Source organism: Thalassoglobus sp., assembly GCF_048270125.1.
Classification (GTDB): Bacteria; Planctomycetota; Planctomycetia; order Planctomycetales; family Planctomycetaceae; genus Thalassoglobus.
Map to the genome: position 1 here is coordinate 119437 of NZ_JBLWTN010000006.1, position 57671 is coordinate 177107.

A 57671-nucleotide genomic window follows, 5' to 3' on the forward strand; every position below is an offset into this window, starting at 1 on the left:
GTTGGCGCCTACAACCATTTCGGCAAGATGATCTACAGGCATATATTGAGGTCCGCGAAGTCCTTGAATTGAAGGCCCTTGAGCTGGCAAGACCGAAATTTGAGACAAAGGAACTTCAACGAATCCTTCAGGCAAACACTCCCGGAAATTCCACAACACAGTTTCTGACGGTTGATGAATCGCTCCACGATTATTTCATCTCGCTTTCCGGAAATACTTACATTCAGGACTTCTTCGACCGACAGGGACGATACTACCGATTGCTCTTTGAATGGGAAGATCACGACAATGACGTCGCACTTGAAACAATGCGTCAACATCGCGAGATCATCACGGCCCTGCTGGACAAAAAATGGGCGAGAGCCTGCAAGGCATTGTCACATCACATACTCAACAACCACCCAATCCTGAGCCAGATCGAACGGACAGCGTCGATAGCACGGCCAGTCAGTTCTGCAACCAACCTGGTCGTCAAACAGAGACCAACTGGCCGAAAGCCAAGTGACCAAAAGACCAAAGCTTAAGATACAAAGGGTGAACTGGTTTCAGCTCTCACTCATTGAAGTGATAAAAAGTGACAACACGAGAAATTTCCCAACTGTGCGATCGTCCAGACCGCTTAAAAATGTGTGCAAAATGCAATATCGTGAATCGTTAACTGCACGGATACAAAACATGCATGGGACTCGTCACCATGACAGAACTTCCTTCTGTTGGTTCAAACCATCCTGTTTGATGGTCTTCGCTCTGTTCGCCATGTTTTGCGGCGGAAGCAATGTTGCCCTTTCTGCAGAGGAGACGGTTTCGTATGAGAAGGACGTCAAGGCTCTGTTTCGTCAACGCTGTTTTGCCTGTCACGGAGCGTTAAAACAAGAAGCCGGACTTCGCCTTGATACCGTTGAGTTGATGATCAAAGGGGGCGACTCCGGGGCAGTCATTCAACCGGGGACTCCAGCAAAAAGCCTGTTGCTGGAACGGGTCTCCGCCACCGAAGAGTTTGAAGTAATGCCGCCGCACGGAGAAGGCGAACGACTCTCCAAGGAACAGATTGCAGCAATTCGCAAATGGATCGCTGCTGGAGCCCCTGCTCCGACGAATGAAGAGCCGGAGACCGATCCCAATCTGCATTGGGCGTTTCAACCGATTCTTCGACCCGAAGTCCCTCAACTCAATTCACAATGGGTCCGAAATCCAATCGATGCATTCGTCGCACGACGACATCAAGAAAAGAGTTTGACGCCCACTCCGGAACCGTCTCGATTGATGCTCCAACGCCGCCTCTACATCGACTTGGTTGGAGTTCCTCCCAGCCTTGAAGAGATCGCTGACCTCAAGGCAAATGAATCTCCCAACTGGTACGCGCAAACAGTCGATAAACTCCTCGAGGATCCACGCTACGGGGAACGCTGGGGCCGACATTGGATGGACATCTGGCGATACAGCGACTGGTGGGGACTGGGAAAGCAAATGCGATATAGCCAGAAGCATATCTGGCACTGGCGAGACTGGATTATTGAATCACTCAACGACGACCTCGCGTATGATGAAATGGTCCGCTTGATGCTGGCTGCGGATGAGCTCGCCCCGAATGATTTGCAGAAGTTGCGAGCTTCGGGATATATGGCGCGGAACTGGATGCTCTTCAATCGCGACGCCTGGATGGATGAAATTGTTGAACATGTAGGCAAGGGTTTCCTCGGGCTAACCATGAACTGCGCGAAATGCCACGACCACAAATTTGATCCGATCTCACATCGAGAATACTACAGCATGAGGGCATTCTTTGAGCCGTATCATGTTCGCATGGATCGTGTGCCGGGTGAGCCTGACCTCATCAAGAACGGAATTCCTCGGGCGTTCGATTCACTGCTTGAAAAGCCGACCTATTTATACTTGCGAGGAAATGAAGCAACTCCAGACAAGTCAGAGGTCATCAATCCCGGCGTCCCAGCCATTGTGAGCGAGGGCGATCTTGTCATTCAACAAGTTGAACTCCCGCCTGAAGCATGGCAGCCAGTAAGGCGTCCCTGGATCATCGAAGATCAGCTCGCCAAATCAGCAGCAACTTTGCCCCCTGTCCAGAAAGCACTTGATGAGGCAAACGCCCGCCTGGAAGCTGAAACGAAACTCAATGAATCCGCTGCTTCCGTACAACCGGGACCGATCATCGAAGAAGACTTCACAACGTTTGATCAGAACAAATGGAGAAGCTTGACCGGGAAATGGACTCACAATGACGGAAAGTTGCACACAGAAGCAGAGAGCCGCGGGGCAATCCGTTTCCTTGAGCACGCCCCACGCGACTTTGACGCGACAATTAAGTTTCGCCTTCACCCTGGTGGGAAATACCAAAGCATTGGTTTGGGATTCGATGTCACCGAGACGACATCCCAACTGGTGTACGCATCAGGCGGAGGTAATAAAGTTCAGGCAGCATATGATTCGGGAAGTGGAAATCAATATCCCGGCGGAGATGCGCTCCACATTCAAACAATCGACACAGAGCAGGATTATGTCCTTCGAATACAGGCCAAAGGAGAGTTGATCACCGCTTTCTTCAATGGAAACAAAGTGATTCACTGGCGCAGTCCACAGCCTCGCAAATCGGGGGCGATGGAACTCGTCAGTTATGCCGTGTCTGCAGAAATTGATGAAGTGAGCGTCACTGCCCTCTCAAGTGAAAGCTCACTTGAGATCGCACGTGATCAAGTCAAACTCGCAGAAATGGATCTCGAAATCGCGAAAGCAAAGCATCAAACATTGGAGAGGCGCGCTGCTGCCACTCAAGCAACCTGGAATGGTGAGGCACGAGAAGAAATTGAAGCAGCGTTGCGTGCTGAAATGCAAGTGAGCTTGCTACAAACTCAACGAACGCTTCTCGAGAAACAGCAACAGGTCAAAGAAGCAAACGAAAAAGAAAAAGCTGCAATCGAGAAACAGATTGAGAAAGCCAATCAAGAGCTTGCAAAGACTGAAAAGCAGATCGCTTCACCAATTGAATCACTGGATGGATTTGAGCCGCTCCGAGGCGCGGAATGGACACCAACGCGATTTGCCAGTTCTGCAAAGGATGATCTTCCTGAAACATTTAAGCCGACAAGTACCGGTCGAAGAACCGCTCTCGCAAAATGGATTACCGACCCCAAAAATCCGCTCACCGCGAGAGTCGCAGCGAATCACATCTGGGCTCGGCATCTAGGCAGTCCGATTGTCGCGAGTGTCTTTGATTTCGGACGAAATGGAAGTTCGCCAACACATCCCGAACTGCTTGACTGGTTGGCATCTGAATTGATTGACAATGGCTGGAGTATGAAACATCTTCACCGTGTGATTGTCAATTCCTCAACCTACAGAATGGGTTCATCGCTCGAAGGTGCAGACCAGAATCTCTCGCTGGACGAAGACAACCGTCAGCTATGGCGTCGAACACCGATTCGAATGGAATCTCAGGTCGTCCGTGATTCAATCTTGTCTCTCAGCGGTGAGTTGGACCTGACGATGGGTGGTCCGACGATTCCTATCGCTGAGCAAGTCGACTCGAAACGAAGAAGCCTCTACTTCTTTCATTCGAATAATGAACGCAACCTCTTCCTGACGATGTTTGACGAAGCTGCCGTTCGAGAATGCTACCAGCGTGAACAAAGCGTTGTACCACAACAAGCGTTAGCGCTATCAAACAGCAAACTCGTTTTAGAAGCGGCTCCGAAAATTGTCAAACAGATCGACAACGAGAACAAACTCAGCGAGACCGAATTTGTTCGCGAAGCCTTCGCTGCAATCCTTGGCATCGACGCAACTGAGGCAGAACTCACAGCGAGTCTGCGAGCACTCTCCGACTGGAGCAAACAACCCGAGGCCACCCCAGAATCTGCCCGGGCACACTTCATTTGGGCACTTCTTAACCACAATGATTTTGTCACATTAAGATAGCAGCGAGGGAGTTGAACATGAGTTCATCGAATCAAACAAGACGTTCGTTTCTCACGCACTCAGGAACGAGTTTCGCAAGCCTCGCCCTGGCAGCGATGCTGCACAAAGATGGCTATTCCTCACAGGAATCGGCATGGTCGCCACCGAATGGAAAACCCCACTTCGCTCCGAAGGCGAAGAGCGTGATCTGGCTGTTCATGAACGGTGGCGTCAGTCACATGGAAAGTTTCGATCCGAAACCGCTACTGACAAAATATGGCGGAAAAACCATCGCAGAAACTCCGTTTGCCGATGCTCAAGACCCGAAGAAGCTGGCAATCGAACGACTCGTCGTGCCCGACGGAAATGGAAATCAGCGGAATGAACTCTTTCCACTCCAAGTCGGTTTCAAGAAGCATGGTGAAAGCGGAATTGAAGTCAGCGACTGGTTCCCGCACACGGCAGCAAACGTTGACAAATTAGCGATTGTCCGCTCAATGTGGACCACAGACAGCAACCACGGAGCTCAGGTGCAGTTCCACTCCGGGCGCCACGCCAACGATGGGATTTACCCCACACTCGGAGCGTGGGTTGACTACGGACTGGGAAGTCTGAATGAAAATTTGCCACAGTTCATTTCTGTCGGAACGCGTCCTTACTGGAACAATCGCGACGGAAGTTACCTCGGCCCAAAGCATGACGCGGTGCCACTTCGAATCGACCCGAAAAATCCGCTGGATTTCAGTAAACCAGAGAGCCCATTTTCTCCAGCAGCCAAACAACGAGGCTTCGATCTGGTCCACGAACTCAACAGCCTCCGTGGTGAAAACTACCCCAACGATCCTGCTCTCGCAGCTCGGATTGCCTCTTACGAACTGGCATTTCGAATGCAATCGGCTGTTCCTGATGTTGTAAATTTTTCTGAAGAGACAGCGGAGACTCAGGCGTTGTACGGCCTCGACAATCCGGCATGCAAATCATTTGGTCAACAACTTTTGGCTGCGCGAAGATTTGTGGAGCGAGGAGTCCGATTTATCCAAATCCAACATGGTGGAGGAGGAGCCGGGGCCTGGGATGCACATGGAAAGCTCAAATCCAACCACGAGAAGAACTCACTCGCAGTCGATCAACCGATTGGAGGACTGTTGACCGATCTGGATCGTCGTGGAATGCTTAACGACACAATGGTCGTCTTTGCAACAGAGTTTGGCCGCACCCCCGGATCTCAAGGAGCCGATGGGCGTGACCATCACATCTTTGGCTTCTCCGTCTGGATGGCAGGCGGTGGAATCAAAGGTGGAGTCGTTCATGGTGCAACGGATGAAATCGGGTTTCATGCAGTTGAAAACCGACATTACGTGACCGATATCCACGCCACAATCCTCAAGCAACTCGGCCTCGACTCCCACAAGCTCGAAGTCCCCGGCCGGAAACGACTCGAAATCGATCACGGAAAAGCCATTGACGAAATCATCGCTTAAGCCGCCCCCGATTCTGGCCTTGAGGGGAGTGTTTTTGGATTCGACACAAAAAGTAGAGGCTTCTTCGTTCAAGTCGATTCGTGCAGCAATGATCGTCGTGGCCAGCAGATGGGACATCAATTGACTTTTGCCACTTCGGGTTGGTTCATTCTGTAATCTTCCCGATCACGAGGTCATTTGTATCACTTCCGTCACCTGTATCTTCGTAAGTGACTAAGGCAAACAGCGAACTTCCTAACGGACTTTGAACATGAAAACGCCTCAAGAAGTTCTCAAAGTTTGTCATGCTCTTAAAGATTTCGTTGACCGGCCAGCGCGGAACTGAAATTGAATAGTTTGTCTTCTTTCTTGCGACCAGTTTCCGGACAAACATCAAGGGCAATGACCAGCTGAAGAAGTAGTGCAACCTTTCGACTCGGAATCCGGTACTGGTAAGCAGTGTTCGCAAATTGGCTGCGGTATACCTTCGAAAATGGTGATTGACTTCATCGTGTGCGCTCCACAACGACATCAGTGCGGGGACAGTGATGATGGCTGCTCCATTTGGTCGCAGGATCTTCTTGAGCGCAAGCAAAGCATCTTCGTCCTGTTCGATGTGTTCGAGGACGTCGAGCATCAGTACGAGATCGAACTTCTCTTCGGGGACATAACTTGCATCAAAAAAACGTTGTTCGATGCGATCCTCCCACTTGGGGATGGCGTGGGCCAGATGCGGGTCCGGCTCGATTCCAGAGATACTTCCAAAGCGACTGAAGTCATCGAATGCGACACCACCGCCACAGCCGATATCGAGCAACCGCCACTCTTCATCAGAAGCTTTTCGCTTCTTCCGGAGTTTGCGGATTGCGCGCATCACCAATTCATGGCGAGACTTCCACCACCAGTGGTTTTTCCAGAGGTGAATGTATTGTTCACTATAATCGCCTTGCACGCTCTGCTTCCTCCGTGGTCACAAAACGTTCCACACCTTTGGGCGTCGGAACTTGAAACTCCTTCTCGCAATCAAACCCAGTCGCCTCAGCAACAATCCAACCGGGGCGGCCTTTGACTTCATCAAAAATTCTGGCAATGTACTCGCCGACGATGCCCAACATCAGCATTTGCACACCCGACAGGAACAGAGCAATCGAAACCAGACTGGTCCAGCCCATCGAGTGAGACGGATTCATTCCCCAAATCGTGACGTCAGTCATTCGCCAGATCACAAGAGCGACGACCATCAGAGCGGAGCAGAAGCAGAAGATCAAGCCAAGGAGGCTGGCAATTCGGAGTGGGAGCGCGCTGAAACCGAGAATACCATCAAACGCGAGGCGGAACAGCTTTGAGAGAGTATATTTTGATTCGCCATCGTCTCGAGCATCGCGGTTGTACTCGATTCCTGTTTGGCGAAAGCCGCTCCAGGTACGGAGACCGCGAACAAACCGCGTCTGTTCCGGGAGTCCATTCATCACGTTGACGACTTTTCGATCCATCACGCAAAAATCTCCCGCATCGAGAGGAATCTCAATTGAGGCACACTTTTGCAGCAGGCGATAAAACGATTTGTAGGCAAATCGTTTGAGTAAATGCTCCCGACGAGACGCGCGCACGGCATAGACGACTTCGAAGCCCTCTTCCCAGCGAGCAAACAACTGTTTGAGCAACTCAGGGGGATCTTGCAGATCGCCATCGATCACACCGACAACATCCCCTTGTGCAAACGAAAGTCCCGCAGAGACAGCAGCCTGATGTCCGAAGTTTCGTGAGAATGAGATCTTCTTCCAGCGTGGATCGCGCGTGTTAATATCGTCGAGCAGGTCTGACGTCAAATCTGTAGAACCGTCGTCGATGCAAAGAATTTCGAAATCATCACCCCAGGTCTCGGCAGCTTCTGTGACACGCTGGTACAACCGTGGAATGGTCTCTTGTTCGTTAAAGACGGGAATGACAAGTGAATATTTCATTGGACGTCCTTTAGTTCTTCTCCGAAAACCTGTGCTTGAGTGGTTTCTCGTTATTCGAAAGAGAAAGTTCGAGTTTCCGAATCTGTTTCTGGTGAAGAGTCAGTCCCTGCTTCATTCAAGGGGAGATTCAACCGAGCCATTTTCTCGCTGCGTTCTTTCCAGGCCTCATGCGGCATTTTGCCTCGCCATAAACTTAATGCTCGCCCTGCATGAGTAAGAAAGGTGTAATAACGTTTGACCTTGGCATCGGAGAGCTCGTCAATTTCTGCATAGGTCCATTGAATCGCTTTGAGTAACGTTTCATCCGGAGGCAAGATTTCTTCCGGAGCGAACGCCCACCATTCCAATGCGTGTCCAGTTGAAAGGATTCGATCCGCCTCATCTCCGAGCGGGCTCCCCTTGTCCTCTGAAGGTGGACCATCCCACTCGTCGCCCGGCCACTTTGAATCCCAATACCCTTCCTTGCTTTGCGTTTTAACAAGTCGATTCGTGACATCCTGGAGATAGCTGACCACTTCCTGTCGCTTTTCATCCGAAAGAATTTTTTCCTTTTCATCCGCATTCAGCATCGACACCAATGCGAACAAGCGATGATATCCGAAGCAAACGCCGTCGGCTAAACGCTGACGCATTAACCGATCCGCCAACCGATCCCAGGTAATGGTTTGACCTTCTGTCGACTTCCATTTCTGGACGTGTGGTAAATAGTGCAGGAAGATCATCGTTGACCATTCATATTCATCCTGATTCAGGCTGAATTCCTTCATGGCGTATTCGAGCGCCGCTCGAAGTTCGATTTCTCCTGTGGGAGTGATGACCGGAAAATCGAGTGGTGTCCCGACTTCTGCAAGGCTGGCTAATGAATGGTCAGTATGGCTCGCAGAGGCAGCCCCATCTTTTGTCCGCATCGAAAGAAGCATTGCATCATTACGTAAATCGGGAACAAGGAATGGTCGCTCTTCCGGCCCCCACGCCTTTTGAAATACGCGATGATCAAGAAGCAAATCTCTCATCTCGACGCCATCCAGGCACTCATCATCCTCAAAAGTTGATTGCACACCCCAGAATCGAAGAGCGTGATCGACAAAATTGATTCGCGGGTTCTTGCCGCGCAAGCGAGGTTTCAGCTTCTCAAGAGTCGCGAGCAACTGAGCATCTGAGAGGAAATCAGGTCTGTCGTACCGTGGTTCCAAGAGGACTGGTTCGTTGACTGCTTCTGGCAAACCACGATCCGCAAAGCGCTCCTGATAACGCACGCTCCCATAACCGAAGATTGCGGTAACGAAACCAATCTGCAGAAGATAGAACGAAATGTTGGCAAATTTTTTCATTGTCATTTCGCTATTGGGAGGAGTGGACTTAGTTCGTTTCGCAGGAAACTTTTCTCAGTGAACAGAGACTGCCGAATCGGTTTGTGAGCCAGATTTTGGGACTGTCTCTCTCTCGAAGACAACGGAAATTTCATCCTCGTAAACGGACTTCCAGCCAAGTTTCTCTTTCATCATCTTTTCCAGCCCAGGCTGTAAATCTTTGCTCACTACAATGGTGTTGATCCGGTAACGATTCAAAAGGCGGTCGAAGCCGACACGCCCCCGGCTCATCGTCAAGTAGTGCTGCCAAACTGATTCCGGGACAAGATGGATTGTGTTTGTCGAAACAAACACCTCAAGTTCCTCGTCCGATTGCCAGATCAGCCAGTCCCCCCACCATTGAGGAGCGTAAATCAATCCGCCGGGAGGATGCTCTTGAAAATATTTGCTCAGCTTGATTGGGGTCTGGTAGCTGTACAGTTTCTCTTCCGGTGGAGGATTTCCTCCCATCACATGTCGGCTGACGGGAGAAAATGCGAAAGCGAGATAACAGATGAGTCCTGTGACTAACGCGACATGAAACGAAGGGCGAGAAAGAAATGCCAACGAACTCGTGAGACGTTCAATGAAATTGACTTCTCCAAGCTGTCTGAGTGAATCTGCAAAATGTGGAGCCATCACAAAAAAGTAGATCGGCGAGTACCAGGCGATCATCCGAACACGCATGCAAACCGCGAGGCTCAGTAGCAGCAAAAGAAAGACGTCTCGAACTGAAAACTTCACGCGGCTATGTCGAATCGCAAAGGCTGCGACCACCCAGGAAATCGCCATCGGAATTCCTTCCAGCGACATGAATTCCAACGGGAACCATTCCATCACCGATTTCAGATTCGGATGTGACGGGAACAAGACTGTTTGCAGAAGCAAGTCGATTCCATACGGGTTCAAACAGGCAGCCAACAGACTGAGTTGAAGAATGATCAGATCTGCCCGGAACCGTTGATCTCTCCAGGTTCCCAGGATCGATTTGGTACGAACCAATGCTTCCACCGCTGACCCGAGCACTGCAGAGCCAACGAGTGCGAAGCCGACGATGTATGAGCCGTGCAAATTTGTCCAAAGTGTGAACGTCAACGGAATTGTGAACCACGCCCACAATGGGGTTCCGGATTTGGACTCGTCAGTATTGGCTCGTCGACGATCGCTCAAGGCGACTTGAGCTAACAACAAAGCGAAACAGAGTCCGCCCAGCAACTCTGGTCGCATGATCGCTAAGCGAAACGCAATCATTCCCCAGGCACCGACCGCACAAAAAAAGCCAACACCCCAGTTTTTCGCTCTCCACGAAAAGGCAGCCATCAAGGCGAGAAAGAGGGCAAGACAGGAGACAGCGTACAGATCACTCAGCCCCGCAACGCCTACGTTCTGTACAACCCAGCCGAACGCCAACTGCGAAAGCCAAGCGTTATCGATGACTTCAACACCACCTGCAAGTGAGACAAAAGGATCTTCAATCGGAAGCTCACCATGCTCCAGCATCCACTTACCGTATCCAACGTGTCCCCAAAGGTCGGTATGATACAGGGGAACGTAACTGCAATAGATAAAGAACAACCCGACAGCGAGTGTTCCGAGCAGTGCCCATCCGCTGACCACGACCTTCTCACGAATTTGGTTCCCAAATTCTTCACGCTCGCCAATCGCGTTACCGTCGGTTTGCGCATGCGTTTTAGTTTGCGCTGTATCTGCCGGGTTTTCTGGCACGCGAACCTCCGAATTCATACCTGATCCTGAAGTAGAACTCTGAAAGAGGATAAAAGACGATTGACTTCCGAGTGTGTGGAATGTCATTCGCATGAATTGTTCCAATCACAGCAAAGTCAGTGATTATCTATGCTTTCGCGGATTTTCGAACAATGATTCAAGATTCTAACGGACCACGCCCCCACCTCAAAGACCTGTTCCTGCCCGGTCTCGTAGCAGGAATTTTGCTGATTGCGTTAGGTCCGTTATTTCTGCGTTTACCCGTGACGAATGACGCAGTCCTCTATGATTTAGAAGCACGCTGGATGAAAGAGGGTGTTCTTCCCTATCGGGATATCGTGGAAGCGAACTTCCCCGGTGTCCTGGTGATCCATTCGTTGACCCGGTCGAGCCTGGGAGAGAGCAACGAAGCACTGCGGGTCATTGACCTGACGATTGTCTGCACGATGCTCGTGCTCATGCTCGTATGTGTGGTCAAAGGAACCGGAAGTTATCGTTTCGGAGGCTGGTCCGCGGTTTTCGGCTTACTTTTCTATCTCTCACTCTCGGAATGGTGTCATTGTCAGCGTGATATCTGGCTGCTTCTCCCCGCAGTTTGGGGATGTTTGCTGAGAATCCTTCAGGTACAACGACAAGCAGCGGGCACTTCGACGAAGATTTTTGCTCACTCCTTGGTCGAAGGCTGCGTTTGGGGGCTCGGCATCTGGTTGAAACCACATTTGCTCATTGTTTGCCTTGTCGCCTGGGTGATGAGCATATTCATGATTCAGGGATGGAAGAGAAAGGCGATTGATGGAGCCGGGCTTCTTGCCGGAGGTGTGATTATGGGAGCAATTGGCCTCTGGAGCCTGATGCGACTGGGGGCTTTGGAGGCGTTTCTGGTCTCTTTGCGGGAGTGGAATCCGGGATATCTCGAAGCTCGAAGTCAGAACTGGACTCTTGCTCGCTACAAAGTGATGAATATCATCCTTGCCCCTTGGACGCTTCTGCATCTGGTAGCGATTCCGCTCTCATTGTTGTCGGTCAGCCGATTTTTACTGAAGCCCGCTGCTCGAAACGATCAGGTATTTGTCCGGGCATTGCTCTCGGCTGTCTATCTTTTCTGGTTGTTACAAGCCCACTTTTTGCAACACCTGTTCGACTATGTTCACATCCCAGCGATTCTTCTCTCTATTGGAGTGCTCGGGGTGCACGCGGGACAGTATCGGCTCTTGCGCTCACCTGCCGTTCTGCTTCCGTTGATACTGCTCGGCCTGTGGAGATCGCCTTTCACTGATGCAAATCAGATGAGGCTCTGGAAGCCGGCAACTCAGGGAGATCTCACACCTGCAGAAACCGACTCACTGGCCCGGTTACCGAACCCGAAATGGGAAGATCTGGCGGAGATTGAATCATTCTTGAAAGATCAAAATGTCCACGAACGGGATGTTCTCATGTTCAACAGCGATCTCGTGACGCTGTATTGGAACCTGAATCTGACCTCTCCAACACCGTATGTTTACCTGTTCGAACTGCAAAACTACTTTCCCGAACGAAAAGAGCTTATCGATGCAGCTATGATCAGTGGACCGCAAAAATTTGTTGTCACTGATTTAGTAAGCTGTGGAATGCCTACACGTTCTGCAGAAGAAATCGGGGCAGAAGGACCATTAGCGCCACCACCTGGATACACTCGTGCAAACTTAAAGGCATACCCCTGGTCTGAGCCAGTAGTGTTCCGATCCGGTCGATATCTGGTCCACCGTGTCCGGACGGAACCAATTTCTGAGTAAGAAGTTGCGCACAATACTGGCGCAACTTCAGCTCAGTAGATTCCTCACAAAGCTCGAACCGACCAGAATTCTAACCCACCTCGGTCGTTTGCGTTTCGACGAGTCCATGCTTGCGTAATTTTTTGTACAAGCCGACCCTGCTGATCCCGAGAGCTTTGGCAGTTTTAGTGCGGTTATTGTCATTGGCGTTCAACGCTTGCACCAGCAATTCTCGCTCATTTTGTGCGACTTGTTCAGCCAAAGAAGTCTTCTGCTTGAGTTCCATCGCGATCGGCGATGGCTCGAATTGCGACTGAACAAGCTTCGGTGAAAGGTCGTTGACCGTCAGCTTTCCGTTCTCACAGAAAAGGACGGCTCGGCGAATATGGTTTTTGAGCTCTCGAATATTGCCCGGCCAGTGATAGTCTCGCAGAACATCCAGAAAATCGAAGTCGACAGAATCAATTTCGATTTCATGTTCGAGACAGCATTCGTGAACGAATTGCATCGCCAGAGGGATAATGTCATCAACACGTTCCCGTAATGGCAACAGACGAAACTCAAGGACACTTAATCGATAATAGAGGTCAGAGCGAAATTTTGACGCTTCTGCCATCACCTCGAGATTCACATTCGATGCCACAATCAGGCGAGCTTCGGCACGTCGTGGTTCGGTCGATCCGACCATTTCGTACTCGCCCGTTTCGATCACCTTAAGCAGTTTCGCTTGTTGTTTGACGTCTAAAACATCGATTTCGTCCAGCAACAGTGTCCCCTGCCCGGCGGCCTGGAACCGCCCCATCTTATTACGATCAGCACCCGTAAATGCTCCGCGGGTATGTCCGAATAATTCACTTTCAATGATATCAGACGGAAGAGCCCCGCAGGCGAGGTTTTGAAACGGTCGATCTCGCCGGGGAGAGCGTTCGTGAATAATTCTCGCGAGTGTGGTCTTACCAGTCCCAGTCTCCCCCACAATCAAGATGGTGACATTTCGGTGAGCAATTCGACGTATATCATCAATCGCCTGAAAGAACTTTGGCTCACGGGTTTGCAGGTTAACATCGGTCCCTTCCAGACGATGGATAACCGGAATCGTCTTCCGAGATTCCCCTGAGATCACAAGGTGTAGCGATCCACCGCGTAGCTCAACCAGTTCTCCATTGCTGCGAAACTGGACGAAACAACTGGCAATCAAATCGGCTTCAGCGGCGCACCATTTAGGAATATGCCGGCCTGAAATGACAACAACAGAGACACCCTCGATTTCATTTTCCGCGAGCCGCTTGATCAGCCCATCAACTTCAGGGTCGACATGAATCGACCGTAAGTCCAGGAATATTAGTGGGTTATCCTCTTCCTTCGCAGCTTCAATCGCGTCGTCAGCAGTTGAAACTGACTTCAAGTTTAAATTGTATCGTTTCAGCTCCCTAAGAATGGAACTAAAGACCTCAAAATCCTTTACAAAGGCAATAGCACTCTTCATCGACAACTCCAAAATTGCATCCCGCATGGTGGTCACAATCGTTAGCGCTGCAATTCCCGCTCCGGAAATGCGAAACTTTTCGTTTACACTAATTTTAACGACTGTAACAGAATGGAAGATTAAACAAAATGGGAGGTCTAGGAAGTCTCGATGAGTGTTTTAAGCGGTCAGGCTTTTCTTCTTCCCTCCTGCTGTTTTGTCCAAGCCTGTTGCAAAAAAACTGCCGATGAGAAAAAGAAGGGGAATCCGTTGTTAACAGACTGAAACACTGAACATTCGAATTGTTTCAGAGTGTAACTCTGCCTGAGATGGCATGACGTTTGCGGCAATGGCACACAGTAGAATCTCATTGATGCGAGGAAAACGTGGCCGAAAAAGTTTCAATCATTGTCCCAACATTTCATGAAGCGGAAAACCTACCGCACCTGCTTCAACGAATTTCAGCGACCCTCGATTCCTCAAAAATCGATTGGGAAGTGATTGTTGTCGACGATAACAGCCAGGATGAGACCGTTCAGGTTTGCGAGTCTCTTGCCCAGACTCACCCGTTAACCCTGATCGTACGCACCAAGGAGCGGGGACTAGCAAGTGCCGTCGTTGCCGGAATGAAGGCTGCGCAGTCGGAGTTTCTGCTGTGTATCGATGCAGATTTGTCTCACCCGCCTGAAGCGATTCCATCAATGATTGAGTCATTCAGCGATGGAAAGACTGACTTCGTCATAGGAAGTCGGTATGTTGAAGGGGGATCAACAGACGACGATTGGGGAGTCTTTCGCTGGCTGAACTCCATCATCGCGACTGGTCTGGCAAAACCGTTGACATCAGCGAAAGATCCCATGGCTGGCTTTTTCGCACTGCGGAGATCTGATTTTCAGGCCGCGTATGAAACACTCGATCCCGTAGGCTACAAAATCGGGCTGGAACTCATCGTGAAGTGCTACTGCCAAAAGGTTGCAGAAGTTCCGATTCACTTTTCTGACCGGCAATTTGGCGAAAGCAAGCTTTCATTCAAAGAACAACTCAACTACCTGAAACACCTCTCAAAACTGTACGATTTCAAATGGCCCGAAGCGACAAGGTTCTTCCGTTTTGGGATGGTCGGCTTTTCGGGCGTTTTTATCAATTTGGCAGCTCTGGCGGTATTGCTTGAGTTTTCGATGTTGGCCCCGGTTGCGATGGCTGTCGCAATCTGGATCGCAATGAGTTGGAATTTCCTTTTGAATCGGGAGGTCACCTTTCATGACCGAACGACAACCAACATCGGCAGCGAGTATGTGCGATTTTGCATGGCAAGCTTAACCGGAGCAGCGTTAAACTGGTCAGTCGCAACCCTTTTATGGACAACTGTCCCGATGTTTGCCGACTCTCCAACGATTGCCGGACTCGTTGGAATTGTGGCGGGAATGTTCGCCAATTTCACACTCTGTCGCCGTTTCGTTTTCTTTGCAAAGGAACAAAACGAAACACCGCAACAACAAGAGTCGCTCAAAAAGGAACGCTCACGATTTTCAGCCGGGTCATGATACACTCTACTGCATTTTTTGAATTGATGTTTGGGTTCCGCCACGTGGCGAACAGCAATTTTATTAGTCAAACCGGTCCTACATGGGTAAATGTCAGAGCATACTGCTCTAGTAAATAAGTCAGAATTCACTCACATTGACTTCTGAAATGACGATCACTTATCCAATTTTTAATAGCACTCAGACATTGAGTTTGCGCCTCCCAATGCCAGACATTTAGAAAGTACAGATAAAAGACCAGTCCTATGAACGCCCACACTTCACCCGAGAATAACCTTCCGAATCAGCAGGGCTCGCAACGCTTTCTACTGACCGGTTTCCTCATGGTGATCGGACTGACTGGTCTCTGCTGGCTCGGTTTCCGCTATGCCTCTGCTGGAAGTGATGAACTGGAAAGCCTCACTTTTCTGGAAGATTTCAGTGCCCAGAAAGACAAACTCGATTCAGAGCTCGCAGCACTTCGCGAAAAGGCCGCTAACAAGCAGTCAACAACGAAGCCGCAACAGAAACAGACTCGGCAAGCCCCTGTCACCCCGTCCGAGATGCTTGACCGACCAGGTGACTTTCATGCTGAGGTCCTGCAACTCGACCTGACAGACCAGGCGATTGAACAACGTTTAAGTCGCGATGCAGAGTACCTCTCGTCCGACGAACTCGAAGGCCGAGGAATTCGAACAAAGGGACTTGAACTCGCTGGAGAATACATTGCCAGCGAATTCGAAAAAGCGGGCTTATACTCAGCCTGGTACTCTGGCACACCGTATCAGGAGTTCCAGTTGTTGAACGGATCGCGTCGCGGTGCCGTTCAGCGAGTGTTGTTCAACCGCAAGAACAACGAAAAATACCTGCTGACACCGAACGTCGATTTTTCTTCGCTGATGAAAACAACAATGGGAACGATGACACTCCCAGTTGTGTTTGCTGGTTATGGAATCACCGCTCCTGAACTTGGATATGACGACTATGCTGGCATTCGGGCCTCTGGGAAAGCTGTCATTATCTTGCGGCACGAACCACAAAAAAACGATGAGAACAGTGCTTTCGATGGGGCCGAAGCTTCGCGGTACGCCCCCGTGTACACAAAAATCCAAAACGCAATCGCTCATGGTGCAACTGCGGTCATTCTGTGCGACACTCACTCCAAATCTGAGGCCGCTGCTGAGGACGATCCATTCTCAAGTAATCTCTTGAAAGTTGAGTTTTCCGAAGACGCATTTGACATCACAATTCCGGTCATTCATTGCCGTCAGTCGCTGCTGGATGAAGTCCTGCAAGAGTTCGGAATGGAGACACTCAAAGATATCGAAATACAGATCGATTCCGACCTTCGACCACGTTCTCGCGATGTCAAAGGGTTTGAAATAGGTTTTGAGGTCGCACGAAATCGATCAGGCCGGTCGGTGCGAAACGTCCTCGCTTCGATTGAACCGAATGGTGCGATGCCAGAAAAAACAATTATCGTCGGTGCGCATTACGACCATCTGGGGCGCGACGGTTGGGGTTCACTTGCAGTGGGAGCCGATGGAGCAATTCATAACGGTGCCGACGACAACGCATCGGGAACAGCCATCATCATGGAAGTGGCTCGCCAACTCGCAACGAAACGGGATCAATTAAAAAGCCGCGTCCTTTTCATCGCATTCACAGCTGAAGAACTCGGCCTGCTCGGCAGTAAACACTATATCCGTGACCCTGCCGTCCCACTTAAGGAGACTGTCGCAATGGTCAACCTGGACATGGTCGGCAGGTTACGTGAAGAGCTGACTGTCTACGGAGTCGGGACAGCTCAGGAATGGAATAGTATTCTCTTACCCTCTGCAGAGAAGCAAGGCTTGAATGTAACGGGACGCTCAAGCGGTTATGGGCCGAGCGATCACGCGGTCTTCTACGAACGTGGCATTCCCGTTCTCCACTTCTTCACGGGTTTCCACCCGCAATACCATCGTCCTGCCGATGACTCTCACTTGTTGAACATCGAGGGGATGCGAAAAATTTCTCGTTGTGTGACCGACATCGTTGCTCAACTTGCCTCAACCGAAACTCCCCTCTCCCCGGGAGCGACAGAAGAGGGGATGCTCGCAAGTACCGGGCTCGCAGACCTGCTCGATCAACCGGGCGATACTCCCCCCCGCTTCGGAGTCGTCGTCAACTCGCTTCCGAACCAGAAGGGACTTCAAATCAAGAGAGTCCTCCCGAGAAGCGTTGCCGGAAACAACGGGCTCCAACCTGGGGATATCATCCACAAAGTCGGCGAGACGACAATTGAGACGATCGACGACTTAAAAGAGAGCGTATCGGGGCACGATTCTGGAGCAAAAATCCCAATTCAGCTGACGCGCCGCTCCCTTAATCTGGAGATCGAAGTCATCTTCTAGAATCAGTCTCAAGACCTATGGAATCGCAACCTTTCTCTGTACCAGAGATGTGAACAGCAAGTTTTAAGACCAGTTCTACAATACTTTCGCGCTTCTTGTGCCTGTGACTTCGTGTAATTCATCCGGCCTTACGACACTGAACAAACGGCCACTCGACAGATAACTGAGTGGCAACGATTCCCAAACAAGCTGTGAAGGATTCAAAACAACGGGAGATGTTTATTCAACCTCTTTCGAGAAATCTTTTTCCCCAACGAAGCAATTCTGTTGCGTTTCTTGATGGAAACTTCGCTTCGAACTATCATCACACCTTCTATCATTCACCGAAACTCAAACGCAGTCAGCGAGAATTTTCCATCCAGTTCTTTGGGTGGGAGACGAACATTGTCCACAGGGGAACAACATGGGAGTGATGAGATTTGTTGTTCATCCTCCTGAACTGTTGAGTCAATGGCCGGAGTCAGAATTAGCTTACATCACCGGTTTTGATGGAAGAGTTTTTCCGACCCGCACCGAAATCCGCGACGGGATATTTTCTTGTCAACGCTCTTTCTCTGACAGCGGTAAGGTCAGCGTCCCCTGGCCGGTCGATGGAATCGGTAGACCAGTCTTAACGACAACTTCTCTGCGGGAACGGGACGAACCTTATATCCTGTCACTCGAACTGGCCCGTGGAAAACTCGCTCAGGTGCGTGACCAGTGGTCTGCGTGGGAGATGGCGAGAATGACCATTCCCAACTCATTTCGTGAGATACAAAAGCAGGCGTTCAAAGCATTCGCCCACGCAAGTACAACTCAGCACGACCTCGATGAGTGCACCAAATCTGCCCAAACTTCTATCCAGAAAGCATGTGAAGCTGCTGACATCCTCAGCCATGCGTATGTCGATCAAAGGATGAAAAGCATCAACCGGACGTCTAGTCATGCGCCTTCTCTCCTCGGCGCCTCGATGGATTCTGCGGTCCTCTCACCAACCGGTTCCTCCATTTTCCTGAAGACCTTCAATACCGCTTCTGTCCCCATGAAATGGATCGACATCGAGCCTGAAGAAGGGAACTATCAGTGGCAATTGACTGATGAGCTCATCGCGTTTTGCTCTCAGAACAAACTCATCACACGAGGTGGACCACTTATCAATCTGGAACCGGGAGGTCTTCCACAATGGCTGAAGTGCTGGGCCGTCGACTTCTTGAACCTGGCCAGCTTTGTCTGCGATTTCGTCGACACAGTCATTTCTCGCTATACCGGTATTGTGCGAATCTGGGAAGTGACCTCAGCCGGGAATATCGGTGGAGCGCTCGACTTAAACGAAGAGCAATGCCTGTCGCTTGTCGCCAGAACCCTGGAAGCTGCGATTCGAACCGATAGTGATTCTCAATTTTTTGTACGAATTGAACAGCCTTGGGGCGAATATCAACGACAAGGTGCTCACCGCCTTTCTCCTTATCAATTTGTCGACGCCCTGATCCGCTCGAACGTCGGGCTGTCAGGAGTGAGTCTGGACATCAATGTTGGCTATTCCCACCGTGCATGCTTCACTCGAGACATGCTGTCCATCTCAAAACTCATCGACACCTGGAGCTTACTCGGCTTACAAATTCACGTGAACCTTTGCTGTCCATCATTAGCCAGCCATGACCCGCTCGCCAGTCCACAAGTTTCTGTTGTGAACAATGCACTGCGCGATGTTTGGTCAGAAGCCTTGCAAGCAGAGTGGATGGAACAAGTCATCCCGCTCTTAATGGCGAAACCTGCTGTCACTGGCGTCTTCCTCAGACAGTTCAGCGATGAAGTTCCACACCGATTCCCTCACGCCGGAATTCTGGATTCATCTGGAAACCCCAAACAGATCAACGAATCCCTCCAGAGACAACTCCGCAACAATTTCAACGAGAGTTAACTTTTTCGGGATGAGCCACCCTGCCCCGAAGTCACCCTGCCTCGAAGCCGTCAATTAGCTTTGTTCGGTTGCGACACGGCGAAGTTCTTCAACAAGCTGATCAACCCGTTGAAATTCAGGGCATTGGGAGATCTGCGACGAAGCTGCAAGCTCATTGGGAAGAGTTCCGAACAGATGCTTCTCTAATTCCTGCGCGAGCCATCCCGCTCGCTGCTTTGTGAATTGGGAATGCAATTGACGAAACCTCGCTTCCAGGTACCCGGCGCTCGTTGAAGCTCCTTCAGTAAGAACTTTATCTCCGACTGCTGTCATCACCGTTCCTCCAACGGCATCTCCAGCAATGTGCAGTGCCCCTTGCATTGCCGAATCTGCAACGGCCGGGAACAAAGCGTTTCCGACTGGACCGGCTCCGGTCATGAACAGTGCCACACTGACTGCCGGGCGTGCTGCGGCAGCGACAGAGTCGATACGACGAAACAATCGATACGACTGCGGGCTTTCCGTTCGAAACCGTGCCAACTGCTCCTGCACAAGTGCCGAAAGCTCTGTCTCCAGATCGACGGAAGCATGTTCTGCCCGAACCTTCTCGATCAAATCATGACGAGCGTTTCCGGAAAGTAAAGTTGTGAGTCGAGGACTCAGCAGTGGATTTCCCAAATCTCGCAGCCATGTCAGTTTCTCGAATGTTTTATCAAGTGCCTGCAAAATCGTTTCCCATTCTCGAACCTTATACTGATAAATGGGAGAGTCTTCTGGAGATTTCTTTTCCTGGAGCATGTGAATGGGGTAAGTGACAACCGCCCCCAACTTGTTATAGAAGCCATGAACTTTCGCCGACCAGCCTTCGCGTTGCTCACTCCACCATTCCCGGATTTTTCGAATCATCACTGCATTCGGCAACGTCGGCCAATGATCGACTTCGACCAACCGCTGAGAGGACATCAGTTCGAGGGCTGCTTCGTAATCAGAACCTCTTCGGCCAATTTCATTCAACCATCCGGGAATCCCACGCTCGATATCGCAGAGACTTTGCAATGCCCCCTGAAGCGTTTGAACCTTGATCTCGGAAAAGCGAAGCTCCGACAGATCTTTCAACAAGTCTCTCGACGTTGAGTCGGAAACGCTTCCCTCTTGCGGCCAGGATCGTTCATAAAAAGGTAATACATTCTCTTCAGCAGCTCGACGATCATTTGGAGCAAGATACAACAAACGAGGGTGAATTTTGGTCTCTTCGTGAAACGTCTGCATCCACAAAGGCCAGTACTCTTCGTCATCAGGGAGCAAAACCTGGTTGAAGACAACAATGACGAACTTGCTCTCCTGCGATGCTTTCCGGAAAAATTGCTTCACAGCGGCGTCGTTGTATTTTTGCTGAGTCAGAACAGCGACCAGCACATCCGCACTTCTCCGAATTTTATCCGCCCGCTCCCAATTCACCTCTGCGACACTGTCAACATCCGGTGTATCAAGAACCACTAAGTTGCTCGGCAGTGACTCGCTTTCTCGCCAGAACAACAAGTGCCGATCATCCTCTCGCAAGGCCTGATCGGCATCGGCCCACGGAAGAAGTTCAAATCCGGGAAAGAGTTCTTCGATATTGTGCGAGCCTTCAAAACCTGTTGGAAACAGCACTGTTGGATGTTTCGTCCCAGAGGCCATCGGACTGGTCGCACTCAGTCGTCCGCCAGCAATATGGTTGAACAAAACAGACTTGCCAATATTCGTCCCCCCGACCACAGCAACAATCAGGAACGAATCTTTTCCCAACTGCGGTCGTACTTTTTCCTGAAGCAATTCAAACCACTCGCGATCCTTTAACGGCGGAAGCTCAAACGAGGCAATCCGACGCTCCAAAGCATCGATCGCTTCAGTTAACCGAACGATCACATCGGAACAGTGTTGAAATCGAGAGTTCATGAATGGACTGTATTCATCTAAAAAACATGATGCGAATTGAAGTCAAAAATAAACTCCAAGGCTGTCGAGAGGCTACCAACAGTTCGGCAAAGTGGTCTATTTCAAATTTTTTGACTGCCCCGAGTCCTTCCGCGGCTTCACGATTCTCTTGAATAGTACAAGTCCACTCGCCCGACCATCGTTCGCTGCCGAACAACGCCGCCGAACAACGCTGCCAAATGTCACTACCAAATCTGATGCAGGAAGAATGAAATAGACCATGATTTGCGAATTGGATTATCAAAGTGCCGACCGACTCAGCAAGTTTAGCAGTTGCCAGTCAAACGAGAACATCCCTCGTCCGCAACTTGCTCATTTCAGGTTCGATTGAGATACTCACAAACAGATCAATAAAGGAGAATCGATGGGAGACGCGAGTCCCCGATCGCAATTAATCTTCCCAATCTCCTCAAAACTCAAGTTTATGAACAAGCGTCTCAAATAGAGGCTGGGAAACCGGTAACGACGACGCGACCAATGATTTTTCCTTGAATGTCAATCCATTGCCCCTCAACCAGCGGCCCACTCTGAGAACCACCTCGGTTGCTCTTTACGAATGCCGCATTTGGAGATCCAACATGCAGAACACCCACCATTTCGACCGTCGGCAATTCCTCCAGGCCGGCACAGTTGCCGTCGCAGCTGCATCGATTTCTTCTGGCCTTTTCGCCGAGGAAAAAAAGAACAAAAAGCAGGAAATCATCGACGCGCACTCCCACATCTGGACTGATGACATCGCTCATCACCCGCTCCAAAACGGGCAAACAGTCGAGGATCTTAAACCTCGCACCTTCACTCCTGAAGAGCTCATGGCGGTTGCATCACCGCACGGGGTCACCAAGGTCGTCCTCATTCAGCACAACGTTTATCACGGAAAAGACAACTCGTACATCACCGACACAATTCAAAAGGAACCAAAAAAATATTCCGGCGTCGCATGCATCGACGCTGCGGGGAAATCTCCCACCAAAGAAATGGACAGACTCCGCAAACTTGGAATTCGCGGATTGCGAATCCGGCCCGGCGATGGAAACGTCAAGAAATGGCGAGACAGTCCAGGGATGCACGCGATGTGGAAGCATGGCCCGAAAATCGGGATTGCCATGTGCCCACTCATCAATCCGGAAGATTTACTTGAGGTCAACCACTTCTGTGAAAAATATCCGGATACAACAGTCGTGATCGACCACTTTGCACGTATCGGAATCAACGGAGAAATCGACTCAAAAGACCTGAAAAGACTCGCCGATCTCGCAAAGTTCCCCAACACTTACGTCAAAGTTTCCGCCTACTACGCACTCGGCAAGAAACAACCGCCTCACGATGAACTCACGCCAATGATCCGCGTTCTGTACGATGCCTACGGAGCCAATCGGCTCATGTGGGCCAGCGACTGTCCGTATCAGTTAACCTCACCAAACACCTACGGAGACTCCATCGCTCTGATCCAGAATCGCATCGATTTTCTATCAGCAGCTGACAAAGATGCCATTCTCCGAAAAACGGCTGAAACCGTCTTCTTCAGCTAACTTCAAGATTCAAAACCCAGGGCAAGCCCCCGCAGATCAACTGCGGGGCAATCCTCTCTGATTCCGGTCCTGCGAATTCTCCTATCTGCCATCCTCTCAACAGTTTGCACAGCTGATCCGTGTACAACACGTGAACTGCAAACCATTTGTCCTTTGAACCGTAAACCGGTGTAATCAGCCGGTGACACGTCAAAGTCCTGAAACAGCATGTTAAACCGGGTAAACCTGCATAAACAAACGTGTTTCAGTTCTTGAACACGTTTGGCACGCCGATTGCCTTAGAGTTTTTCCGCATCACTTGCCGGCGATGCGAGGTGAAGAACTGTCTGCAGCGGTGAACCACCAAGAGTAAACATGATAAAGAATAGAAAAAGAAAAAAAGGACAAAGAACTATGTTGAAAGCAATCTTGAAAGACGAAGCCGGTTTTGTCGTCTCAACTGAGCTCGTTCTGATCGCAACTATCCTCGTCATCGGACTCATCGTTGGTCAAACAACACTCCGTGACCAAGTTGTAACCGAACTCGCCGACGTTGCAGACGCAATCTCAGCAATCGACCAAAGCTACGCATACTCAGACGTCACCGGACACTCATCAAGTACAGCCGGTACTGTTTTTGACGATGAAGCAGACTTCTGTGACGTGAGTGACAGTGGCGAGCAAGGAACTGGAGCTGGATCTGGTACTTGCGTGCTGATCGACAACGGTGTATCCGAGCAGAACGGTGCCCAGACTATCGCAGAAGCTTCTGACAGCATCTAAAGCTAATTCAGGATTTTCTTGAATCGAAGGTAGTGGGTGGTGTACCACCCACTACCTGTTTGGGTGTTAAGTAGAAGCCAAACAGGCTTCATTCGCACCTTAACATCAATTGCCGTTGATACTAAGGACAACATGATGTTCACAAATTTAATACGAGATGAATCGGGATTCGTAGTCTCAACAGAGCTGGTGATCATCGCAACTATTTTGGTCATCGGAATGCTTGTTGGTTTGACCACAATTCGCGATCAGGTTGTGACAGAACTCGCCGATGTTGCTGATGCAATTTCTGCACTGGACCAGAGTTATGCTTTTTCTGACATCACGGGTCACGCTAGTAGTACAGCGGGAACAGTGTTTGACGATGAGGCCGATTTTTGTGATGCCTCGGATGCTGGTTCTCAGGGTGGATTTATCACTAACGGAACCTGCGTTCTTATAGACGGAGGGCTTGACAATAATGGAGCCCAGATTGTTGGATCACCATCAGACTCTTCTCCTTGATGTGAAATATTGCTTGCGACCAACTTGAAACGACTCCTGACTTAGGGGTCGTTTTTTTATTCGAAAGTTTCAAACACGCATTTCACTTTAAACTAGAGCATCTTTCACGAACCTCTCTTAAATCTGAAGTTTGAAGTTCCCCACTATTCTGCGATGTTTCTTCAAAAATGAAGAGTGAGACATGTGCGAAGTCTTGGCTGCCATTAGATGAACTGAATCGGCTGGGATGAATGCCAATTTGCGAGTGATAAGAATGCAAATCTCAATCATCGCGATGGAAGGTTAGGCGGTTCCAGCAGTCGCCATGAGCGTGAGTCTTTTGCGGCGAGTCTCTTATCAAAGGGTCGCTCGGCTTCCAGAAGACCAGACTCGGAAACGACGCTGAAAGAAACAAAAATGCTCACAACCATAGCAGAGAATGCTGGCAGGCAAGCCTGAGCTATCAGCGATTCAGAATGGTCGGAGCAAACTCCTCATGGATCTTACGAACTGAGGCACGAAAGTCTCTCCGAAGTTGGTGATCGCTGATGGGCATTGGGCTTATGGACATCTGTCGCGGATAGTTCTTCACCCACGAAAGAAGAACGTTGTAACAGTCTGAGAGGATGCGAATTAAACTTTCAATTTATTTTCCTGGAGAACTAATGATGGCAAGCTCGAAGGGGCTTGCCAAGCCTTGAAGAAGTGGTGATGAGCTGCACCTACTACGATTACTCAGTTGAGCAAGGTGGATTAACTTAAAAATCATGGACAAAATGCAACACATGAGAAACCAGTTCGGCAATGACGAATAAGCTCCTCTAGTCTACCAGAAAGGTTGGAGACGCTTGGCGAGTCACCAGCAAATCACCGATACCGTGGAAAGGACGCTCCCTCCAAGACTGCAGACTCCAGCAAGAATCCACCACCTGACTTTGAATACCACGAACAAAACAATTTCTCAGAGGTGGCTTAAACCACTGTAAGTTGAAATCCAGAACAAATATCTCGATGTAATTTTGCATTTTGGAACAAATTGTTCTTACTACTGTTGTTTCGAGACTTTTCACTGATTAATATAATAACCTCAAGTACATATTTCCCAACGTTGGAAATTTCTTCAGAATTGGAGAATCCGGATGAGTTTGCGTGCAATTTGCTTGGTAATATTTTCTAGTTTTGGATTATCTCTTGAAGCAGACGCTGCTCCGATTTTCTCAAATTTCGGCCCTAATGGCATGTCTGGCATCAAAAGTGACAATGCGGACACTGATTACGCTGGTGTGTTTTTTGACATTGTGACTGGTGGGCCAGTGAAGACGATTCAGTGGATTGGTCACTACGCGTCCGGCCTTCCTGCTGATGATTTTACGATCCAACTAACGACAGTTACGGGCTCAAATATTCAATCGAACACGAATCCATCGACCACGTCAACAATTTTCAATTACAATATTGGATCAGACGCTGGTACATCGCTTGATTCGAGAGTCGCAACGGGCAGCCAGGTTGGAGGACAGAACCAATACCTCTACACAGCAACGCTTCCAGGCACTGACATGGTGAGTGGGGGGATGTCGTATATGATTTCGATCTATAATAATACGACAATTCCGACCTCTTGGTTTTGGGATGAGTCGTCGTCAATGGTTAATGGTTTTTACGAGAAGACGGTATCGATTGCCCAGCCTCAATGGCAAATCAACCCTGGAGGCGAAGGTCAACAGTTGGTATTCAGTCTAGACACTGAAGGGGCATCTGGACCAGTTGTTCCTGAACCTTCGTCGTTCATTCTTCTTGGGACAGCGATTGTTGGGGCTTTGGCTTATCGACGTCGGCGTAAAGTTGCCTAGTTTCTCTTGCGAAGCCTGATGAAATCAATGAAACGGCCACTCTTTGAGTGGTCGTTTTTTTGCGCTTTGACTCATTTTTCTTTTTCAATGTTCTGATCAGATCGAACTACATTCTTCGATTTTCTTCCGAACTGGATGTGTCGTTTTGTGTCACTTTCAGTGACTGAGAAATTAATAGCTTGTCTCTCTGTCCCCTGCCAGTTCCAGTGCCTGCCTCCTACTCTCCACAAGCACTCACTTGATTGCAGTCTTTTGCCGCTTCTATGAATTCCAAGGTTCAAATTATGGCGGCGTATCACAGGCCTATTGCGTCTTGATGCTCGTACTGTTTCGCAATTGAAAAAACGGACCTGTTGTTGAGTACCACTTCCAGGTTGTGTGAGTACAATACAGCTCTGGCTTGATGTGAATCATGTGGATGAGGCTCAATCCTCGCTCAATAATCTTCACGCAAAACATCGCTGCCGGTCATCGCCAGCAAGCATGGTAGGCTGTTCATACCTTTGTTACAGCTATCTACGGCACACAGAGCGCACCTTGCTCGCAGTTGATGTGTCAGGTCAGTTGGAGAGCGTGAAAGTGTGATCGTCCAGCAGTCCGGGGCCAGAGTCTCCCGCCGAGGTGGCTCGGGATAATGAGTTAGAGTTACAGATTATTGATCATTCATTTTCAGCTGGCCACCCTATAAACAAGACATTAGATACACAGGTTTTCAAATGAAACAGATTCAAACTGTCTCCGGAAAAGCAATTCCTTTGTTGTTGGACGATATCGACACGGACCGCATCATTCCGGCCCGCTTCCTTCGCTGTGTTTCCTTCGAGGGGATTGGTGAGCACGCCTTTGAAGATGATCGTTTGCAGGACAAAAATCATCCTTTTAATCAACCGCAATACCAAGAAGCCAACGTCCTTGTGAGTGGTCGCAACTTTGGTTGTGGCTCTTCGCGGGAGCATGCTCCTCAGTCGCTGATGCGTTGGGGAATCCAGGCGGTCATCGCGGAATCGTTCGCTGAGATCTTCTTCGGAAACTGCACATCACTCGGAGTCCCTGCAGTCTGTGCAGAACGGGCTGACCTTGAAACTCTCAGTAAAGCGATTCAAGCAGATCCGAGCCTTGAAGTTATCGTCGACCTTGAAATCTGCCAAGTGAAATACGGTGAGACTTCATTCGCAGTGACAATTCCGGAAAGTGCACGAACTTCGCTGGTCTCTGGACAATGGGACTTCTTGTCGCAACTCCTCGAAAACAAACCCGCGATCGAAGAGAAAAAAACAACACTTCCCTACCTGAGCGGGTTTTCGAAGGTCTGAGTTTCACCACGATATCGGTGTGGGTAACCTGAGCATTCGCCCGGACTTATTGAACTATGGTGACTTACCTTGCAATAGTGGACGAATCATCGAGGAGATTTCCGAGTTGATGTGAAAGTGAGTCGAGCATTTTCAAGTCCTCGGCGTGTTGACGCTCGATCGAGGATTCCAGATTCAAGAGATCGCTGCGGTATTTGTCGACATCTGACTTGAGGTTCTCAATACGATTGTTCGAAAGCTTGAGCGCTTCAGCCATCTCTTTAAGTGCACGATCATTCTCCTGAATGATTTTCTCCAAGTCCGACAACTGCTGCTCGAGTTCCGCAGATTTGGACTCCGTTTTCTGTTTCAGGTCAGTCAGCAATGGCAGGCAGTGAACAGGATCAGGTGGAATGAAAGTGAGCGTTCGATTCGAGGTTGAAATAGTCGATGTCCCGCTTCTATCGGATTGAACTTGTGGGATCGGATTAGCAATTGTCCGTGTTGGCTTCGATGTCTGATGACTTTTCATTTCTGACGAGTTTGATTTCCATTCCACCTGGGCGACGTTTGAATTGATCGGAGGGAAACTCGACGCTTCACTTCGGCGACAGGGCCGGGGAAACTCATCGTATTCCCTCAGCGGAATGGGAATGATTGTGAAATCTTCAGTAGCAAGTTTAGGGCTAAGTTCGATTGATCCCGGTCGAGAGTCTGAATTGACCACAACGTCACAACTAGGATCCAGTTGACGTGAGATGGTTCCGCACCCGGCCAACACTCCGAACAGTAATGGTGCAACGAACAGCAAACGATGTTTGATTTGCATGATAAGCATCTTTCGTTTCGTCTCTTCAGAACGCATCTTTCTCAATTGGGCAGATCGGACTGTCGGTGATCACTTCACCTTGTCCATTTAAGGCTCAGAGCCATAGTCACAGTCTAAAACCACGTGACTTCCACACGAGCATTGAATCTCGATTGACTGGATCAACTCCTTATCGCGATGAACAATCACTTTCGGAGAAGTCTGTTCCTGCTCGGTGACGAGCAATTTACGTGGATCGATTTTGACTCGATCTGCGCGAACGATTGCGGAAGGTTGGCTGCGCGTCATGCGGACACCTCACTTGATGTAAAATGGATTTTAATTCGATACGAAAAACGAGAGTTCAGTTTTCAGAGCGGATTCAATGCTCGTGGTGCCCGTGAAGTTCACTTAAATGACTTCATAGGTAGTTCGCCATGTGAACGAACTCAAACACCGATTCGAAAACACTATCGGTGAACCATTTGTTTTAGTTGCAGTTCTGTTTTTGTCAGAATGCGTGAGACCCGGGACTCGGAGAGCCCGAGAACCTGACCGATCTGCTTGAGTGTCAAATCATCGAGGTAGTACAAGGTGATTACCGCACGTGGACGGTCAGCGAGTTTTTCAATCGCTCTGGCAAGAACGTGTTGCTGCTCATGCTCCGACTGTTCTTCTTGTGCTGAGTTGTCGGAGCGTCTTGTGTATGGGAGGAGTTCTTCGCTCCAGCTTTCGGGGTAATTCATACGCATCGCGACGAGACACTTCTCGACGTCTTCGACTGAAAGGTCTGTCATCTCTGCAATCTGTTCAGAGGTTAATGTTTGTTCGCCTCTTTGAACTGCGACCTTGATCTTCGACCAGTTCTGCAAAACGTGTTGGGGAACAGGACAGTTTCTCCGGAGTTCATCCAGAACGGCTCCTCGAATCCTCGAATAGGCGAAAGTCTTGAATGCAACTCCCTTGTCTGCATCAAACCGATTCGCTGCTTCGACCAATCCCAGAACTCCAGATGCTTCGAGATTCTCCACATCGACGGAACCGGGGAGTTCCAGCAACAATTTCCCGATCACATGTTTCACGTAATGAAGGTTTGAAACGATGAGTCGCTCACGGGCCTGTTGGTCATTGATGTTTTGATAAGTTCTGAGTCCCGCATCCATGCGTCCCCCTCCTGCCGATCACTCTTATCATCTTTGTTGTTCCTGGGAATCAATCATTGAAGATGCACTAACAAAACTGCGAAAACGATGGGCATTCGCACACTCAAAATTCTCCGATTTTGTTAGTGCGACTCGGTCAAAACTCGTCCTCGTCTTCAAACACAAGTGAAACCATCGAAGCCATTCCAATGAAGAGAATCGTGGTGCCGCCGCCCCCCAAGAGGGCTCTGAACAAAACAACCTCAGGCTCAAGCCCGAAAACAACACTCAGTAATGTCATCGCACAGGCAACAAGCAGTCCGACAGCCATGCCGATTTGCACATTCGAATTCTTGGGGACGTTCGTATTCATGCTGATGATTTCATTCGGTAAACGTTGGCGAGTACGCTTTCTTGATGAGTCAGATTTTGGGAGTGACTTGATGAGCATGTTGAAATGCCTTTGGCTTTCTGCCTCATCGCGTTCGGTTTTAATCCTGACAAAGTCGTTTCCTCATGGATGCTCCAGATTTCCAACATTACTCACCCTGCCTTCTTCTGAAGTCCTTCACCCTCACTCCGGGGTATTGGAACTGCAGGATCTCCAATGCCAACGTTTTCAGGAAAAACATTCCGATAAGGAATAAATTCGACGGGATCGATTCCCAGATCCCCCGGAACTTCTTGATACGCGACCACTCCCAAATGCGGAGCGGAGCGGCGAAACAGTTTTCTCAAGGGTCGTCGCAAAACACGGTCGACCAATAAGGCCAATGGCTGATCCGCACGTTGAGAGTTCTTCCAGGCAGTTTGAATCTGTTCGAGAATCGCTTCGAGTGAATCTGGCCCGACGGCGAGTTGTTGTTCGCGGACCTGTTCCCTGAGGCGTGCTTCGAGTTGCGGTTCAAAGGCGAGGACTCGCAAGTCGCCGTTTGGTAAGCAGTAGCGGTCGCAAATTAATCGCCCTAAATCGGCTCGCACTGCATCAGTTAAGTCATCTGCAGTTTTCAATTGAGAACTGTGATTGGAAATGGACTCCAAGATGTGTGCTAAATCGGAGAGCGGGACACCGTCCTCTGCCAGTTGTTGGAGTACTTGCTGTAATACAGCCATGCGGACCGACTCAGAGCGAAGTTCATCAACGATGACAGGAGCAAATTCTCGCACTCGATCCAGAAGTTCCTTGAGGGTCTCTCGAGTGAGGAGTTCGTGTCCGTGCAGTTTTAAAACCTCTCCCAGATGAGTGATCAATACACTCGATGGATCTACAACGGTATAGCGATGGCTTTCGGCTTGCTGGCTAAGCGAGGGCTCAATCCACTTCGCTGGGAGTTGAAATGCAGGCTCGCGGGTTTCCTCTCCCGGGATTTGAATTCCGGGGTTTTCGGGAAGGATCGCCAGGACTTTTTCTGGAATAAGTTGACCTGTGGCAACAACGCGGCCAGCGATCTGGATCCGGTAGCTCTGCGGGTCCATCTGAATTTGAGATCTCACACGAATCGGCGGAATCCAAAGTCCTCTTTCGCGAGAGAACTCTTTTCGGAGGGTCGTGATGCGTTCGGCGAGGCGTTTGCCGCGACCTGAATTCATTAATGGGACCAGTCTTGAACCGACTTCGATCGTAGCACGATCGCGAAGTAAGAAATCTCCGGGATCGTCTTCGGGCTCGGGTGGTGCGTCGGAATCGGGGGTGTCTGAGGGAGTTTGCAGATCACCCGGTTTGCTGACGCTTCGAGAAGTTAATGAGATGACTAACGCGATTGCGAGTGTCAGAAAAGGAAACTTGGGCATCCCGGGCATCAACGCCAGGAAAACGAGAATGATGACTCCGATCCACAACGGGCGACGATTTCGAAAGAGTTGTGACTCCAGTTCCTCGCTGAGAGTTTCTTCGGAGTTTGACTTGGTAACTAAAATTCCTGCAGTCACTGCAATAATCAGAGCAGGAATTTGCGAAATGAGACCATCACCGACCGTCAGGACTGAGTAGCGTGTTAACGATTCAATGATGCTCATCCCGTGGGTCATTCCGAGAATGACTCCGCCCACAAGATTGATTGCGGTGATGATCATTCCGGCAATGGCATCACCACGTACGAATTTACTGGCTCCGTCCATGGCCCCGTAGAATTCGGTTTCTTGTGCAAGCTGTTCACGTCGTGTCTTGGCAGTTTGTTCATCGATTGCCCCGGCGTTCAGTTCGGCATCAATCGCCATCTGTTTCCCCGGAAGTGCATCAAGCGTGAATCGTGCGGCAACTTCGGAAATGCGGCCGGCTCCTTTGGTGATCACGACAAACTGAATCACAACCAGAATCAGAAAGACAACCAGCCCGACGACTAGATCTCCGCCAACAACAAAATCTCCAAACGCTTCAACAAGCTTGCCAGCATTTGCTGAAAGTAAGATCGATCTCGTCGTCGCAACGTTCAATGAGAGGCGATATAAAGTCAACAACAGCAATAGAGATGGGAAGACCGACAAGTCCAGCGCTCGCTTTGCTCCCATGGTGACTAGCAGAAGAAGAATCGTGAGCGCCAAATTCCCTGCAAGTAATAAATCTAAAATGAAGCCTGGCAGCGGAATGAGCATGATGACGAGCACACCCAACAACCCGATCGGAAGGAGTGTCTCGCTTTTCGAGAGACCGAGATCAATTTTGTTCTGTGGCTGATTCATGAGGTGTAGGCTCAAAAGCGACTAGAGCAAATCGAGGATTATTCTTTACGTTCTGTTCCGCGGTGAGCAGTTTTTATAGCCAGAACAGTGGCCTTCATCGGATACGACAAACTCTGAAAGCCATTGAACAGATCATCCGAAGCTTAAGCTGAGTGCCCGAATGATCAGATTCCAGCCGTCGACCAGAATAAACAACAAAAGTTTGCACGGAGTCGAAATCACGACCGGAGGCATCATCATCATTCCCAAAGCCATAAGGATCACCGAGATCACCAAGTCGATCAGGACAAACGGAAGGTAAATACAGAACCCCATAATGAATGAGGTTTTTAGTTCACTGATGACAAAAGCCGGAACCAGAATGTGCATCGAAATGCTTTCGGGTGATGGGATTGAATCTAGCTCAGCGAGGTCGAGGAGAAGCTGAATGTCCTGCTTGCGGGTTTGCGTGATCATGAACGACTTGAGGACCTGCGAGCCGTTCTGGATTGCTTCGCTGCTTGAAATTTCTTCGTGCAGGTAAGGCATGACAGCCTGCTGCTCAATCGCCTGAAAAGTCGGGGCCATGACGAACAGTGTGAGGAACAGGGAGAGCCCGATAATGACCTGAGTCGGCGGAATTTCCTGAGTCGAAAGTGCTCTCCGAACGAAAGAAAGCACGATCACGATGCGGGTGAAGGCTGTCATTGTCACAAGTGCTGATGACAAAAACGCCAGCCCGCCCAGAAAAATTGCAACTTTGATTTGTGGCGAGAGTTCTTGAAACGCTTCGGTCTGCAAGACTTCTGAAACCAATTCGGATTGTGTGCTTTGCATTTCAGCTCACCTCTGAGATTGCGAGAGTCTGCGGGAGTTCTTCGTCTGATGTCACTTCACCGGAGTCCAGGTCTTTGTTCTCATCCAGGTTCCAGTTCGGAACAAGGGTGACTGACTTGACTCCGCTCGGGTCGGTGGCGATCAAATATCTTTCATCTCCAAGCATTACTAAATGCAGCAGGCTGTTCTGGTGAACCGAGAGCGTCGAGAGATGTGTCAACTCGTTTGTCTTCAGCTTCTTCTGATCAGTCATGTTCAACTTCTGTAGAATCGCACCTTGCTTCATGCGTACGACATAAGTCGACAGGCCAGCGATGAATAAGACGACGCAGGTCCATTTCACTAAATTCCAAAGTTCGAAATCGAGTGGGTCCGCGAAGTTGGCAGAAGACGCAAAAGTCGATGCAGCAATCTCCTGTTTGAATGTTTGCTCTGGAGTTCGCTTCTCTGGCGGAGTATCGCCTCTGACCGTGGGTATTGCTTCAGCTCCAGGTGCTGTTTCAGTCTTGGGCAATGTGAATTCAGCAATCGATTTGAAGGTCTGATTCCAGTTCATCTCTTCGTCTTGAAGCCACTCTACTGTCGGAAGTTCAGGCTCTGAGAGTTGTGAGCCATACCAGAGTTCGACATTTCGAATAGTCTGCGTTTGTGCAACGTTGAATTCCGAAGCAGGCATTATTTCAACCTCCGCTCCAACAACGAGAGTTGTTTCGACTCCGAGAAGGAGCATGCATGCCCAACACAATTTGTCTGTCAACCTGAACATGATGGCGTACCGGATTCGTGAATATTCTTACGAAAGAAGAAGCGAAAAGCTGGGCAATCAACCTGAGTAGGACCTCTCATCTACAGAGGAAACACTCATTCCCAAATGCGTTCGGACCGGTTGTACTCAGTACAAATCTACTCAGGCGGCAATTACTCAGCCTCGCGACTGTGTGAGTTTTCGATGTGTGTAATCCTCACGGCATAGCGATCCTCAACAACGACCACTTCTCCCCGAGCGATTCGGATCCCTTGTGCCATGACATCAACCATCTCACTGACACTCCGATTCAATTCAACAACAGCCTTCGGGCCGAGTTGAAGCAACTCCCCGAGTGGGAGTTCAGTCCGTCCCAGCTCCACGGAGACAGTTACGTTGACGTCGTAGAAACGCTGGAGAGGAAGACTTGCAGGGGGCGTTGATGGGGGGACCGCTGCCGGAAAATCGACCGCATAAGCAACTTGTTCAGTCTTGTCGTCTGTATTGAGATCAACACGACTTTGAGCAGGGCTGAATTCTTCACCTCTCTCCGCAGGGTCGGTCGATTCAGTTGAGTCGATGGATACCTTTTTGATGTTCTCATCAAATTGCTGCTGATCTGTCATGACGGACTCACTAAATTTTGAATGCTTCTGGAATAATTGGAACTAAGCCTGAAACCTGAATCTTCTCGCTCAAACACTGAGAAAAGTGACTTTTCGAGAGGTTGCCGTATTGGTTCTAAACTCAAAGGAAATGACGCAAGACTTTGCCATTTCTGGATTGATTCGAAACCAAATCAATCATCAATCGCTTCGACCACTTGAAACCCAAGCCGAGGACCAACGGTGACCGGGGTGACCCTCCACTTCGGGTGTTCATCAATGGAAGCAATCAGTGGCTGAAATGCAGATTGATTCAACAGCAAAACGTCACCGACACTAAGTTCTGTAATCTCGGACATCTTGAGTTCTGCTGATCCCAACTCCACCATGATTTCTTTCGGAATGCTTTCTGTAGCAGCGACCATAGCTGTGAGATCACGCTCAGAAGTTGGCAGAACAGTGGTGAACTCCTGAGAGATCTGATCTTCGAGGGCGTGCTTTGGCATCAGCCAGTGTAAAGTTTCTTCTCCATAACCCGATTTGATGCGCATTTTCGAGACGAGCAAGTCCGTGCCGTGGGCAAACATTCGCGCACGACGGGGCTTCTCAATGAACTCCTGATACATACTGGGAATCGGTTCTGTTCCGGGCCAGCTCTCGCTCATGGCATCAGAGATATTCTCGAACAGGATTTCGAGAATGGCGATTTCCGTTGGTGAAAAGGGAGTAGGCTTAGGCCAATCGTCACCTTGAATATTCAAAACGTACTCGACAAGCACTCGTCCCAGTCGTCCTGAAACGACGACCAGGGATGGAATGCCAGAGACACCCAGGCTGATCCGAACTCCAACACCATCCGCGGGTAACTCTTGCATGGCTCGATGTTCTGTCACTGGCTCCATCGATTGTGGACTAATCTGAAAATCATTCGTAATCAGAGTTTCCCATCGTTCCTGTGTGCGAGTGCAAATTTCTGCATGCCATTGCTGAAGGACACGGCTTGAACCAGCATTCGGGCGACGGGGTGTTTGGAAATCGAGTCTCTCAAACATTACTGCGAGGCCCTTTGCGTTACTGAACATTGAATTCTTCAAACAGAATGTCGTAGATACGATCATGTCCGTCTGAAAATAAGGTTGTGTTGAAGTGGTTGCGGATTTCTCGGCGAAGCATGTTCTGCCCCGCTTTGCCGCGAATTTCGTCTAAAGTCTTGTCTGAGAGATGGCTGAGCAACCAGTTTCTCAAGACAAGGTTTTTCCTCTCAAGTAAATCCTCGAGCCTCTCTTTATCTTTCTGCTTAACCTGAAGTGACATCTTCAATCGCAGGTACCGGTTCATCCGTCCTTCATCGAGGTTGACCGTTGACTCACCGAAGGAGACATAGGTCATGTCGTTCACTGAAATCGCATCGCCACCTGCCGATGAAGTGCCCACTGTTGAATGGGTCTCTGGTGCGAACAAATTCGGGAGCATAAAAGGAACGGCACTCCCTGCAGCGGCGGCTACGAGAAAAAAAATCATAAGAGTGAGGAAGCCGATCCCAGATTCCTTCGGAACCACATCCTCCTGGATCTCATCGCTGATATTCTGATTCACTGGTTCACCTTCTGATCTCGTTGAATCATGAACGCTTCGGGAGAAGTGACGGAGAGTTGGAAATCGAAGGTCAAGAAAAGCCTGTGTTGAGACACTCTCAACCTTCAACTTTGCACTCTCAATCAAATTCATTGCTGATCTTCTGACGCCCCTGAAACGAGTCCTGTTTGACGTTTCGATGGACGTTAAGACTTACCGGTCTTATCGATCTGGGAAGCTTTTCCGATGAGGCAAAATGGACGCAGAATACGTTTGAAACGAGCGAAGAGTCCTTCTCCTCACGCTTGCGTAGAAACACGCAATCGAAGAACTGGCAAGAGAAAACGAAGCAACGCACAGCAGATAGAGCAGTTTGCTCTACCGTGTGCCCGTGAAGGACGCATTTCTCTAGAACTGATCCTGAAACCTGAAATTGCTCTCTCAAGCATTGAGAAAAACGGTGATTCCAGAGATTTCGGACTGGTTCTAGTAAAAATACTGTTCGCCACGAGGCAGAACCTGCAAACCAATTCGAAGGATGCTCTAGCCTGCTCCACTACGACGGAAGTGTACTTTTTCCAAGAACTCAACTGCAGTGGGGACGGAACATTCAAAGATGAGTCGAGCATGATCCAGTCGAAAGATTTTCCGCCTTGCGTGGAAAGCTCTTCCGGGAATCAGACTGAACTTTACGCCGCTCACAGCCGGAGCGAACTCGACAAGTCATTAAACCGTCAAGCTTTATCGTTATACGTAGGGTTCGTCAGGCAAAACATTTTCGCCCCTGGCACACTCTGTGCAAATGCTCAAGTGAATGACTGGAAAGGAATTCAATCATGCTTCACGGAGTTTACGGAGCCGCCGTTACGATGGACGGTGCGGCGCGGCAGCACGAACACATTGCAAAGAATCTGGCTCATTCGCAGATTCCCGGGTATCGCCGCACTCAGCTGACACAAGGGACGTTCGACGACAGCCTGCAAGAGACCACCGCTGATCTCATTGCCCGCTCGTCAGCCGGAACTCGCGGCCTGGAGGAGTCTCACGATTTCACATCCGGACCGCTCGAACAAACAGCCCGTCCATTAGACATTGCAATTCAAGGAGAAGGGTTCTTTGTCATCGGTGAACGAGACGAACCACTCTATACACGCAACGGTTCGTTCACGATCGATCAGCTGGGAAACATTGTCACCAAAGATGGTCGAACGGTTCAGGGAACCAATGGCCCCATGACCCTGCCAATCAACACGACAGTTGAAGATGTCGTCGTTGATCAAGCTGGGCGAGTCTCTGCAAATCAGATTGAACTAGGGCGAATCAAGATTGTCCAGTTTGAAGACAATGGAAAACTGGTCAACGTCGGCACCACCCTGTTTCGAAATCCCGATAATTCCGGTTCAGAGATCACCCAGTTGGATGTTCAGAACACTCGACTCCAACAAGGGAGTCTCGAGAAGTCAAACGTCCACCCTGTGCAAGAGCTTGTTGAGCTGATCGCTGTGCAACGTCGCTACGACGCCGCCTCACGCACGCTTCGGACTCTCATGAGAACTGTTGAACAACGCATCAATCTGCAACGAGGAACTTAACCATGCTTCGCGGACTTTACACCAGCGCCACCGGAATGAAAGCACAGGAACTGCTGCTTGATAACACAGCTAACAACCTGGCAAACGTCAACACAACCGGATTCAAACGCAGCCACCTCGACTTCGCAGACCTGCTGTACTCGACGCTGCAACAACCGGGAACTGAAGTCGCGGCGGGACAGGTTGCTCCCACTGGATTGCAAATTGGAAGCGGGGTCCGTGCTACCGGAACAACGAAAGTCTTTACCCCAGGGACGTTTGAACAGACTGGGAATTCACTCGATGTCGCCATCGAAGGCGACGGTTTCTTCAAGGTTCAACTTCCCAATGGTGAAGTCCGCTATACACGAGACGGAGCGTTTCGACTGGATAACAATGGGCAATTGGTGACCACGAATGGATATCTGCTCGATGCTGGAATCACGGTCCAGGACGGTATCAGCATTACGAAACTCAACATTGGCGAAGATGGAACTGTCAGCGGTGTGCTTGAAGGTTCTCCGCAGTCGGCAGTGCAACTCGGTCAACTTCAACTGGCCCGATTTCTTAACTCTGCCGGACTTTCCAGTGAAGGGGGCAACCTCTACGCAGCGACCCCTGCATCTGGAAATGAAGTGTTAAGCAATCCGGGAGAAGCGGGTGTCGGGATTCTTCGCCAGGGATTCCTCGAAGGTTCAAATGTCGAAGTTGTTACCGAGTTAATCTCATTGATTTCAGCTCAGAGGGCATACGAAATTAACTCACGCGCAATCCGAGCAGGTGATGAAATGCTCTCAACGACATCAGACATCGTTCGCTAAGAACCTTTACGTTCTCAGTGTCCGTGAAGCTGACTGTCATGCCAGGAAAATGAGATGAAAAAACGGATGTTTCAACAGATGAGTTGCCCGATGAAATTTGGACTTGTCATTCTGATTTTCGGATCGATATGCCATCCGGTCGTTGCCGAAGACGAACCGTTGCAAATTACACTCGCTTCAAATGTTTTGGTCAACCGGGTCGATGTCACACTCGGTGATGTCGCGCAGGTTCGAGGGGGTGATTCAGTTCAATTACGGCAAATCAGGAGCATCGACTTGCAAAGACTCGACGATGAGAAGAGCTGTATCCTTTCGGCGGAATTTATTCGCTTGCGATTGATCCTCGCAAATTACACCGAGGATCAATTGCAATTCCGGGGGGCCGATCAGGTGATCGTGCAGCTCGACGAACAGAAAACATCTATCGAGCAAGTTATTCAACAGGCAATTGAGCGGGCTGTCTCGGACCGAGTGGAGTATCCCATCAGTTCAGTTCAGGTTCGGATTCTGCAACCAATTCAACGACATTGGGGGATCAATGTGAGCCAACTTGCGACGCTCACGCCCAAAATTTTACTTCCAGAGGGAGCGATTCTAGGACGGCAATCGATTGTCGTACACCTTCAAGATCAAGATCGTCTATTCGCGACAAAGTCGGTCCCGTGTGAAATTGCCATCCTGCAAGATGAGTTGAGACTCACTAAACATGTGGCTCGCGGAGAGGTCATTTCAGCAGAAAACACTGTACTCAAAGAGCGTTTTCTAACCTCATCGACAGGGCATCTCACACTGACAAGCGCCCTGGGACGCCGCGTGAGAAGGTCCATGGAAGTTGGAGAGCGTCTCAGCTCACATGACTTGCTTCCGGAAAATGAAAACACGAACAGCGAAATTGTCATCAAGTCACGATCAGCGATTCGACTCATTGCAAAGATGGGTCAACTCGAAATCATGGTCCCAATGGCAGAGGCGCTCCAGTCCGGAAGAGTTGGGCAAATCATTCGAGTGAAGAACCTCCAATCAAATCGAATCGTCAACGCACGTGTCGTCAACGCTGAAGAAGCTGTCGTTGACTTGGGCTTTCGGAATTAGAGCTTCGTCTTCTGAATCGTTAATCCTCACAAGACTACCAGCGTACGTCATATCCGAAAACGCGATACAGCAAATCTAACATTGGCGTTCGGGTTCTGCCGTGTGTTGAGCAATCGATGAAGTCATAAAGGTGACTTTCTCGGGAAAAACAGGCATTGAAAACACTCTAGAACCAGTCCGAAAACCTCTGGAATAGCCGCTGTTCTCAACGTTTGAGAGAACAATTTCAAGTTTCAGGATCAGTTCTAAAGAAGTCTCAATGAAAGAGATGATCATGATTCACTTACACAAAGCATTCTTGCTCGCTCTGGCTTTAGGGACAACGTTCTTCAATGGAGGAGCGGTACTCCAGGCGGAGTCGATCTGGGCACGTCGGTCCGACGAAAACTCGTTGTTATTCTTCGATTCTCGTGCCCGTCGAGTAGGCGATTTGGTCACCGTGCTGGTTTCGCAATCGACCGACGTCGACAGTCGTGAAGATCGTGCAATGAAAAAATCGACACAGGCTGGTACCAAATTTGATTTCGATGCCGAAACTGGTGGCGGACTCGGGACAAAGGCAGCCAATGCCGCTTTTGATCTGAACTCGACCTCGAATCGAGAGTTTGATGGCGGAAGCAACTATCGTAGCGAACAGGGATTTACTGACCGCATTACCGCGACTGTCACAGAAGTTCTGCCGAATGGAAACCTCGTGATCTCCGGACAACGAAATGTCCAGGTCGCCGGTGAAATGCGAGCTTTAACCCTGTCGGGAGTGATTCGTTCAATCGACCTCTCACCTCAGAACACCGTGAATTCTCGCTTCATCTCTGATTTTCATTTGACCTATGAAGGAGCCGGCCCGACACAATCCTTCACTCGACAAGGCTGGCTGGGCAGATCAGTGAATAAGTTATGGCCCTTTTAAAACAGAGAATGAACCGAAGACTGCCCCTACTTCGCCGCCGTTCTCTCACTTTTCCTATTTCGATGCCGAGGTATTTATGTTTCGTCGATCTTTCATCTTCAACCTCTTCCTCGTGACGGGACTGATGGGTACATCGAAACTTGCAGCAGAAGTCCGCATCGGTGACCTGACAAATGTCGCAGGTGTTCGAAAGAATCAACTCGTCGGAATGGGGCTGGTAACAGGTCTCAACGGGACCGGGGGAAAAAGCCCTGTCACTCGGCGATTCGCAATGAACATGTTACAGCGATTTGGTGTCCGTTCCGACCCCGATTTACGTACCCGCATTGAGAATGACACCGCTCAAAAGACAGACAATATCTCGGTCGTTACCGTAACTGCTGATCTCGACAGCTTCTCAAAAGAGGGGACTGCGATTGATGTTCTTGTCTCGACTTTTGACGATGCAGAGAGCTTACAAGGTGGACAGCTCATCCTCACTCCCCTTTTTGGGGCAGATGGTCAAGTCTACGCAGTCGCCTCTGGACCGATATCGATAGGGGGCTTCAGTTTCAGTGGTGAGAGTACCAGGGTTCAGAAGAATCACCCGACGACCGGGCGAATCCCAAATGGTGCGACCGTGGAACTGGAAACCTGCTCGGAACTAGGAGTAGATGGGCGGGTCCGATTTCTCCTCAATTCGCCCAGTTATGAAACCGCTCGGAGAACAGCGAACGCAATCAATCAAGTCTATCCGCAATCCGCATTCGCCATCGATGCCGCCACGATCGATGTCATCATTCCGTTTTCGTTACAAAGCACGGTCAGCGATTTTGTCGCGAATTTGAGTAATCTGACTGTTACTCCAGACATCCCTGCCAAAGTCGTGATCAATGAGCGAACAGGGACGGTCGTCATCGGTGAACACGTCCAACTTTCACGAGTGCTGATAACACACGCGAATCTGGTCGTTTCCACTGCAGAAACACCGCTGGTTGCACAACCTGCTCCATTTAGTCTGGGTGAAACGGTCGTTGTGCCGAGAACGGAAGTGATGGTCGAAGAGGAAGACAATCCAGTTTCGGTCATTGAACCAACAACGACTGTCGGCGAACTTGCTCAGGCGTTAAATGCCCTGGGAGTCGCACCGCGAGATTTGAGTTCCATCTTCCAACAACTGAAAGAGTCTGGTGCTCTGCATGCGGAGCTGGAGCTGAAATAACGTTAGAGCACATTGGGTCCTTCTCTTCTCGTGAAGAAACGGTTCCTTCAGGATGAACACTTAACTCCACAATGCAGATCGCAGACAGGATTCGATTCATTTCAGAGACTTGTGATTTTCAACATTCCTCATTGTTTGAGAGAGAAACCTGAAGTCTCAGGACCATTCCCGCAATGCTTACATGCTGAGTCCGATCTAATTCTCTGCTGCTCGCCTGGCATCCTCCATTCTCAGATCGTTCCAATCACCGAATATTCAAATCTTAACTCCATCAACTCATCATGCTCACATCACCTGTACTCATGCCACATTCCTCGCTTGAGCAACATGACTCGACCAAGTCACTACAGTCTTTGAAGGTCGGTCGTGAAATGGAAAGCTTGTTCGTTTCAGTATTGCTGAAAGAGATGCGGCAAGCTGGGGGCGAAGGAGGGCTTTTTCCCGGTGATAATTCAGACACACTGGGAGGAATGTTCGACATGTTTCTGGGTCAGCACATTGCGGAGTCCGGTGGAATCGGACTGGCAGCCTCTCTCGAAAATGTATTGAAATAATTTTTGAACGCCAGTTTCAAATCACTCATTCAAGGATGAAAGATGATCGATACGCCATTCCAGCCAGACTTTCTTCAACGAGTGAAACATCACGTTGAACGAGAAGAATCTCTTTTGAGTCAGCTGCAACAGGCTCTGCGACAACTCGGGAGACTGCGCCCCAATGACACCGGATCAGCAACGAAAGAAAATCTGCTTCGTGATCCGTTGCTTCTCAGCCAACTCTCCGCGGAAGCCGAGTCGCTATCCCGGTCACGCAGAGAACTGAGAATCGAAGCTGCGAACAGTCTTGGCATCACAACAAAAGAAATTCAGTTTGCCAGCTTGTTGAAGCGACTCGGGACTCCGAACGCTTTGGAAGTCGCTGAATCAATCAGACAGGTCCGAAAGAATTTGACGCGGACATTGGGCATCTTGCAAGCCAGCATACGCTCGCTGTTGATTGAACGCCAACTTATAGAAGTCTCACTTGAAGCTTTGGGAGTCGGGGTGATTCAAGAGAAGTACGACGAGTCGGGCGGGCGTTTGACAATCCACCCGGAGTCTCATCTCGAAACGAGGTCATAAGATGCTACACATTGATGTTGGACTCAGTTCTATTCGTGCCAGTCAGCAAGCGCTCTATGCGATTTCGAACAACATTGCGAATGCAAATACTGAGGGCTACCACCGGCAACGCGTGGAGCTGATCGACAGAAACCCGGTCACGATTGGATCAATTCAAATCGGCTCGGGTGTTGATGTCGACAGCCTTACGCGATTGCGAGATACCGCGACTGAGGCGTCGCTGATCTCAACGAAATCAAGACATGCCGAATCTGAAAACACGCTACGAATCCTCGGTCAACTTGAATCCGCGTTGCTCCCCAGTCGTGGTTCGCTCATCTCTTCTGTCTCCAATTTCTTTAACGAGATTGAGCAACTCGCTGCACAACCATCGACAGTGACGATTCGTGACGCAGCGATCGCTGCAGCTGAGGATGTGGTCAATCAGATCAGTCGACTCGACACGAGACTGAATCAACTCAGATCAAACAATGCGATTGCAATTCATGAAGAAGTCAACGCGATCAATCAGGAAACGACTCAAATCGCAGACCTGAATCGAGACATCCGAATCCAGACTCATTCCGGATCACAGCCGAACACACTACTCGACCAGCGAGATCGACTTGTCTCTCAACTTAGCGAGCGTGTCGACATCTCTCTTCAAAGCTTTCTGGTCAATGACAGCCCACTCGTCGCGGCGGGCGGATCGATCATCATCGCTGAGAAGGCGACAACACTTCGCGCAGAGACATCTGCCGACGGACGCGCGACCGTACAAACAACGAACGGTGGCGCAACGGTTGTCCCGACCTCTGGTGCACTTCAGGCGATGCTAGCAGGTCAACAAACGATTGATGAAATCCAACAATCGTTGCACGACTGGGCGAATGAATTTATCGCCACGCTCGACGCCATCCACGCCAGCGGTCAAGGACACAACTCACAACCTGGATTCATTCAAGGAGTTCGCGAAGTTTCAGCCCCATCGATTCCTCTCGATGAAATCGCCACACCATTTCCTGTTGAATCAGGACGTTTGTTCGTCACCCTCACAGAATCGGCAACCGGACAGCGAACAACGCATCAAGTCGACATCGATGTCACCAGCGACTCCCTTGATGATGTTCTCAGTCGACTCGATACCATTCCCCAACTGACGTCTATTTACCAACCAGATACCGGAAAGGTTGCCCTTCGAGCAAACGCTGGATACTCCATCGACTTTGCTGGGGGAATTGATGCAGTCCCGGCGGCTTCGAATCTGACAGGATCAGCCTCGCCGAAACTCTCCGGTTTCCCTAAATCATCTGAGAACGCAAACTGGACCGCCACTGTCAGCGGTTCAGGAACTGTAGGAACAACTCCTGGTCTGCGTCTTGACATCACGAATTCCGTCACTGGCGCGACAATCAAATCTCTCGACATCGGAGAGAATTACCTGCCTGGTGAAACTTTAGCCATCGCCGATGGAATGAATCTCTCGTTCACATCTGGCACTGTCGTGAATGGTGAGAATTTTGCCTTTGACATTGTTGCGAAGCCTGATGAAACGGGAATTCTAGTCACCCTTGGTTTGCAAACACTCTTTAGTGGAGAAGCTTCAACCGGTATTGGCCTGAATCCGCATGTGCAGGAATCCCCTCTGAACTTTGCAGCGTCTCGGACTGGGGAATCTGCGGACTCCAGTAACTTAAAGCGAATGATTCAACTTCGTGAGTCTGTTCAATTCGTCAGTCGCAATGAAACGCTTGAAGAGCGAATCACAAGCATTTCAACAACAACCGCGTTCCGAATCCAGGCTGAACAAGCAAACTTCGAATACCTGAACGAACAAAAAAATCACCTCGAAAATGTTCGCGATTCCGTCTCTGGTGTCGACCCGAATGAAGAACTGCTCACCATGCTGGAATACCAACGACAGTTTCAGGCCGCTTCTCGTTTCATCACAGTGGTTGACGAAGCGCTCGACGAACTTCTGCGATTTATCAATTAAGAATCGGTATCCGCTGGTCTCCTCTTTTCACTTCAACCTGTCTACGAGAATTCCATGACGCTCCGCATTACTCCTCACCGACAACTTCAACTGAGCCAGTTGCACACTCAGGGACATCTGTCCAAATCGAACTTGTTGCAAAACCAAATTAGTAGCGGAGAGCGGATTCATCGACCATCTGAAGATCCCGAAGGTCAACGGACGATTCTGAACCAGCAAGCTGCAATTGCGAGACTGGAAACTCAAGTTGCCTCGATTCAGTATTCACGAACGTATTTGCATCAAGGAAATGTTGAACTACTCGACGCGAACCAACTGCTTGTGCAAGCGAAGTCGTTGGCGTTAGAAGCACGGCAATCGACAGAACAAACGGACCTGAATGTCATCGCGAGTGAACTCGACGGATATCTGCAAACATTTGATCGCATCGCAAACGCGAAGCTGGATGGACGCTACCTCTTCTCTGGAGCAACGAACGATATCCGACCATTCTCGGGAATTGTTGAGGGCCCAACGCAATACAACGGAAGTCAGACAAATGGAGAAGTTGTCCTCGCGAGTGTCGATGACATCGCGGTTTTCCTCCCCGGCGATGATGTATTCCAACACCTCAACGAATCAGGAGACGCTCGGATAGACGTGTTCGAAACGATCCGGACACTCAGAGATGATTTGCGAAACAGGGCAAATTTTTCGCAAGAAGAATGGGGATCGCGTATTGATCAGCGAATCGATGAATTACAACAGAGCAGCGACCATGTTCTGAATGTGATAGGTGAGCGATCCGTTTCGCTTCAACAGTTTGACCGGCTGCAAACTCGGGCGGAAGACCTCAAACATGAAGCTCAAATTCTGCTTTCGGATACGCAGAGTCCCGACTTTGCCACCGCCGTGATTCAACTCCAGGAAGAACAGAATCTTCTCCAGTACTCTTTGGCAACCGTCACCAGAATCTTTGACCTTTCTGTTCTTGATTATTTGTAACAACCTTTGGACGTTGAGCATACGTTCGTTTTTGCCTGTCCGTGACGGGTGCTTTCCATGAGTTGAATCCACGATACGCACCAAACATCTCACGGACTTTTCAACTTGCATTTATTACGAAACACTCCTTGCCTCGCAAAAATGGATCACCTCGCTATGAGTATCAAGCAGTCACACCATCAGGCACACACACATCCCAGGCATCATCACTTAAAGAACGACTTTGGTCTTACTGCGATTCTTAACTTACTCGAAGACAGCGCAGTTGAAATGGACGATGTAATTCGGGGACTCGGGAAGTCCGAAACATTGTCAACGCTTGTCCGAGCTGAAGCAGAGTCGGTGGTCAAGGCAAGTGTTCTCAGTCGAGAAGTGAAGTCGCTCAAGCATGCTGTTGCCCTCTTGGGTTTAAATCGATTGCACGCTTTGCTGATCGCCCAAAAGACATTACAAGATCAAGAATTCAATAAATCCGCCTAAGTGCGATGACCAACAATCCACGCAGCCATTGCCATCGTGCAGCGAGCTTCACAGGAACAGAAAGTACGTAAATATCCTCACGGCAATCCCGAAACTTTGATCTACACCGAAATCGACGAAGCTCAAGTTTGAAGATTACTCCCTGCATCTTCACTCGGCGAATTGCAGTCATTCATTTTCTTCGGTATGAACACTCTTAAGAAAGTGAATTGCCTTCAGCAGGTCGACCTTTCGAACCAGGCGAATAAAATCGTTTGGAAAGTCATCCCGAAACATTGAAAAATGCGGCGGTCAGAATCCGCAATTCATTCCCCCGCAAACAAGGCAATAACATGCCAGACTCTTCCTCAACAGCCCAACTTGAGATCATTCAAGATGTCGCCTGCACTTTGTGCGGATGCGTATGTGATGACTTGCGCATTGGCATTCAGGAGAATCAAATCCAGACGATCAAAAACGCTTGTGCGCTCGCTGAGCCCTGGTTGCTTCGCCAGAACCAGCGACAGCAGCAACATCCAGAAATCAACGGAGAACCAGCCTCGCTTTCCGAGGCATACCAGACAGCTGCAGAACTGATCCGTAATTCACGAAACCCATTGGTGTCTGGTCTTTGTTCAAGCAGCGTTCTGGGGCAGCAGGTTGCGTGCGAATTAGCGGACCGTATTGGAGCGGTCATCGACACGACCGCTTCGACTTCTCACACCGCGTCAGTCATGGCTCTTCAACGGATCGGAGAAAGCACCTCCAGTCTGGGAGAGATCAGGAATCGCTCAGACCTCATCATCTTCTGGGGATCAAATCCTGCCGAGAGTCATCCTCGACATCTGGAACGATTTTGCGGCACAACTCTCGGAGATGGTCGCAAAATTAAACGTTACATCATCGTGGTCGATACTGTTCTGACTGAAACGGCGAAACAGGCAGACCTTTTTATTCAGATCAATCCGGGGCAAGACTTCGAAGTCTTGTGGGCTTTGCGGGGACTCGTGAATGGAATCGAACTGACCCAATCAGAAATTGGGGGTGTGACATTACAAACCGTCGAAGAACTGGCCGAGCGAATGAAGGCATCGCAGTATGCTGCTTTATTCTTTGGGCTGGGGTTGGCCCAAGGGACTTTGCCACACTCGCAAGTCGAAGCAATTCTCAGCTTAGCCACGGACTTGCATCAGCATACACGTTGCGTCGTCCGAGGCATGCGGCGATTTGGTGAGGCCGGAGGGGCAGCGAATGTGCTGAGCTGGCAAACTGGTTACCCATTTAGTGTCAATTTTCATCGAGGTTATCCACGCTATAACCCGGGCGAGTACTCAGCAGCTGACATGCTCTCTCGGCAGGAACCGGATCTCGCAATTCTGGTCGGAACCGATGGCCTCAGCCAACTCCCACAAGAAGCGATCAACTGGTTAAGGACAATCCCCACAGTGATGCTGTCTCACGAGGATTGCGAACTTCCATTTCAGCCCACAGTCTCTTTCCCGGTCGCCACATGCGGTGTTCATCTTTCAGGCACCACCTACAGAATGGATGACACACCTATTCCTCTCCGCCCGATTCTCGAGACAAAGCTGCCTGATGATTCAACAGTTCTCCGCGAACTCATCAAGCTCGTTCAGAATGTCGTCGCGGAGGAATAGTTTCTTGAAACGACTTCCAGGATTTACTGGTTCGTCCTGCTTCAATGTGTCCACCGATGCAAAACCTGCGGAGTGACGACGAATGGGAATTCACAAATAATACGCGGCGCTCACGCTCAAAGAGCGATTACTTGAGGCGAGGGACACGAATGAGTTGCAGGCTCGGTTCAAACAGCCACAAACGGTCTTCGTCTTTCTTTTTGCCAAACCCTTCGAGGCCGAAATAGGCTGGCTGGTAGTTTGTGCTTCCATCCGGGAACGTTTCTAGACGTGGCCCGAACATCTTTTTGAACTTCGCGATTGCAGGATCATTCGGGGAAGAAAATGCTCCAACCGTGACGATCGATTCGTGCCTGTCGTGCCAGACGTAAGCATCAAGATTATTATAGATATTTTGTTTGTCGAAGTTACCTCGCAAGACTGCGACAAGCTCTCGCGAAGCGAGACCTGCGTTGTCCAGATCGTTGTCCTTTAAGAAATCGGTAATCCCTGAAGTATCTTTACCGACGACCTTTTGCTTTCCATAAAATCTGGCAACAACAAGAGTGTATTCACCTCGGTTTTCTGATAGCGAGTAATTTTCTCCGCTATTCAGCTTTGCAAGCAGCGGATCACTTGTGCTGCGAGAAATTTCATCCGGTGAGAGCATCGGATTGATGGTGAGAAAAGCGCCACTCAATGGTGTTGGACGGGCCTTGGTCGGTGCGAATTTCACACCCTGCTGTAAACACTTTGGATTCAATTTCTTGATCCACTTCAACGAGTCTTGAGCAAGGTTGTCGTTGATGTCGTTATAGTTCCCCGCCAGGACAAGAACTGTTCGGACCCTGCGGAGATTTTTCCTGACCTCTTCGCGACCAACGCGGTCTGTCACGGTGACACGTTCCTGATCCGGATCATGGATATAAACGTAAGCCGGCATTCCTTTTTTTCGCAGCTCCAGAATGAGCTCATGTGCCGCTTCTTCCGGTGACTTTCCGGACTTCGTTACCCCTTTGGGATCAGTCGTATGAAAGGTCGCCACACTCACCATCCAGGGACCACGATTCTTTGTCAGCTCATATTTTTTCGAAGGATCTGCTTCGATGCGAGCTGCCTGCGATTCAGTGACCGAGCCGATAAACAGTGCGAACGCGACAGTACAAATTAAGAGTCGTTGTACATTCATGATACCCTCCGTGGCTTTGGATGAATGAACGCCAAGGACGTTCATACTACCAGCGGACACATCCTGTGACTCAACTGGCCATTCTTAGTTGAACTCGCTCTAACGAAACCTCAATAAGATCTCGAACTCTCAGTGAATCAAAATGACCCCAAGAGTCTTGCTAGAACACTTTCGTGCTTTTTTGTGTGCGTGAAGAGCGCTTTTCATGTGAGGAATTGCGTCTCTCCACGAGACAGTCCGCGTACACTTTTTCAAAACTGCTGTAGTTCTTCTTGAAACTTGGCCCGGTTTCTATCAGCTTTTTGAAGATGTGTCCATAGGCCATCTGTCACCGAGCGTATCTCGTTGCATCTGTGTGAGTTGCGCAATTCCAGACTCCGCCAGGTCAAGGAGTTCATTGAGCTGCTGCCGACAGAAAATCTCACGTTCGGCCGTTCCCTGGACTTCAATCAGGTTTCCTGTCCCGGTCATGACGGCATTCATGTCGACTCCAGCGTCATGATCTTCAGGATAATCGAGGTCGAGCACAGGGACGCCATCCACGATTCCGACACTGACAGCTGCCACACTTTCTGTGAAGACGTTTTTGGGCTCGAAGGTCGGATCTTCAACTTCATGGAGGGCGTCAACCAAAGCGATGAAACCTCCAGTGATCGCAAGGGTTCGTGTTCCGCCATCCGCTTGAAGAACATCGCAGTCAACCGTGATCATGCGAGGGCCGAGAGCTTTGAAGTCGATGACAGCCCGCAGACTTCGTCCAATTAACCGCTGAATTTCTGTCCCGCGCCCATCAGCTCGCCGAGACTTCCGGGGAGCTGTGCTTCCGGGAAGCATATTGTATTCCGCAGAGACCCAACCTGTCGGGTTCTCTTGGGCTTTTTTCCATGGTGGGAGATCTTCACTTACACTCGCTGAACAGAAAATGGTTGTATTCCCTGCCTGAACCAGAACTCGCCCCGGAGCTGAACCGAAATAGGGACGTTCAACACGCAAAGTACGAAGCTGATCGGCGGAGCGCCCATCGTGACGAGACATTGATTTTCCTTAAATTTCAAAATGGCAAAGGGGAGCAGTCTACGCTCTGAAAGAGAGCCCCGAAAGACCGAGCATTCCTGAATTCAAAACATATGAGAATCTGTGCTCAGATCGTTTCCTGCATCTGTGATCAGTGGCTATGTGACTCATCCGGAAATTTCCGTGCTTGCACATCCGCGATGTATTCTTTTGTTGCTTCGAGGGCGATCTTGCGGACATCGGCGTACTTCTTCAGAAATTTCGGCTGAAACCCTGAGAGACCAAACATATCGGGGCCGACCAACACCTGACCATCGCAGTGTGGTCCCGCTCCGATGCCGATTGTCGGGATGGAGATTTCTTCTGAAATCATTTTTGCGATGTCTGCCGGAATCAGTTCTAACACAATGGAAAACGCCCCTGCCGACTCCGCAGCTTTTGCGTCAGCGAGAAGTTGATCTTCATCACGCTGAATGGCGGACATTTTTCCCAGCTTGCGAACTGACTGGGGCCGCATCCCGACATGGGCCATTACAGGCAGGTCGCATTCCGCCAACTTTTCAATCGTCCTGGCTTGCTTGACTCCCCCTTCCAGCTTGACAGCACCGGCGCCGGTCTCTTTAAAGATCCGTCCCGCATTTCTCACCGCCTGCCTTGAACTGACCTGATACGACATAAATGGGAGGTCGACAATCACCAAAGCTTTTTTAACCGAGCGTGCGACGATCTCTCCATGATAAATCATCTGATCCAACGTGACCGGGAGAGTCGTATCATGCCCTTGGACGACCATACTCAGAGAGTCGCCTACTAAAATTGAGTCAACTCCAGCTTCGTCCATAATGGAAGCCCACAAACAGTCGTATGCGGTGAGCATAGAGAGCGGTCGTCCGGCCGCTTTCGCATCGACAAACTCAGGAACATTCATTCAACGAACTTTCTACTTTAAAAAGGAAGCTTCTATCTTTAACAAACAAGATTTCTGACGGTGTCGCAAATTGTCCTGCGACACGGCACTCACGATGAGACGCAGCACTCAGCCTGCGAACCGAGTCATACTACGAAGACACGTATACTGTGAAGACACGTATACTGCGAAGTCGGGCATTTTGCGACGCTACACGGTTTGCGATGCGACTCTCTTTGGGACGCTAGGTTGTGACGATAATCTTACCAACCAGTGAACTGGCACCACCCAGAGTGTTCGCCTCTTGAATTTCGTGAGCTTTCTGGGCTTCTTGCAATGTTAGAGTTTGACCGATCAACGGTTTCCATTGTCCATTTTCGAACCATTGATTCATGTCGATGGCACAAGCAAGTTGCTCTTCAGGAGTTGCATTGAACATTGCAAATCCAAGCAATCTTAAATCGTTGACGTAAAATTGCCCCAGTGGAAACTGCGGTTCGGCATCCCGGCCCGCCATCAGAATAATTCGTCCCCGTTTCTTCATCATGCCGATTGTTCTGGGAAGGGTGGGCTGTCGCTGCGTTTCCCACCACAGATCGATCCCGCCATTACTCTCACAGTACGCTTGAATCTCTTCGTCCAAAGAATCTGATCGATAATCAAGGACAAGATCAGCTCCTAACGATTTTGCCAACTCTCGCTTTTCAGGAGAGCCTGCAGTTGTGATGACTCGTGCTCCGTACGCCTTGGCGAACTGCACGACCATCGATCCGACTCCGCCGGTTCCTCCGTTAATGAACACGATCTCATCCTGCTGAAGTTGTCCGTGAAGAAACAACCCCAGGTGAGCAGTGATTCCGGTCAATGCTCCGGCGGCAGCTTGTTCATCGGTCATCTTTGCGGGCGTCGCATACAACCAGTCTTCGTGGACAGCCGCATATTCTGCCAACGTCCCTTGTCGTCCAAACAGACTTTGATTGCTGCCCCAGACTCGATCTCCGACTTGAAAACGAGTCGTTCCCGGACCGACCGCTTCAACGGTCCCGGCAAGATCGCACCCGGGGATGTAGGGAAACTCAATCGGGAGTGGAATCGCCCCACTTCGAATGTAAGTATCGATTGGATTCACAGCCGAGGCAGCGATCCGCACGAGAACCTCACCATCCGCTGGGACTGGCGTTGGTTGTTCACCAATTTGAAAGACTTGAGGGTCGCCCTGCTTTTCGATGAATGCTGCAAGCATAAGTATCACCCAGTTTGAAGTTTGTTGCGAGGAGATGTTCGTCCGGTTGCGGATGTCATCATGATTCTATGTGATTCCGAACGAATCGAAACCGCTACGAGCGTTTCCAGCAGCGATTCGGCAGTAATGATCAAATCAATTCTTGCGGTTGCAACTATTTTACAGCTTTCACCCAGAACGTAAAATCGATTCACACTGAGAGATCGACGAAAGTTTGTATCACTCCCAACGACTGGAGTGTTCGGGTGGACGTCTGCTCAAGGATTCTCCGAATTGATTGAAAGAGACCCATTTCACAGGTGCTTTTGGAACAAGCCACCTGTTACGATATCGGGGATTTCTTATAAAATCGAAGTCCAAACCCTATACAGTCCTTATCCGGGAACCTGTGAGACAGAGTTTTTTCTCAGTGTTTGAGAAGCCAAGTTCAGTTTTCGGATCAGTTCTAAATCACTTCATTCCAAGGCGTCGATTATGACGAAGTTGATTCGACTCTTGCTACTTGTCGGTTGTTGCTTATCGACTGCTATTGTCGCAGAAGCCCAAATCTCAACATCGGGCGGAATTCCGGACGAAACGCTATTGAACCGCTACGGACTCACACTCTCATGGTGGGGGCGGTCGATCATTGACGGAAACCGGGACACCATTCTGTTCGTGACTGCTGACGAACAGAATATCTACATGCAATCCTCTTCCGGGATCCTGACAACGTTCAACGGTGAAACAGGTCGGCAACTGTGGTCCACCCTCGTCGGTTCTCCGGATCAGAGAGGTTTTCCCGCAACGACCAACGATGAACAGTTACTGGTTACCGGGGGCATGCAGATCTATTCCTTCAACAAGGATACCGGCGATCTGCTCTGGCAACTTCGCTCTCCTGAACACCCTTCAGCCTCTCCATCTATCAATGATTCACAATTGGCAATCGGATCAATTGATGGAAGTGTTTACGCTTTTGACCTAAATAAAGTCCGCGAACTCCATGACGAACGAATGCTTCCTCGCTGGACGCACTTAGCACAAATGTGGCGATTCAAAACCCCTCTCGCAACGGTTTCTCCTCCGATCCTCACTGGAGATATGATCGTTTTTGCGAGTGAACAGGGAATTGTTTATGGACTTTTCACAGAAAACAAGAAGCTCAAGTTTCAGTTCGAAACGGACGTAAGGATTCAGACACCGCTAGGAAGCAGCCGAGACGAAATCCTCATTATCAGTGAGGACTCCAGACTGTTCTGCATCAATAAAGACAACGGACGGACACGATGGACTTTTTCCAGTGGCGCCCCAATGCGTAATCCCGCTCGAGTGATCGGTCAGCAAGTCTTTGTGACGCCCACACGTGAAGGGATGAGTTGTATTCATCTCAAAACCGGCCTGCTCTTATGGGAACAACCAAGGGCAATTGAGTTTGTTGCAGCGAGCGAAACTCGAGTTTATGCATCCGATCTCAACGGAAACCTGCTCATTTTAAATCGGGGAACAGGTGAGAAAATCGGACAACTTCAGTTGAGACATTTCAGCAAACGGATCAACAACGAACGGACAGATCGTATTTACCTCGCTGATGAAGCTGGGATGGTTTTGGGGATTCGTGAAATTGGATCAGAGTACCCTTCTTTCCATCTCTACCCGGAACGTCGCCCGATCCTGCCATTACTTGGACCTGAAGATGGCGAAGAACTTCCGATGAAAGATGCGCCTGCAGATGGAGATGCGCCTGCTGAAGAAGCTGCCAAAGAGAACCCGTTCGAAAACTAGAGCATCTTTCGAATTGGTTTGCAGGTTCTGCCTCGTGGCGAACGGCAATTTGATTGATGAGACGCGTTCTTCGCGGACGCACGTTTCGGTCAACGCACATTTTCAGGAGAGAATCTCGTTCACAACATGTCCGTGGACGTCGGTCAAACGGAACTGGCGTCCCTGGAATTTGTATGTGAACTTCTCGTGATCGATTCCCATTTGATGCAGCCACGTTGCCTGTAAATCGTGGACATGAACTTTGTTCTCGACGGCGTTGATTCCGAGATCGTCGGATGCACCATAGCTGAGACCGGGCTGAATTCCGCCACCCGCCATCCAGACAGTGAACGCATACGGGTGATGATCACGCCCCCAGCGTGGACGGTTGTTGATATCCCCCTGAATGAATGGCGTCCGCCCAAACTCGCCTCCCCAGATAACGAGAGTTTCATCGAGCAGCCCCAGGCGGTCTAAGTCCTGGACCAGTGCGGCGCTCGGTTGATCAGTATCCCGACATTGATTGTAAAGCTCAGTCGTGAGTGAATTGTGTTGATCCCAGCCTGCGTGCATCAGCTGAACACATCGAGTTCCTCGCTCGACAAGGCGACGGGCAAGTAAACAGTTGTGTGCAAATGTCCCGGGTTCATGAACCTCCGGTCCGTACATCTCCAGCGTCGCCTTCGTCTCGCCTGACAAGTCGGTCAGTTCGGGAACGCTGGTTTGCATTTTGAAAGCCATCTCGTATTGAGCGATACGGGTCGCGATCTCAGGGTCCCCAAACTCTTGAAGTTTGAGTTCGTTGACCTTGGAGATGTCATCAAGCCAACCGCGCCTCATGGATCGGCTGACCCCATCGGGATTGGAGATGTACAACACCGGATCACCAGTTCCACGGAACTTGACTCCCTGGTATTTCGAAGGAAGAAATCCGCTTCCCCAGTAGAAATCATAAAAAATCTGACCGCAGGAAGTCCCTTTGCTGATGGATGTCATCACAACAAAAGAGGGCAAGCTGTCCGACTCTGAACCGAGACCGTATGTGAGCCAAGCTCCCAAGGTTGGGCGACCGGGAAGTTCGCCTCCGCTGAGCAGAAACTGAATTGCTGGTGCATGGTTCACAGCATCTGTCTGCATGCTTTTCACAAAGCACAATTTATCTGCGATTTGCGCCGTGTGCGGTAAGAAGTCACTCACCCAGGCTCCGCTTTCGCCTCGCTGCTTAAACGGCTCAACAGGAGCCAACATCAATTTCCCATCCGCCTCACCAGTCATCGTACTGAAGCGTTTCCCCTCAACGTAGCCGTTGGGGAGTGGTTGACCGTGCAACTCTTTAAGCTTTGGCTTGTAATCAAAAAGGTCGACATGAGTTGGCCCACCGTTTTGAAAGAGATAGATGATTCTCTTCGCCTTGGGAGCGAGATGAGGCAAGCTCGGCAGTCCCCCAAGCGGAGCAGCATCCCCGAAACCGTCCCGGTTCAATAATGAAGCCAGCGCGACCGTTCCAATTCCGGTCGCTGACTTTCCGAAGAACTGCCGGCGAGTGACGTGCAATCGATTTTGATAAAGTGGGTCCATGATCGTTTTAATGGCTCTACAAGTTTTTGAAATCTTCAGGATGCTCCAGAATGTCAGGGGCGCTCATGCGAACGTCTTAAGACAATGCGACTCATTCCGTTCTCCCGCAAAGTCATTCTTTCGATAGAGTCTCATCGAGATTTAAGATCGCCAGACAGAGCGAAGTCCAACTCGCATGCTCCACGGCATCCAATGACTGGTCTCTCTCAGACTCACCGATTGCTAGTATTTCGGCTGCGTACTCAGGATGTGATTTGTACTCACTTCGAGAACGATTGAGCCCCGCTAATAAAATCGTGGCCTCTTCTTCACCCGCACTTCGGGCGAGCGTCCGTTGAAAAACGTGTTCCAATCGATCCCGGTCAGATTTCGTATCGAGTTGCAGAGTCTTTTCAGCCAAGGCTCGGCCAGCTTCAACATATGTCACGTCATTAAACGTCAACAACGAGTGCAATGGCGTGTTCGTCCGGAAGGCACTCACCGTGCATGTTTGTCGAGAGGAGTTGTCAAAGAAGATCGATGGCCCAATAATTCGCCGCCAAAACACATACAGGCTACGTCGATACAATGCTTCGCCATGGTCTTGCACATATTTCTTCTTGCCGAAAGTCGCCTCTTCCCAAATTCCGGGAGGTTGATAAACATTCACGGATGGTCCGCCTCGACGCTTCGTGAGCAGTCCACTCACCGCGAGCGCCTGATCTCGAATCATCCATGAAGGCAGCCGATATCGTGGAGCACGTGCGAGGAGACGGTTCTCGGGATCGCGTTCGAACAAGCTGGGTGTCACTTTCGAGGATTGCCGGTAAGCGTGACTCATGACCATTTGCTTGATTAAACGTTTCACGTCCCATCCGGAATTTCGAAAATCCGCAGCTAACCAGTTGAGCAACTCTTCATGGGTCGGTAACTCACCCTGAACTCCAAAATCGTTTACTGTTTTGACGATTCCAATTCCGAAGACCTGCTGCCAAAACCGATTGACGACCACACGTGCCATCAGTGGGTTCTCATCAGCGACAAGCCATTCCGCCAGTGCAAGCCGATTTTTCGTCGTCTCTGCTGGCATCGGTGGTAAACTCGTTGGGCTATCAGCTGTGACGACATCTCCCGGAGCATTATACAATCCGCGGGTGAGTAGGAACGTTTCCCGAAATTCCGGTTGATCTTCCATCACCATCACCTTCGCGACGGCTGCCCGAACAGAATTGAATCGTTTTTCAAGATCAGTCACATTCTTAGAAAGCTTGACATGCTGGGAATCTTCATTTTGATGAGTCTGTCGAAGAACTTTCTTTTGTTCTTCAGTCCTCTTCTCGATTGGCGTCAGCAATGCAAGTCGCAAGCTTTGGTTGCCAGCCTCATCTAGCTTTGGGTGAGGGACGGTCGCTGTTGAAAGTAAAAAACGACCGATATTGTGGCTCGCATGCTGAGAGTCATGCCGCAACACAATCCGCAGTTCCGATCCCTGAATCGCTTCAACTGGCTTTTCAAATTGAAAGACAGCGGCATGGTCACGATCAACCGGCTTTCCATCGTAGACTGCCCAACCTGACTTCAAGTTGCCATCGAACGCTCCCGTCACTTTGAGGCTCCCCTGTTCGAAAGAGGCCTCTGCTGACTGAATCTTCACAGGCGTTTCATCATCACCATTTACCAGGAAGACTTCGAGTTCGGTCAGGACAAAATTCCCGCTATTCGACCGTGCCAGTCCTCCCTGAAAATGTGATTCATGCCGAAGTGCATCGAGACGCAAGCCGGTGAGCGATTGTGGAGCGAGCGGGGCAACCACCTCGTAAGTGTCGTTCTTCGGGTTCGGACCGCTTGCAAAAATCGATCCATCTTCAAGCTGTTCTAACTGCTGATGTTCCGCACGAACCGACTTGGCAAGAAGAGGAGTCCAGGTTTCGGACTCTTTGAGCGTCTCCAGCTTTGCAGCTTCCCAGGTGGACCGTTTTGTATCGAGTTCCTTCGAATGCATCGCCAACTCACTGCGAGCAACTTTGAGTTGCGATTCAAGCGTCTGCATCTGTTTCGTTTGCTCAGCCGTGGGAGCGAGAAGAATCGGCTTTGTTTGGGGATCACCACCAGCGCCGGTCACCGGAGTCTGATTGAAGAAGGCGAACAGGCTGTAGTAATCTTTCTGAGAGAGTGCATCAAATTTGTGGTCGTGACAGCGGCAGCAATTGAAGGTCAGCCCCAGCCAAAGCGTGGCTGTCGTCTCCGACATGTCCATCACATAATCAACACGATTTTCCGCAGCGATCCGGCCTCCTTCACCATTGATCATATGATTGCGGCAAAATCCCGTAGCCAGTTTTTGCTCGAAGGTTGCATTCGGAAGCAAATCGCCAGCGATTTGCCAAGTCGTGAATTGGTCGTACGACAGGTTGTCGTTAAAAGCGTTCACCACCCAGTCGCGCCATGGCCACATTGTTCTTTCACGGTCCCCCTGATACCCGTTTGAATCGGCGTACCGCGCAGCGTCCAACCAGTTCCAGGCCATCCGTTCTCCATACGCTGGCGAAGCCAACAGTCG

Annotated in this window: 46 protein-coding genes (2 of these 46 only partly in view); 24 read left to right on the top strand and 22 right to left on the bottom strand. The window is 49.9% G+C overall.

The window, feature by feature from the left end; genetic code table 11:
• The 3 genes from ACN0YR_RS09560 to ACN0YR_RS09570 form a co-directional block, all read left to right on the top strand.
• A protein-coding gene (locus tag ACN0YR_RS09560; protein WP_417848985.1) for an FCD domain-containing protein crosses the window boundary here: on the top strand, positions 1 to 524 show its 3' end. The gene continues 532 nt to the left of window position 1, outside the view; the window shows 524 of its 1056 coding nt (coding positions 533-1056); the start codon falls outside the window, past its left edge; it ends in the stop codon at positions 522 to 524.
• 211 nt (positions 525 to 735) lie between these two features.
• Complete coding sequence (locus ACN0YR_RS09565) at positions 736 to 3930, top strand: DUF1553 domain-containing protein (protein WP_417848986.1); 3195 nt, start codon at positions 736 to 738, stop codon at positions 3928 to 3930.
• A gap of 17 nt (positions 3931 to 3947) precedes the next feature.
• The gene (locus ACN0YR_RS09570) at positions 3948 to 5390 is read left to right on the top strand and encodes a DUF1501 domain-containing protein (RefSeq protein ID WP_417848987.1); all 1443 of its coding nucleotides are present in this window, start codon (positions 3948 to 3950) and stop codon (positions 5388 to 5390) included.
• A gap of 145 nt (positions 5391 to 5535) precedes the next feature.
• On the opposite strand, the gene ACN0YR_RS09575 is transcribed toward ACN0YR_RS09570, so the two are convergent.
• The 4 genes from ACN0YR_RS09575 to ACN0YR_RS09590 are packed head-to-tail and all read right to left on the bottom strand — an operon-like array spanning position 5536 to position 10425.
• On the bottom strand, positions 5536 to 6321 hold the full coding sequence (locus tag ACN0YR_RS09575) for a class I SAM-dependent methyltransferase (RefSeq protein ID WP_417848988.1): 786 nt from the start codon (positions 6319 to 6321) through the stop codon (positions 5536 to 5538).
• The gene (locus tag ACN0YR_RS09580; RefSeq protein WP_417848989.1) at positions 6305 to 7333 is read right to left on the bottom strand and encodes a glycosyltransferase family 2 protein; all 1029 of its coding nucleotides are present in this window, start codon (positions 7331 to 7333) and stop codon (positions 6305 to 6307) included. Before ACN0YR_RS09580 ends, ACN0YR_RS09575 begins: the two co-directional genes overlap by 17 nt.
• Before the next feature lie 50 nt (positions 7334 to 7383).
• Entirely contained in the window at positions 7384 to 8664 is a 1281-nt protein-coding gene (locus tag ACN0YR_RS09585) for a hypothetical protein (protein ID WP_417848990.1), read from the bottom strand.
• A 54-nt stretch (positions 8665 to 8718) separates the two neighbouring features.
• Positions 8719 to 10425, bottom strand: a complete 1707-nt coding sequence (locus ACN0YR_RS09590; protein ID WP_417848991.1) for a hypothetical protein — start codon at positions 10423 to 10425, stop codon at positions 8719 to 8721.
• Between the two features lie 134 nt (positions 10426 to 10559).
• Here ACN0YR_RS09590 and ACN0YR_RS09595 point away from each other — a divergent pair, with 134 nt between their 5' ends.
• Positions 10560 to 12179, top strand: coding sequence for a hypothetical protein (locus ACN0YR_RS09595; RefSeq protein ID WP_417848992.1), 1620 nt, complete (start codon positions 10560 to 10562; stop codon positions 12177 to 12179).
• Between the two features lie 70 nt (positions 12180 to 12249).
• Here the strand turns inward: ACN0YR_RS09595 and ACN0YR_RS09600 are convergent, their stop codons facing one another.
• The gene (locus tag ACN0YR_RS09600; protein WP_417848993.1) at positions 12250 to 13644 is read right to left on the bottom strand and encodes a sigma 54-interacting transcriptional regulator; all 1395 of its coding nucleotides are present in this window, start codon (positions 13642 to 13644) and stop codon (positions 12250 to 12252) included.
• A 365-nt stretch (positions 13645 to 14009) separates the two neighbouring features.
• On the opposite strand from ACN0YR_RS09600, the gene ACN0YR_RS09605 reads away from it, so the two are divergent.
• From ACN0YR_RS09605 to ACN0YR_RS09615, 3 genes are all read left to right on the top strand, one after another.
• Positions 14010 to 15167: a glycosyltransferase gene (locus tag ACN0YR_RS09605; protein WP_417848994.1), complete on the top strand. Its 1158-nt coding sequence runs from the start codon at positions 14010 to 14012 to the stop codon at positions 15165 to 15167.
• Between the two features lie 245 nt (positions 15168 to 15412).
• The gene (locus ACN0YR_RS09610; protein ID WP_417848995.1) at positions 15413 to 17542 is read left to right on the top strand and encodes a M20/M25/M40 family metallo-hydrolase; all 2130 of its coding nucleotides are present in this window, start codon (positions 15413 to 15415) and stop codon (positions 17540 to 17542) included.
• A 412-nt stretch (positions 17543 to 17954) separates the two neighbouring features.
• Positions 17955 to 19442, top strand: a complete 1488-nt coding sequence (locus tag ACN0YR_RS09615) for an endo-1,4-beta-xylanase (protein ID WP_417848996.1) — start codon at positions 17955 to 17957, stop codon at positions 19440 to 19442.
• Positions 19443 to 19496: 54 nt separating this feature from the next.
• Here ACN0YR_RS09615 and ACN0YR_RS09620 read toward each other — a convergent pair whose 3' ends face one another.
• The gene (locus tag ACN0YR_RS09620; RefSeq protein WP_417848997.1) at positions 19497 to 21359 is read right to left on the bottom strand and encodes a GTPase; all 1863 of its coding nucleotides are present in this window, start codon (positions 21357 to 21359) and stop codon (positions 19497 to 19499) included.
• Between the two features lie 617 nt (positions 21360 to 21976).
• Between ACN0YR_RS09620 and ACN0YR_RS09625 the strand changes: the two genes are divergently transcribed.
• The 5 genes from ACN0YR_RS09625 (at position 21977) to leuD (ending at position 27338) form a co-directional block, all read left to right on the top strand.
• Positions 21977 to 22927, top strand: a complete 951-nt coding sequence (locus ACN0YR_RS09625) for an amidohydrolase family protein (protein ID WP_417848998.1) — start codon at positions 21977 to 21979, stop codon at positions 22925 to 22927.
• 393 nt (positions 22928 to 23320) lie between these two features.
• Positions 23321 to 23689, top strand: coding sequence for a hypothetical protein (locus ACN0YR_RS09630; protein ID WP_417848999.1), 369 nt, complete (start codon positions 23321 to 23323; stop codon positions 23687 to 23689).
• A 132-nt stretch (positions 23690 to 23821) separates the two neighbouring features.
• Positions 23822 to 24193 carry a hypothetical protein gene (locus ACN0YR_RS09635; RefSeq protein ID WP_417849000.1) on the top strand — a complete coding sequence of 124 codons (372 nt, stop codon included), beginning with the start codon at positions 23822 to 23824 and terminating at the stop codon, positions 24191 to 24193.
• 1217 nt (positions 24194 to 25410) lie between these two features.
• The gene (locus ACN0YR_RS09640) at positions 25411 to 26025 is read left to right on the top strand and encodes a PEP-CTERM sorting domain-containing protein (protein ID WP_417849001.1); all 615 of its coding nucleotides are present in this window, start codon (positions 25411 to 25413) and stop codon (positions 26023 to 26025) included.
• 716 nt (positions 26026 to 26741) lie between these two features.
• Positions 26742 to 27338 (top strand): 3-isopropylmalate dehydratase small subunit, encoded by a 597-nt coding sequence (gene leuD / locus ACN0YR_RS09645; protein ID WP_417849002.1) that lies wholly within the window; start codon positions 26742 to 26744, stop codon positions 27336 to 27338.
• Between the two features lie 64 nt (positions 27339 to 27402).
• Here the strand turns inward: leuD and ACN0YR_RS09650 are convergent, their stop codons facing one another.
• The 10 genes from ACN0YR_RS09650 to ACN0YR_RS09695 all read right to left on the bottom strand — a co-directional run bounded on the left by ACN0YR_RS09650 (position 27403) and on the right by ACN0YR_RS09695 (position 35708).
• Positions 27403 to 28146, bottom strand: coding sequence for a hypothetical protein (locus ACN0YR_RS09650; protein WP_417849003.1), 744 nt, complete (start codon positions 28144 to 28146; stop codon positions 27403 to 27405).
• An 87-nt stretch (positions 28147 to 28233) separates the two neighbouring features.
• Positions 28234 to 28434: a hypothetical protein gene (locus tag ACN0YR_RS09655; protein ID WP_417849004.1), complete on the bottom strand. Its 201-nt coding sequence runs from the start codon at positions 28432 to 28434 to the stop codon at positions 28234 to 28236.
• Between the two features lie 161 nt (positions 28435 to 28595).
• Positions 28596 to 29288: a sigma-70 family RNA polymerase sigma factor gene (locus tag ACN0YR_RS09660; RefSeq protein WP_417849005.1), complete on the bottom strand. Its 693-nt coding sequence runs from the start codon at positions 29286 to 29288 to the stop codon at positions 28596 to 28598.
• Between the two features lie 136 nt (positions 29289 to 29424).
• Entirely contained in the window at positions 29425 to 29640 is a 216-nt protein-coding gene (locus ACN0YR_RS09665; protein ID WP_417849006.1) for a hypothetical protein, read from the bottom strand.
• A gap of 170 nt (positions 29641 to 29810) precedes the next feature.
• Complete coding sequence (locus tag ACN0YR_RS09670; RefSeq protein WP_417849007.1) at positions 29811 to 31946, bottom strand: flagellar biosynthesis protein FlhA; 2136 nt, start codon at positions 31944 to 31946, stop codon at positions 29811 to 29813.
• Positions 31947 to 32078: 132 nt separating this feature from the next.
• Positions 32079 to 32762, bottom strand: a complete 684-nt coding sequence (fliP, locus tag ACN0YR_RS09675; protein WP_417849008.1) for a flagellar type III secretion system pore protein FliP — start codon at positions 32760 to 32762, stop codon at positions 32079 to 32081.
• 1 nt (position 32763) lies between these two features.
• On the bottom strand, positions 32764 to 33438 hold the full coding sequence (locus ACN0YR_RS09680; protein WP_417849009.1) for a hypothetical protein: 675 nt from the start codon (positions 33436 to 33438) through the stop codon (positions 32764 to 32766).
• A gap of 242 nt (positions 33439 to 33680) precedes the next feature.
• Positions 33681 to 34133 carry a flagellar motor switch protein FliN gene (gene fliN, locus ACN0YR_RS09685; RefSeq protein WP_417849010.1) on the bottom strand — a complete coding sequence of 151 codons (453 nt, stop codon included), beginning with the start codon at positions 34131 to 34133 and terminating at the stop codon, positions 33681 to 33683.
• Between the two features lie 173 nt (positions 34134 to 34306).
• The gene (locus ACN0YR_RS09690; RefSeq protein WP_417849011.1) at positions 34307 to 35194 is read right to left on the bottom strand and encodes a FliM/FliN family flagellar motor switch protein; all 888 of its coding nucleotides are present in this window, start codon (positions 35192 to 35194) and stop codon (positions 34307 to 34309) included.
• Complete coding sequence (locus tag ACN0YR_RS09695; protein ID WP_417849012.1) at positions 35184 to 35708, bottom strand: flagellar basal body-associated FliL family protein; 525 nt, start codon at positions 35706 to 35708, stop codon at positions 35184 to 35186. The genes ACN0YR_RS09690 and ACN0YR_RS09695 overlap by 11 nt, the downstream gene beginning before the upstream one ends.
• Before the next feature lie 815 nt (positions 35709 to 36523).
• Here ACN0YR_RS09695 and ACN0YR_RS09700 point away from each other — a divergent pair.
• From ACN0YR_RS09700 to ACN0YR_RS09750, 11 genes are all read left to right on the top strand, one after another.
• Positions 36524 to 37279 (top strand): flagellar hook-basal body protein, encoded by a 756-nt coding sequence (locus ACN0YR_RS09700; protein ID WP_417849013.1) that lies wholly within the window; start codon positions 36524 to 36526, stop codon positions 37277 to 37279.
• Positions 37280 to 37281: 2 nt separating this feature from the next.
• Positions 37282 to 38079 carry a flagellar basal-body rod protein FlgG gene (gene flgG, locus ACN0YR_RS09705; RefSeq protein ID WP_417849014.1) on the top strand — a complete coding sequence of 266 codons (798 nt, stop codon included), beginning with the start codon at positions 37282 to 37284 and terminating at the stop codon, positions 38077 to 38079.
• A gap of 54 nt (positions 38080 to 38133) precedes the next feature.
• Positions 38134 to 39171: a flagellar basal body P-ring formation chaperone FlgA gene (gene flgA, locus ACN0YR_RS09710; protein ID WP_417849015.1), complete on the top strand. Its 1038-nt coding sequence runs from the start codon at positions 38134 to 38136 to the stop codon at positions 39169 to 39171.
• A gap of 274 nt (positions 39172 to 39445) precedes the next feature.
• Complete coding sequence (locus tag ACN0YR_RS09715; RefSeq protein WP_417849016.1) at positions 39446 to 40081, top strand: flagellar basal body L-ring protein FlgH; 636 nt, start codon at positions 39446 to 39448, stop codon at positions 40079 to 40081.
• Positions 40082 to 40157: 76 nt separating this feature from the next.
• Positions 40158 to 41282: a flagellar basal body P-ring protein FlgI gene (locus ACN0YR_RS09720; protein ID WP_417849017.1), complete on the top strand. Its 1125-nt coding sequence runs from the start codon at positions 40158 to 40160 to the stop codon at positions 41280 to 41282.
• A gap of 281 nt (positions 41283 to 41563) precedes the next feature.
• The gene (locus ACN0YR_RS09725; RefSeq protein WP_417849018.1) at positions 41564 to 41836 is read left to right on the top strand and encodes a rod-binding protein; all 273 of its coding nucleotides are present in this window, start codon (positions 41564 to 41566) and stop codon (positions 41834 to 41836) included.
• Between the two features lie 42 nt (positions 41837 to 41878).
• Positions 41879 to 42403 (top strand): hypothetical protein, encoded by a 525-nt coding sequence (locus ACN0YR_RS09730; RefSeq protein WP_417849019.1) that lies wholly within the window; start codon positions 41879 to 41881, stop codon positions 42401 to 42403.
• Between the two features lies 1 nt (position 42404).
• Positions 42405 to 44378, top strand: a complete 1974-nt coding sequence (gene flgK / locus ACN0YR_RS09735) for a flagellar hook-associated protein FlgK (RefSeq protein ID WP_417849020.1) — start codon at positions 42405 to 42407, stop codon at positions 44376 to 44378.
• A 54-nt stretch (positions 44379 to 44432) separates the two neighbouring features.
• Positions 44433 to 45362, top strand: a complete 930-nt coding sequence (locus ACN0YR_RS09740) for a hypothetical protein (protein ID WP_417849021.1) — start codon at positions 44433 to 44435, stop codon at positions 45360 to 45362.
• A gap of 156 nt (positions 45363 to 45518) precedes the next feature.
• On the top strand, positions 45519 to 45842 hold the full coding sequence (locus ACN0YR_RS09745; RefSeq protein WP_417849022.1) for a hypothetical protein: 324 nt from the start codon (positions 45519 to 45521) through the stop codon (positions 45840 to 45842).
• A gap of 332 nt (positions 45843 to 46174) precedes the next feature.
• Complete coding sequence (locus ACN0YR_RS09750; RefSeq protein ID WP_417849023.1) at positions 46175 to 47479, top strand: formylmethanofuran dehydrogenase subunit B; 1305 nt, start codon at positions 46175 to 46177, stop codon at positions 47477 to 47479.
• A 127-nt stretch (positions 47480 to 47606) separates the two neighbouring features.
• Here the strand turns inward: ACN0YR_RS09750 and ACN0YR_RS09755 are convergent, their stop codons facing one another.
• The 4 genes from ACN0YR_RS09755 to ACN0YR_RS09770 form a co-directional block, all read right to left on the bottom strand.
• Entirely contained in the window at positions 47607 to 48647 is a 1041-nt protein-coding gene (locus ACN0YR_RS09755; RefSeq protein ID WP_417849024.1) for a hypothetical protein, read from the bottom strand.
• A gap of 294 nt (positions 48648 to 48941) precedes the next feature.
• The gene (gene rph / locus ACN0YR_RS09760) at positions 48942 to 49682 is read right to left on the bottom strand and encodes a ribonuclease PH (protein WP_417849025.1); all 741 of its coding nucleotides are present in this window, start codon (positions 49680 to 49682) and stop codon (positions 48942 to 48944) included.
• Positions 49683 to 49812: 130 nt separating this feature from the next.
• Positions 49813 to 50589 (bottom strand): 3-methyl-2-oxobutanoate hydroxymethyltransferase, encoded by a 777-nt coding sequence (panB, locus tag ACN0YR_RS09765; RefSeq protein WP_417849026.1) that lies wholly within the window; start codon positions 50587 to 50589, stop codon positions 49813 to 49815.
• Between the two features lie 223 nt (positions 50590 to 50812).
• Complete coding sequence (locus ACN0YR_RS09770; RefSeq protein WP_417849027.1) at positions 50813 to 51811, bottom strand: NADPH:quinone reductase; 999 nt, start codon at positions 51809 to 51811, stop codon at positions 50813 to 50815.
• A gap of 474 nt (positions 51812 to 52285) precedes the next feature.
• On the opposite strand from ACN0YR_RS09770, the gene ACN0YR_RS09775 reads away from it, so the two are divergent.
• Positions 52286 to 53575, top strand: coding sequence for a PQQ-binding-like beta-propeller repeat protein (locus ACN0YR_RS09775; RefSeq protein WP_417849028.1), 1290 nt, complete (start codon positions 52286 to 52288; stop codon positions 53573 to 53575).
• A 102-nt stretch (positions 53576 to 53677) separates the two neighbouring features.
• Here ACN0YR_RS09775 and ACN0YR_RS09780 read toward each other — a convergent pair whose 3' ends face one another.
• Entirely contained in the window at positions 53678 to 55132 is a 1455-nt protein-coding gene (locus ACN0YR_RS09780) for a DUF1501 domain-containing protein (RefSeq protein WP_417849029.1), read from the bottom strand.
• Between the two features lie 112 nt (positions 55133 to 55244).
• Positions 55245 to 57671, bottom strand: partial view of a PSD1 and planctomycete cytochrome C domain-containing protein gene (locus ACN0YR_RS09785; RefSeq protein WP_417849030.1) — the 3' portion only. Its footprint extends 615 nt past the window's final position; the window shows 2427 of its 3042 coding nt (coding positions 616-3042); its start codon lies off the right edge, out of view — the gene reads right to left on this strand; its stop codon occupies positions 55245 to 55247.

What these genes read in the sequence shown, in the direction of transcription:
- ACN0YR_RS09610 (WP_417848995.1), top strand. Translation starts at nt 15,413, where the DNA reads ATGAACGCCCACACTTCACCCGAGAATAACCTTCCGAATCAGCAGGGC.
- ACN0YR_RS09655 (WP_417849004.1), bottom strand. Translation starts at nt 28,434, where the DNA reads ATGACGCGCAGCCAACCTTCCGCAATCGTTCGCGCAGATCGAGTCAAA.
- ACN0YR_RS09740 (WP_417849021.1), top strand. Translation starts at nt 44,433, where the DNA reads ATGACGCTCCGCATTACTCCTCACCGACAACTTCAACTGAGCCAGTTG.
- panB (WP_417849026.1), bottom strand. Translation starts at nt 50,589, where the DNA reads ATGAATGTTCCTGAGTTTGTCGATGCGAAAGCGGCCGGACGACCGCTC.
- ACN0YR_RS09720 (WP_417849017.1), top strand. Translation starts at nt 40,158, where the DNA reads ATGTTTCGTCGATCTTTCATCTTCAACCTCTTCCTCGTGACGGGACTG.
- ACN0YR_RS09615 (WP_417848996.1), top strand. Translation starts at nt 17,955, where the DNA reads ATGAGATTTGTTGTTCATCCTCCTGAACTGTTGAGTCAATGGCCGGAG.
- flgA (WP_417849015.1), top strand. Translation starts at nt 38,134, where the DNA reads ATGAAAAAACGGATGTTTCAACAGATGAGTTGCCCGATGAAATTTGGA.
- ACN0YR_RS09660 (WP_417849005.1), bottom strand. Translation starts at nt 29,288, where the DNA reads ATGGATGCGGGACTCAGAACTTATCAAAACATCAATGACCAACAGGCC.
- ACN0YR_RS09715 (WP_417849016.1), top strand. Translation starts at nt 39,446, where the DNA reads ATGATTCACTTACACAAAGCATTCTTGCTCGCTCTGGCTTTAGGGACA.
- ACN0YR_RS09700 (WP_417849013.1), top strand. Translation starts at nt 36,524, where the DNA reads ATGCTTCACGGAGTTTACGGAGCCGCCGTTACGATGGACGGTGCGGCG.
- ACN0YR_RS09570 (WP_417848987.1), top strand. Translation starts at nt 3,948, where the DNA reads ATGAGTTCATCGAATCAAACAAGACGTTCGTTTCTCACGCACTCAGGA.
- ACN0YR_RS09650 (WP_417849003.1), bottom strand. Translation starts at nt 28,146, where the DNA reads ATGCAAATCAAACATCGTTTGCTGTTCGTTGCACCATTACTGTTCGGA.
- rph (WP_417849025.1), bottom strand. Translation starts at nt 49,682, where the DNA reads ATGTCTCGTCACGATGGGCGCTCCGCCGATCAGCTTCGTACTTTGCGT.
- ACN0YR_RS09625 (WP_417848998.1), top strand. Translation starts at nt 21,977, where the DNA reads ATGCAGAACACCCACCATTTCGACCGTCGGCAATTCCTCCAGGCCGGC.
- flgK (WP_417849020.1), top strand. Translation starts at nt 42,405, where the DNA reads ATGCTACACATTGATGTTGGACTCAGTTCTATTCGTGCCAGTCAGCAA.
- ACN0YR_RS09680 (WP_417849009.1), bottom strand. Translation starts at nt 33,438, where the DNA reads ATGCCTGCTTCGGAATTCAACGTTGCACAAACGCAGACTATTCGAAAT.
- ACN0YR_RS09750 (WP_417849023.1), top strand. Translation starts at nt 46,175, where the DNA reads ATGCCAGACTCTTCCTCAACAGCCCAACTTGAGATCATTCAAGATGTC.
- ACN0YR_RS09595 (WP_417848992.1), top strand. Translation starts at nt 10,560, where the DNA reads ATGATTCAAGATTCTAACGGACCACGCCCCCACCTCAAAGACCTGTTC.
- ACN0YR_RS09770 (WP_417849027.1), bottom strand. Translation starts at nt 51,811, where the DNA reads ATGCTTGCAGCATTCATCGAAAAGCAGGGCGACCCTCAAGTCTTTCAA.
- fliN (WP_417849010.1), bottom strand. Translation starts at nt 34,133, where the DNA reads ATGACAGATCAGCAGCAATTTGATGAGAACATCAAAAAGGTATCCATC.
- ACN0YR_RS09600 (WP_417848993.1), bottom strand. Translation starts at nt 13,644, where the DNA reads ATGAAGAGTGCTATTGCCTTTGTAAAGGATTTTGAGGTCTTTAGTTCC.
- ACN0YR_RS09670 (WP_417849007.1), bottom strand. Translation starts at nt 31,946, where the DNA reads ATGAATCAGCCACAGAACAAAATTGATCTCGGTCTCTCGAAAAGCGAG.
- ACN0YR_RS09640 (WP_417849001.1), top strand. Translation starts at nt 25,411, where the DNA reads ATGTCTGGCATCAAAAGTGACAATGCGGACACTGATTACGCTGGTGTG.
- ACN0YR_RS09730 (WP_417849019.1), top strand. Translation starts at nt 41,879, where the DNA reads ATGATCGATACGCCATTCCAGCCAGACTTTCTTCAACGAGTGAAACAT.
- ACN0YR_RS09690 (WP_417849011.1), bottom strand. Translation starts at nt 35,194, where the DNA reads ATGTTCAGTAACGCAAAGGGCCTCGCAGTAATGTTTGAGAGACTCGAT.
- ACN0YR_RS09665 (WP_417849006.1), bottom strand. Translation starts at nt 29,640, where the DNA reads ATGAATACGAACGTCCCCAAGAATTCGAATGTGCAAATCGGCATGGCT.
- leuD (WP_417849002.1), top strand. Translation starts at nt 26,742, where the DNA reads ATGAAACAGATTCAAACTGTCTCCGGAAAAGCAATTCCTTTGTTGTTG.
- ACN0YR_RS09565 (WP_417848986.1), top strand. Translation starts at nt 736, where the DNA reads ATGGTCTTCGCTCTGTTCGCCATGTTTTGCGGCGGAAGCAATGTTGCC.
- ACN0YR_RS09745 (WP_417849022.1), top strand. Translation starts at nt 45,519, where the DNA reads ATGAGTATCAAGCAGTCACACCATCAGGCACACACACATCCCAGGCAT.
- ACN0YR_RS09590 (WP_417848991.1), bottom strand. Translation starts at nt 10,425, where the DNA reads ATGAATTCGGAGGTTCGCGTGCCAGAAAACCCGGCAGATACAGCGCAA.
- ACN0YR_RS09780 (WP_417849029.1), bottom strand. Translation starts at nt 55,132, where the DNA reads ATGGACCCACTTTATCAAAATCGATTGCACGTCACTCGCCGGCAGTTC.
- ACN0YR_RS09755 (WP_417849024.1), bottom strand. Translation starts at nt 48,647, where the DNA reads ATGAATGTACAACGACTCTTAATTTGTACTGTCGCGTTCGCACTGTTT.
- ACN0YR_RS09775 (WP_417849028.1), top strand. Translation starts at nt 52,286, where the DNA reads ATGACGAAGTTGATTCGACTCTTGCTACTTGTCGGTTGTTGCTTATCG.
- ACN0YR_RS09725 (WP_417849018.1), top strand. Translation starts at nt 41,564, where the DNA reads ATGCTCACATCACCTGTACTCATGCCACATTCCTCGCTTGAGCAACAT.
- ACN0YR_RS09620 (WP_417848997.1), bottom strand. Translation starts at nt 21,359, where the DNA reads ATGAACTCTCGATTTCAACACTGTTCCGATGTGATCGTTCGGTTAACT.
- ACN0YR_RS09585 (WP_417848990.1), bottom strand. Translation starts at nt 8,664, where the DNA reads ATGAAAAAATTTGCCAACATTTCGTTCTATCTTCTGCAGATTGGTTTC.
- flgG (WP_417849014.1), top strand. Translation starts at nt 37,282, where the DNA reads ATGCTTCGCGGACTTTACACCAGCGCCACCGGAATGAAAGCACAGGAA.
- ACN0YR_RS09580 (WP_417848989.1), bottom strand. Translation starts at nt 7,333, where the DNA reads ATGAAATATTCACTTGTCATTCCCGTCTTTAACGAACAAGAGACCATT.
- ACN0YR_RS09630 (WP_417848999.1), top strand. Translation starts at nt 23,321, where the DNA reads ATGTTGAAAGCAATCTTGAAAGACGAAGCCGGTTTTGTCGTCTCAACT.
- ACN0YR_RS09635 (WP_417849000.1), top strand. Translation starts at nt 23,822, where the DNA reads ATGATGTTCACAAATTTAATACGAGATGAATCGGGATTCGTAGTCTCA.
- fliP (WP_417849008.1), bottom strand. Translation starts at nt 32,762, where the DNA reads ATGCAAAGCACACAATCCGAATTGGTTTCAGAAGTCTTGCAGACCGAA.